The 57,671-nt window shown below is 71.0% G+C and carries 39 protein-coding genes; 17 read left to right on the forward strand and 22 right to left on the reverse strand.

Annotated features, from left to right (window positions below; genetic code table 11):
• Window positions 1–1,232 precede the first annotated feature (1,232 nt).
• The 3 genes from AB0N02_RS43500 to AB0N02_RS43510 all read right to left on the reverse strand — a co-directional run bounded on the left by AB0N02_RS43500 (window position 1,233) and on the right by AB0N02_RS43510 (window position 5,027).
• On the reverse strand, window positions 1,233–2,696 hold the full coding sequence (locus tag AB0N02_RS43500; protein WP_363960175.1) for a phosphodiester glycosidase family protein: 1,464 nt from the start codon (window positions 2,694–2,696) through the stop codon (window positions 1,233–1,235).
• 300 nt (window positions 2,697–2,996) lie between these two features.
• A complete protein-coding gene (locus tag AB0N02_RS43505; protein ID WP_363960178.1) occupies window positions 2,997–3,392 on the reverse strand; it encodes a cupin domain-containing protein in 396 nt (131 codons plus the stop codon).
• 9 nt (window positions 3,393–3,401) lie between these two features.
• Entirely contained in the window at window positions 3,402–5,027 is a 1,626-nt protein-coding gene (locus tag AB0N02_RS43510) for a PucR family transcriptional regulator ligand-binding domain-containing protein (RefSeq protein ID WP_363960181.1), read from the reverse strand.
• Window positions 5,028–5,263: 236 nt separating this feature from the next.
• Between AB0N02_RS43510 and AB0N02_RS43515 the strand changes: the two genes are divergently transcribed.
• Together AB0N02_RS43515 and AB0N02_RS43520 are read left to right on the forward strand one after the other, a co-directional pair.
• A complete protein-coding gene (locus AB0N02_RS43515; protein ID WP_363960184.1) occupies window positions 5,264–9,778 on the forward strand; it encodes a HAMP domain-containing protein in 4,515 nt (1,504 codons plus the stop codon).
• A gap of 117 nt (window positions 9,779–9,895) precedes the next feature.
• Entirely contained in the window at window positions 9,896–10,828 is a 933-nt protein-coding gene (locus AB0N02_RS43520; RefSeq protein ID WP_363960187.1) for a DMT family transporter, read from the forward strand.
• Here the strand turns inward: AB0N02_RS43520 and AB0N02_RS43525 are convergent.
• Entirely contained in the window at window positions 10,764–11,477 is a 714-nt protein-coding gene (locus AB0N02_RS43525) for a TetR/AcrR family transcriptional regulator C-terminal domain-containing protein (protein ID WP_363960190.1), read from the reverse strand. The two genes, AB0N02_RS43520 and AB0N02_RS43525, sit on opposite strands and share 65 nt — an antisense overlap.
• 466 nt (window positions 11,478–11,943) lie before the next feature.
• On the opposite strand from AB0N02_RS43525, the gene AB0N02_RS43530 reads away from it, so the two are divergent.
• The 4 genes from AB0N02_RS43530 (at window position 11,944) to AB0N02_RS43545 (ending at window position 17,731) form a co-directional block, all read left to right on the forward strand.
• Window positions 11,944–13,245, forward strand: coding sequence for an aspartate aminotransferase family protein (locus AB0N02_RS43530; RefSeq protein ID WP_363960193.1), 1,302 nt, complete (start codon window positions 11,944–11,946; stop codon window positions 13,243–13,245).
• The gene (locus AB0N02_RS43535) at window positions 13,242–14,747 is read left to right on the forward strand and encodes a CoA-acylating methylmalonate-semialdehyde dehydrogenase (protein WP_363960196.1); all 1,506 of its coding nucleotides are present in this window, start codon (window positions 13,242–13,244) and stop codon (window positions 14,745–14,747) included. The genes AB0N02_RS43530 and AB0N02_RS43535 overlap by 4 nt, the downstream gene beginning before the upstream one ends.
• A gap of 247 nt (window positions 14,748–14,994) precedes the next feature.
• Window positions 14,995–16,233 (forward strand): extracellular solute-binding protein, encoded by a 1,239-nt coding sequence (locus AB0N02_RS43540; RefSeq protein ID WP_363960199.1) that lies wholly within the window; start codon window positions 14,995–14,997, stop codon window positions 16,231–16,233.
• Between the two features lie 271 nt (window positions 16,234–16,504).
• Entirely contained in the window at window positions 16,505–17,731 is a 1,227-nt protein-coding gene (locus AB0N02_RS43545; RefSeq protein ID WP_363960202.1) for a saccharopine dehydrogenase C-terminal domain-containing protein, read from the forward strand.
• Between the two features lie 50 nt (window positions 17,732–17,781).
• Here the strand turns inward: AB0N02_RS43545 and AB0N02_RS43550 are convergent, their stop codons facing one another.
• Window positions 17,782–18,027 (reverse strand): hypothetical protein, encoded by a 246-nt coding sequence (locus AB0N02_RS43550; RefSeq protein ID WP_363960205.1) that lies wholly within the window; start codon window positions 18,025–18,027, stop codon window positions 17,782–17,784.
• A gap of 179 nt (window positions 18,028–18,206) precedes the next feature.
• Window positions 18,207–19,559 (reverse strand): 4-aminobutyrate--2-oxoglutarate transaminase, encoded by a 1,353-nt coding sequence (gene gabT / locus AB0N02_RS43555; RefSeq protein WP_363960208.1) that lies wholly within the window; start codon window positions 19,557–19,559, stop codon window positions 18,207–18,209.
• A 91-nt stretch (window positions 19,560–19,650) separates the two neighbouring features.
• Here gabT and AB0N02_RS43560 point away from each other — a divergent pair, with 91 nt between their 5' ends.
• A complete protein-coding gene (locus AB0N02_RS43560) occupies window positions 19,651–21,153 on the forward strand; it encodes a PucR family transcriptional regulator (protein ID WP_363960211.1) in 1,503 nt (500 codons plus the stop codon).
• Here AB0N02_RS43560 and AB0N02_RS43565 read toward each other — a convergent pair.
• Window positions 21,132–21,758: a TetR/AcrR family transcriptional regulator gene (locus AB0N02_RS43565; protein ID WP_363960214.1), complete on the reverse strand. Its 627-nt coding sequence runs from the start codon at window positions 21,756–21,758 to the stop codon at window positions 21,132–21,134. The two genes, AB0N02_RS43560 and AB0N02_RS43565, sit on opposite strands and share 22 nt — an antisense overlap.
• Before the next feature lie 217 nt (window positions 21,759–21,975).
• Here AB0N02_RS43565 and AB0N02_RS43570 point away from each other — a divergent pair, with 217 nt between their 5' ends.
• Window positions 21,976–23,403 (forward strand): aldehyde dehydrogenase family protein, encoded by a 1,428-nt coding sequence (locus AB0N02_RS43570; protein WP_363960217.1) that lies wholly within the window; start codon window positions 21,976–21,978, stop codon window positions 23,401–23,403.
• 100 nt (window positions 23,404–23,503) lie between these two features.
• Here AB0N02_RS43570 and AB0N02_RS43575 read toward each other — a convergent pair whose 3' ends face one another.
• Together AB0N02_RS43575 and AB0N02_RS43580 are read right to left on the reverse strand one after the other, a co-directional pair.
• Complete coding sequence (locus AB0N02_RS43575) at window positions 23,504–24,904, reverse strand: hypothetical protein (RefSeq protein ID WP_363960219.1); 1,401 nt, start codon at window positions 24,902–24,904, stop codon at window positions 23,504–23,506.
• Between the two features lie 54 nt (window positions 24,905–24,958).
• Window positions 24,959–26,047 carry a peptidase gene (locus tag AB0N02_RS43580; RefSeq protein WP_363960222.1) on the reverse strand — a complete coding sequence of 363 codons (1,089 nt, stop codon included), beginning with the start codon at window positions 26,045–26,047 and terminating at the stop codon, window positions 24,959–24,961.
• Window positions 26,048–26,231: 184 nt separating this feature from the next.
• Here AB0N02_RS43580 and dxr point away from each other — a divergent pair, with 184 nt between their 5' ends.
• Window positions 26,232–27,416: a 1-deoxy-D-xylulose-5-phosphate reductoisomerase gene (gene dxr / locus AB0N02_RS43585; RefSeq protein WP_363960225.1), complete on the forward strand. Its 1,185-nt coding sequence runs from the start codon at window positions 26,232–26,234 to the stop codon at window positions 27,414–27,416.
• A gap of 36 nt (window positions 27,417–27,452) precedes the next feature.
• On the forward strand, window positions 27,453–28,622 hold the full coding sequence (ispG, locus tag AB0N02_RS43590) for a flavodoxin-dependent (E)-4-hydroxy-3-methylbut-2-enyl-diphosphate synthase (RefSeq protein ID WP_363960227.1): 1,170 nt from the start codon (window positions 27,453–27,455) through the stop codon (window positions 28,620–28,622).
• Between the two features lie 384 nt (window positions 28,623–29,006).
• Here the strand turns inward: ispG and AB0N02_RS43595 are convergent, their stop codons facing one another.
• Window positions 29,007–29,639: an AAA family ATPase gene (locus AB0N02_RS43595; protein WP_363960230.1), complete on the reverse strand. Its 633-nt coding sequence runs from the start codon at window positions 29,637–29,639 to the stop codon at window positions 29,007–29,009.
• Window positions 29,640–29,858: 219 nt separating this feature from the next.
• Here AB0N02_RS43595 and AB0N02_RS43600 point away from each other — a divergent pair, with 219 nt between their 5' ends.
• Window positions 29,859–31,475 carry an alpha/beta hydrolase gene (locus tag AB0N02_RS43600; protein WP_363960233.1) on the forward strand — a complete coding sequence of 539 codons (1,617 nt, stop codon included), beginning with the start codon at window positions 29,859–29,861 and terminating at the stop codon, window positions 31,473–31,475.
• Window positions 31,476–31,531: 56 nt separating this feature from the next.
• On the forward strand, window positions 31,532–32,374 hold the full coding sequence (locus AB0N02_RS43605) for a GNAT family N-acetyltransferase (protein WP_363960288.1): 843 nt from the start codon (window positions 31,532–31,534) through the stop codon (window positions 32,372–32,374).
• 118 nt (window positions 32,375–32,492) lie between these two features.
• On the opposite strand, the gene AB0N02_RS43610 is transcribed toward AB0N02_RS43605, so the two are convergent.
• Window positions 32,493–32,870: a DUF3037 domain-containing protein gene (locus AB0N02_RS43610; RefSeq protein ID WP_363960236.1), complete on the reverse strand. Its 378-nt coding sequence runs from the start codon at window positions 32,868–32,870 to the stop codon at window positions 32,493–32,495.
• The gene (locus AB0N02_RS43615; protein WP_363960239.1) at window positions 32,867–33,676 is read right to left on the reverse strand and encodes a HipA family kinase; all 810 of its coding nucleotides are present in this window, start codon (window positions 33,674–33,676) and stop codon (window positions 32,867–32,869) included. The genes AB0N02_RS43610 and AB0N02_RS43615 overlap by 4 nt, the downstream gene beginning before the upstream one ends.
• Window positions 33,677–33,919: 243 nt before the next feature.
• On the opposite strand from AB0N02_RS43615, the gene AB0N02_RS43620 reads away from it, so the two are divergent.
• Both AB0N02_RS43620 and AB0N02_RS43625 read left to right on the forward strand, forming a co-directional pair.
• Window positions 33,920–35,929, forward strand: coding sequence for a PASTA domain-containing protein (locus tag AB0N02_RS43620; RefSeq protein ID WP_363960242.1), 2,010 nt, complete (start codon window positions 33,920–33,922; stop codon window positions 35,927–35,929).
• A gap of 147 nt (window positions 35,930–36,076) precedes the next feature.
• Window positions 36,077–37,843, forward strand: a complete 1,767-nt coding sequence (locus tag AB0N02_RS43625) for a serine protease (protein WP_363960245.1) — start codon at window positions 36,077–36,079, stop codon at window positions 37,841–37,843.
• 185 nt (window positions 37,844–38,028) lie between these two features.
• On the opposite strand, the gene AB0N02_RS43630 is transcribed toward AB0N02_RS43625, so the two are convergent.
• Together AB0N02_RS43630 and AB0N02_RS43635 are read right to left on the reverse strand one after the other, a co-directional pair.
• Window positions 38,029–39,726 carry a CHAP domain-containing protein gene (locus AB0N02_RS43630; protein WP_363960248.1) on the reverse strand — a complete coding sequence of 566 codons (1,698 nt, stop codon included), beginning with the start codon at window positions 39,724–39,726 and terminating at the stop codon, window positions 38,029–38,031.
• Window positions 39,727–40,129: 403 nt separating this feature from the next.
• Window positions 40,130–40,876, reverse strand: coding sequence for a TetR/AcrR family transcriptional regulator (locus AB0N02_RS43635; RefSeq protein WP_363960251.1), 747 nt, complete (start codon window positions 40,874–40,876; stop codon window positions 40,130–40,132).
• Window positions 40,877–41,064: 188 nt separating this feature from the next.
• Here AB0N02_RS43635 and AB0N02_RS43640 point away from each other — a divergent pair, with 188 nt between their 5' ends.
• Window positions 41,065–41,991 carry a zinc-binding dehydrogenase gene (locus tag AB0N02_RS43640; protein ID WP_363960254.1) on the forward strand — a complete coding sequence of 309 codons (927 nt, stop codon included), beginning with the start codon at window positions 41,065–41,067 and terminating at the stop codon, window positions 41,989–41,991.
• Between the two features lie 115 nt (window positions 41,992–42,106).
• Here AB0N02_RS43640 and AB0N02_RS43645 read toward each other — a convergent pair whose 3' ends face one another.
• Window positions 42,107–44,479 (reverse strand): serine/threonine-protein kinase, encoded by a 2,373-nt coding sequence (locus tag AB0N02_RS43645; protein ID WP_363960257.1) that lies wholly within the window; start codon window positions 44,477–44,479, stop codon window positions 42,107–42,109.
• A gap of 572 nt (window positions 44,480–45,051) precedes the next feature.
• Window positions 45,052–46,590, reverse strand: a complete 1,539-nt coding sequence (locus AB0N02_RS43650) for a BTAD domain-containing putative transcriptional regulator (protein WP_363960260.1) — start codon at window positions 46,588–46,590, stop codon at window positions 45,052–45,054.
• 308 nt (window positions 46,591–46,898) lie between these two features.
• Between AB0N02_RS43650 and AB0N02_RS43655 the strand changes: the two genes are divergently transcribed.
• Entirely contained in the window at window positions 46,899–48,155 is a 1,257-nt protein-coding gene (locus tag AB0N02_RS43655; RefSeq protein WP_363960263.1) for an alpha/beta fold hydrolase, read from the forward strand.
• Window positions 48,156–48,230: 75 nt separating this feature from the next.
• On the opposite strand, the gene AB0N02_RS43660 is transcribed toward AB0N02_RS43655, so the two are convergent.
• From AB0N02_RS43660 to AB0N02_RS43680, 5 genes are all read right to left on the reverse strand, one after another.
• Window positions 48,231–49,799, reverse strand: a complete 1,569-nt coding sequence (locus AB0N02_RS43660) for an ATP-binding protein (RefSeq protein WP_363960265.1) — start codon at window positions 49,797–49,799, stop codon at window positions 48,231–48,233.
• Window positions 49,800–49,878: 79 nt separating this feature from the next.
• Window positions 49,879–51,552 carry an FAD-dependent oxidoreductase gene (locus tag AB0N02_RS43665; protein WP_363960268.1) on the reverse strand — a complete coding sequence of 558 codons (1,674 nt, stop codon included), beginning with the start codon at window positions 51,550–51,552 and terminating at the stop codon, window positions 49,879–49,881.
• A gap of 83 nt (window positions 51,553–51,635) precedes the next feature.
• Window positions 51,636–52,487 carry a helix-turn-helix domain-containing protein gene (locus tag AB0N02_RS43670; protein WP_363960271.1) on the reverse strand — a complete coding sequence of 284 codons (852 nt, stop codon included), beginning with the start codon at window positions 52,485–52,487 and terminating at the stop codon, window positions 51,636–51,638.
• A gap of 272 nt (window positions 52,488–52,759) precedes the next feature.
• A complete protein-coding gene (gene glnII / locus AB0N02_RS43675; RefSeq protein WP_363960274.1) occupies window positions 52,760–53,773 on the reverse strand; it encodes a glutamine synthetase in 1,014 nt (337 codons plus the stop codon).
• Window positions 53,774–53,940: 167 nt separating this feature from the next.
• Window positions 53,941–54,600, reverse strand: coding sequence for a MerR family transcriptional regulator (locus AB0N02_RS43680; RefSeq protein WP_363960277.1), 660 nt, complete (start codon window positions 54,598–54,600; stop codon window positions 53,941–53,943).
• A gap of 1,032 nt (window positions 54,601–55,632) precedes the next feature.
• Here AB0N02_RS43680 and AB0N02_RS43685 point away from each other — a divergent pair.
• A complete protein-coding gene (locus AB0N02_RS43685; protein WP_363960280.1) occupies window positions 55,633–56,499 on the forward strand; it encodes a chitosanase in 867 nt (288 codons plus the stop codon).
• 147 nt (window positions 56,500–56,646) lie between these two features.
• Here AB0N02_RS43685 and AB0N02_RS43690 read toward each other — a convergent pair whose 3' ends face one another.
• On the reverse strand, window positions 56,647–57,336 hold the full coding sequence (locus AB0N02_RS43690; RefSeq protein ID WP_363960283.1) for a TetR/AcrR family transcriptional regulator: 690 nt from the start codon (window positions 57,334–57,336) through the stop codon (window positions 56,647–56,649).
• Window positions 57,337–57,671: the final 335 nt, after the last annotated feature.

Consider the following 57,671-nt stretch of genomic DNA (forward strand, 5'->3'; position numbering starts at 1 on the left):
TCGTGGGGTCGGTTGTCGGGGGCGGTGTGTAGCAGGGGTTCGATCCGGTAGGGGGCCTGGATGGGCAGGGCGATGGTGGGGTTCGCGTGTTCCGGAGGCTTCGGCGGGGGGCTTTGCGGGGTTCTTCGGAGGGTTCCGATGTGTTTCTTGGTGTTTCTTGGCGGGGCTGCCGGCCCGCTTTTCCGGGTCTCGCGCCCTGGCCCCGAGGTGGTTCTTCTTTGCCGTGTTCTCGGGGCCTGCTGAGGGGCTTCTTCGAGGACTTTCCGGTGGGGTGTGGGCCGGGGCACCGGGTTGCGCGTGGTGCATCGGCGCCGGTCGGGCCTGTTTCGCTGCTCGCCGTACCGGCGCTGTGGGGGACCGTCTAGTGACTGGCAGCAAAGGGCGACCAACGGGTGGCGACCAGGGGGTGGCCAACACCGGCGCTGTGGGGGACCGTCTCGTAAGTGGCGGCAAAGGGGGCCAACGGGTGGCGACCAAGGGTGCCAACGGGGGCGGCCAACACCGGCGCTGTGGGGGACCGTCTCGTAAGTGGCGGCAAAAGGGGTGGCGGCGAAGGGTGCCAACGGGGGGCGACCAAGGGGGGGCAAGGGGGCGTGGAAGGTGGGGCTCGGGGGCGGATTTCGGTACCGGTCCTATGGCTCCCGTCGCTCTGCCCAACCGTTGGGTGGGTGGGCAACGGTCGTCTCACCGAAGCTGTCGCCCCACGGGCGGGAGGGCTTGCCCCACCGGGCGCAGCTTTCCAGCTTAGCCCTGCGCTCCTTCCCGCACTGTGGGCTTTAGCTACGGTGACTGGCCAGGGGCGGAGTTCGGCTGATTGCTTCAGCCTCTCCGAGGACGCCGAACAGCGGGAGAGGGAGCGACTACGGTGTGCAGGCTGTACGGCGCGACGAGAGGGCGCGGAGGTGGGCGGGTGGTCCGGCCGGCTTATAAAAGGACCGAGACCACCGCGCCCGCCAGGCCGGAGGCCTGACCCCACCAGACCGTGACCAACGACGGCCGGCCGGACCACCCGCCCATCGCAGCGCGAACCCCCCGGCCCCGGAAGCCATGAGCGCGAACCCCCCGGCCCCGGAAGCCATGAGCGCGAACCACCCCGGCCCCGGAAGCCATGAGCGCGAACCACCCCGGCCCCGGAAGCCATAAGCGTGAACCCACCCCGGCCCCGGAAGCCATATCGGCTCGGGGCGATGTGCGCGGCGGGACTCGGGGCGATGTGCGCGGAGGGAAAGCTATCAGGGGGTGATGAGCAGGGCGTCTCCGACGGGCCGCTCGAAGCCGTCAGAAGGCTGGTTGACGACCTTGTCGCTGACGACCATCGCGCTCGATCCGCCGCCGTCGAGGTTGATGGCCTGCTTGGCGCCCAGCCAGCGCATCAGCTGGGCCGCCTCGACCATCGAGGCACCCACGGTGACGCCCGGGATACGACCGTCGACCGTGGCCAGGATCAGGCCGCCGTTCTTGGTGATGCCGGCCATCGTCCGGGGGTGGCGGCGGAGCATCATGTTGAGCGAGGCCTGCCCGTCGGCCATCGCGGTGATGTTGATCCGGCCGTTTCTGATCAGTCCGACACCGCCGCCCATGACGTAGGTCTCGGGAGTGAGCGGTACGGCGCGCCGGGTGCGCAGGTCGACGACCTTGGTGTCCAGTTTCACGGTCGCGGTCTCGGCGGCGTGTTCGAGGAGCCAGTCGGCCATGACGCCGGTGCCGTGGAGCACCGAGAAGCCACGCGGAACGGCGCCGCCCGCCTGGCGGGCGGAGACGACCCTTCCCTGGGCGTCGAGCACGGCCTCCATGCCGCCGTCGGCCGCCGTCTTGGTGCCGAACTCCTCGGTGTAGAGGACGAGCTCGTCGGCGGCGGGGGCCCGGTTGACTCCCTGGACCTCGATCCGCGTGCCGTCCGAGGAGGTCGCGGTGACCGTCGACTTCAACTCCGTGATCTTGATCTTGCGGCCGCTCATGACCAGGCCGGTCCGGCCGGGGACGGCCTCGCTGAGAAGCCTGCCGCCGACGACGGAGATCCCCATCGGGTCGCCCTTGATCTCCTTGACCGTGTGGATGTTGAAGAAACCGCCGTTGACGCCGGCGATGGCCTTGACGCCCTTGGCCATCGAACTGGTGGTCTCGCCCTTGGCGATGCTGGCCCCGACGCTGGTCTTGAACGATCCCCTGAAGGTCTTCGGGTCCACCGTCAGCACGCGCAGGTTCCAGGGGCCGGTGGTCTCCAGGCCGTCGTCTCCGAGGTAATCGACCTTGGCCCGGAGATCGAACTCCTTGAGCTCCTTGACCGTCTTTTCGGCCTGTGCTTTCTCCTTGAACGCCCACATCCCGACGCGGACCACGTAACGTTCCACGGCGGGGGCGTCCGCGGCGGCGGGCTGGACGACCATCTCAAGACGGGGCGTGAACCCGGCGGCCTCGACTTCCTCGGCTTTCGCCTGGGCGGTGGCCAGGCGGCCGTCGTCGTGCCCGTTGGGCATCAGTACGGCCACGGTCCATCCCTGGGTGGACGTGCCGTGCCGTACGGTGAAGAGATCCACTCCGGCGGCCACGTTGCGCTGCTCCTTGGTCGGAGCCACACGCTCGCCGAGGGGGAACGCCGAGGAGGGGAAGGTCAGGGTGGCCCGTTCCGCCTGCGCGGGAAGCGCGGTGGCGACGAGCGTTACGGCCGAAAGCCCGACGATGAGCCGTCGTGACATGTGTATCTCTCCCCGTTGGTGACCAGACATCGGTGCACCATCGTGCCGAGATCTACCTGTCAGAGTGAGCGAAACACGCTAAACGTCTCGAGAAAGTGTTCTTTCCCACACGAGGTCTTTGCGAATGACAACGTTGTTCGCCGGTTCTTCGCCTGTTTCGTACTTCGGATACACGCCGACGACGCTGTTTCAGAGTGCCGCGGCATCCCCTGCCGATCCGGGGGAAGGCCGCAAGCCATACGAAAAACCGCCCTCGTACGGCTTGCGACACAGCCCAATTTCTGGACTTTTAGGGATTTTTCAGGACATAGAGTGATAAACCTTGCGGAGCGTCTCGTGGACGATCCAGGTGGTCTTGGCCCCGTCGGAGAGAAGGCAGACCGACCCCGGGGCGAGCTCGATGCTGGCGCCGCCCTCGACCTCCACGGTGGCACGGCCTGACAGGACCACGAAGATCTCGTCGCGTTCGACGTCGGTCACAGTGCCGGGGGTGATCTCCCAGATGCCCCGGCTCTGGGAGCCGTCGGGGGAGGACCACAGCTCGACCGAGGAGGTCTGCGGGGATCCGGCGAGGATCTGGGAGGGGTCCAGTTCCTCGGGCGACAGCCGTACGTCGCCGGCGGGGACGGCGAAGACACCGGCGGCGCCGACCATGCGGGCAAGGTCGGCGGTCTCTGGGACGAGGATGTCGGGCATGGGGGCCTTTCAGGTGCGAGGGTTGTCTCTCCGGAAGGACTCCAGCGCCAGTAGTGCGACGTGGAGGGAGAGACAGGACTCGACGTCGTCCAAGTCGATGTCGAGAACACGTTCCAGCCTACGGAGCCGGTCGTAGAAGGCGGGCCTGGACAGGTGGGCCTTCTGGGCGGCGACGGCCTTGTTGCGGCCGGCGGCCAGGTATATCCGCAGGATTCTGGTCAGGTCGCCGCCGCGCTGGGCGTCGTGGGCCAGCAGGGGGCCGAGCTCGCGTTCGGCGAAGGTCTGCAACCGGGCGTCGTCCCTCAGCAGGTGGAGCAGGCCGCGCAGGCGCAGGTCGGGCAGCCGGTAGAAGGGGCGCCCGTCGGGCTGTCTGACGGCCACGTCGGCGACCTGCTCGGCCTCGAGGAAGCTTCGCCGTACGTCGCGGATCGACTCGACCACCGATCCGGCGGCCAGGACGAACTGCCCGGTGAAGGCCGTGCGCAGGCGGTCGGCGAGCGCGGTCAGCGAGGGCTCGGCGAGCGTGCGAGGGGGCAGCGGCAGCAGGACGCCGACGCGGCCCTGGTCGAGGGCACCGACCAGGGCGGGAAGACGGGCGTCGCGGCAGGCGGCGGCGGCGGCCTCGGCCAGCTCGCTGAGCCGTACGAGCTGTTCCTGTCCGTCGAGGGAGCCGTCGGAGGGGTCGCCCAGGCGCAGTACCACACTGATCAGCTTGCGTCCCGTGAGCGGCACGCCGACCGCGCGGGCCCGGGCCGCGGCCTCCTCGGGGTCGGCGTAGGCGTGGGTGAGGATCCCGGTGATGATCGTGCCGTGGGCCTGGCGCTCCAGCGACTCCTGGTGGCGCTCCAGCAACCGGCCCAGGGCGAGGGTGGTCGCGGCGCGTTCGGCGAGCACGATGTCACGGGGGCCGGGAGTGGTCTCGCAGAGCAGGATCAGCCGGCCCCAGTCTTGGCCCCGCGCGCCGACCATGGTGACCAGCCAGCCGGAGGAGGTGTCGTAGGCGGTGCGCCCCTCGGGCGCCACCGCCCTGGAGCGCGTCTCCCAGCTCGCCAGCAGCGTTCCGGTGTCACGTCCCGCCGTCTCGCAGGCGAGCACCTGGTGGGCGAGGTTCTCCAGCAGCACGGGACGTCCGGACAGCCGCGCGACCTGGCTGAGGACCTCTGCGGGGGAGGCGCCCTCGACCGACAGCTCGGTGAAGACCTCGTGGAGCTGCTCGGAGGCGCGGAGCTCCTCCAGCTGGATGTCGATGATCCTGGCGTGCACCGACTCGGTGATCTGCACGAAAGGGGTCTCGCGGGCCAGGGTGACCAGGGGCAGGCCGTGCTTTTCGGCGGCGTTGACCACGGAGCGGGGAAGCTCCTTGATGAACTTGCGGCCCAGCTCGACGATCAGGCCGGAGGCGCCGACGGCGGCCAGCTCCGCGACGTAGGCCGCGAGGCTCTCCTGGTCGTCGGGAAGCGCGATGCCGGTGGTCAGCACCAGCTCCCCGCCGCGCAGCAGGTGGGCGATGTCGGTGACCTCTCCGACGTGGACCCAGCGGACCCGGGTGTCCAGCCGGTCGGCTCCCGCGACCACTCGGGGGTTGCCCCTGCGGACGGTGTCCAGGGCGAGAACGTCGGCGATGGTAGGGAGCACCCAGCGAGAGTATCCGATCGGACTGTAAGTTAGGACGGCTGCTGTTTTACAGAATGATAGAGATATTCGTCCTGTTTGTCGTCGAGGGGGTGGTTGAGGGGATGCCGAAGGGGCGGGGGGCGGTTCTCCGGCGGAGTTCCCGCCGCTCTTCGGCGGGCTCTCAACCAGGTGGTGATCGCGCTCTGTGGCCTTAGGATGACTTGACCTTTTCTCGGCCGAAAGGCGCGATGGTGAGCATGGTTGAGACTACGGACAAGGCGAGACGTGGCTCCGCGCAGGTCGCCTCGGGTGTGGAAGAGCTCGATCTCCGTCAGCTCCTGGCCGGGCTCACGGCCGTACGCGACGGAGACTTCGGCACGCGTCTGCCGGACGACGGCGACGGCCTGCTCAAGGAGATCGCCACCGTCTTCAACGGCATGGTCGACCAGCTGTCCCTGTTCACCTCCGAGGTGACGCGCGTGGCCCGCGAGGTGGGCACCGAGGGGCAGCTGGGCGGGCAGGCCGACGTCCCGGGAGTCTCCGGCACGTGGAAGGACCTGACCGACTCGGTCAACGCCATGGCGGGCAACCTCACCGACCAGGTCCGTGACATCGCGCAGGTGGCGACCGCCGTGGCGACCGGCGACCTGTCACAGAAGATCACCGTTGACGTCCGCGGTGAGATCCTGGAGCTGAAGAACACGCTCAACACGATGGTCGACCAGTTGTCGTCGTTCGCCGACGAGGTGACCCGGGTGGCCCGTGAGGTGGGCACCGAGGGGCGGCTGGGCGGGCAGGCGGAGGTGACCGGGGTCGCCGGCACCTGGCGTGACCTGACCGACTCGGTGAACTTCATGGCGGGCAACCTCACCGACCAGGTCCGCAGCATCGCGCAGGTCACCACGGCGGTGGCGAGAGGCGACCTGTCACAGAAGATCACCGTGGACGCCCGGGGCGAGATCCTGGAGCTGAAGAGCACCATCAACACGATGGTCGACCAGTTGTCGTCGTTCGCCGACGAGGTGACCCGGGTGGCCCGTGAGGTGGGCACCGACGGGCGGCTGGGCGGGCAGGCCGACGTCAAGGGCGTCTCCGGCACCTGGCGTGACCTGACCGACTCGGTGAACTACATGGCGGGCAACCTCACCGACCAGGTCCGCAACATCTCCCAGGTGGCGACGGCGGTCGCCCGCGGCGACCTGTCGCAGAAGATCACGGTTTCGGCGCGGGGCGAGATCCTGGAGCTGAAGAACACGCTCAACACGATGGTCGACCAGTTGTCGTCGTTCGCCGACGAGGTGACCCGGGTGGCCCGTGAGGTGGGCACCGACGGGCGGCTGGGCGGGCAGGCCGACGTCAAGGGCGTCTCCGGCACGTGGAAGGCGCTCACCGAGTCGGTCAACGTGATGGCCGACAACCTCACCGCCCAGGTGCGCAGCATCGCCGAGGTGACCACGGCGGTGGCGAAGGGCGACCTGTCGCAGAAGATCCGGGTGGATGCCCGGGGCGAGATCCTGGAGCTGAAGGACACCATCAACACGATGGTCGACCAGCTGTCGGCCTTCGCCGACGAGGTGACGCGGGTGGCCCGCGAGGTCGGTACCGAGGGCAACCTCGGCGGCCAGGCCACGGTCCGCGGGGTCTCGGGCACCTGGAAGGACCTCACCGACAACGTCAACGTGATGGCCTCCAACCTGACCAGCCAGGTGCGCTCCATCGCCCAGGTGGCCACGGCGGTGGCGAAGGGCGACCTGTCGCAGAAGATCACCGTCGAGGCCAAGGGCGAGGTCGCCGCGCTCGCGCAGACCATCAACACCATGGTCGACACGCTGAGCGCCTTCGCCGACGAGGTGACCCGGGTGGCCCGCGAGGTCGGCACCGAGGGAGAGCTGGGCGGCCAGGCCCGCGTGCCCAACGTGGCGGGGACGTGGAAGGACCTCACCGACAACGTCAACTCGATGGCCAACAACCTCACCAACCAGGTCCGCAACATCGCGCAGGTCACCACGGCGGTCGCCCAGGGCGACCTGACGAAGAAGATCGACGTGGACGCCCGGGGCGAGATCCTGGCGTTGAAGACCACGATCAACACGATGGTCGACCAGCTGTCGTCGTTCGCCGCCGAGGTGACCCGGGTGGCCCGCGAGGTCGGCAGCGAGGGGCGCCTGGGCGGGCAGGCCGAGGTCGAGGGCGTGTCCGGCACGTGGAAGCGGCTGACGGAGAACGTCAACGAGCTGGCGGGCAACCTCACCCGCCAGGTACGCGCGATCGCCGAGGTGACCAGCGCCGTGACGTCGGGCGACCTCACCCGGTCGATCACCGTCGACGCCTCCGGCGAGGTGGCGGAGCTCAAGGACAACATCAACTCCATGGTGAAGTCCCTGCGCGAGACCACCCTGGCCAACCAGGAGCAGGACTGGCTCAAGTCCAACCTGGCCCACATCTCCGGCCTCATGCAGGGCCACCGGGATCTCGCCGTCGTGGCCGAGCTGGTGATGAACGAGCTGGCCCCGCTGGTCTCGGCCCAGTACGGCACGTTCCTGCTGGCGGAGGAGAAGCCGGGCGGTCCCGAGCTGAGGGTGGTCGGCGGTTACGGCCACCGGGAGACCAGCCGCCGCTACGGGTTCGGGGAGTCGCTCGTGGGGCAGGCCGCGCTCGCCAAGCGCACCATCCTGGTCGAGGACATCGCGACCGGCTACCTCACCATCTCCTCCAGCCTGGGGGCGGCGGGCCCGGTCAACCTCATCGTCCTGCCGATCATCGTCGAGGGCCAGGTGCTCGGGGTGATCGAGCTGGCCAGCCTCAACCGGTTCACCCAGGTGCACAGGGCCTTCCTGGAGCAGCTGGTCGGGACCATCGGTGTCAACGTCAACACCATCGTCGCCAACGCCCGCACCGACTCCTTACTCGCCGAGTCGCAGCGTCTGGCGACGGAGCTGCAGGTGGGCCAGGAGGAACTGCAGCGCTCCAACGCCGAGCTCGAGGAGAAGGCGGAGCTGCTGGCCAGGCAGAACCGCGACATCGAGACGAAGAACAGCGAGATCGAGCAGGCGAGGCAGGAGCTGGAGGAGCGCGCCAAGCAGCTCGCGCTGGCCTCCAAGTACAAGAGCGAGTTCCTGGCGAACATGAGCCACGAGCTGCGCACCCCGCTCAACTCGCTGCTCATCCTGGCCCAGCTGCTGGCCCAGAACCCGGCCCGCAACCTCACCGCCAAGCAGGTGGAGTACGCCAACGTCATCCACTCGGCGGGCACCGACCTGCTCCAGCTGATCAACGACATCCTCGACCTGTCCAAGATCGAGGCGGGCAAGATGAGCGTCAGCGTCGAGCCCCTGCCGCTGCGGCAGCTGCTCGACTACGTCGAGGCGACCTTCCGCCCGCTCACCACGGAGAAGGGGCTCAGGTTCGACGTCACGGTCGCCCCCGACGTGCCGGAGGAGCTCCTCATGGACGAGCAGCGGCTGCGTCAGGTGCTGCGCAACCTGCTGTCCAACGCGGTGAAGTTCACCGAGAGCGGCTCGGTCGGGCTCCGTATCGAGCGGGTCGAGAGGATGGAGCTGCTGGGGGTCCGCGACCAGGAGGTGCTGGCCTTCCACGTGGTGGACACCGGCATCGGCATCGCCGAGGAGAACCTCTCCCAGATCTTCGACGCCTTCCAGCAGGCCGACGGCACCACCAGCCGCAAGTACGGCGGGACCGGCCTCGGCCTGTCCATCAGCCGCGAGATCGCCACCCTGTTCAACGGAGAGATCCGGGCGATCAGCGCCCTGGACGAGGGCAGTACCTTCAGCCTCTGCCTGCCGATCGCGGACGTCGCCCCCGGCGCCTTCACGGGGGAGCGCGTCCCCGCCTTCGCCACCGTCAAGCAGGTCGCCGCGCCCCACGCCAAATTCCCCGTTCCGGCGTCCGAGACGCCTTCCAGCAGGGGCGGGCGGCGCCTGCTCGTGGTCGAGTCCCGTCCCAACGGGCTGCTCTCCCAGCTGGCGGAGAGCGTCGCGGCCGACCTGAACGAGACACACGGACCCGTCTGGCTGGCCACCGCCAGCGACCCGGTCACCGCCGTGGAGACGCTGAAGGCGAACGACCACCACTGCGTCGTGCTCGACCTGGGCATGCGGCAGGAGGGGGCGGCCGAGTTCCTCCGCATGCTCGACGAGGATCCGGCGCTGCGCGGGCTGCCCGTGCTCGCCCACCACACCCGCACGCTCACCCGGCCGCAGGAGAACCTGCTCAAGGGCCGCTCGAACACCCAGCCGCTGGAGCGCCTGCCCAGCCTCGACGAGCTGCGCGAGCGCATCATCCTGCACCTGTCGGCGCAGGAGCCCGGGAACGTGCTGCCGCTGGTGCAGGTCAGCCCGGACGAGCGGCTCCGGGCGGTCGAGGAGGCGGACACCGTCCTCGTCGACCGGAAGGTGCTGGTCATCGACGACGACGTCCGCAACGTCTTCGCCCTGACCAACATCCTCGAACTGCACGGCATGCAGGTGCTCTACGCGGAGAACGGCCGCAAGGGCATCGAGATGCTCTCGCGCAACGAGGACATCGACCTGGTCCTGATGGACATCATGATGCCGGAGATGGACGGTTACGCCGCGACCGCCGCCATCCGCAAGATGCCGCGCTTCGCCGATCTGCCGATCATCGCGGTGACCGCCAAGGCCATGCAGGGCGACCGTGAGAAGACGCTGTCGGCGGGGGCGAGCGACTACGTCACCAAGCCCGTCGACTCGCAGGAACTGCTCACCCGCATCCAGCAGTGGCTGGAACTGTGAACCCGTTCCCCCGCCCCACCTGAGCCCCCGCCCGGGACGCTCCCGCCCGGGGGCGGGCAGGGTGATCATTCCCGCGGCCGATGGGTCACAATGGCGCTTCGGAGGTGGCGACGGTTGATGCGGCGCGGTGTTGTGGCGACGCTGGTCTCGGCGACGGGTTTCGGGCTGATGCCGGTCTTCGCGTCCTACGCGTACGGCACCGGCATGTCGGTGACGACGCTCCTCATGGTGCGGTTCGCGATCGCCGCGGCGGTGTTTCTCGCGTGGCTGGGACTGCGCGGCAGGCTCGGGCGGCCGACCCGGCGGCAGTGGGCGACCCTGGCGCTGCTGGGCGGCGGCATGTACGCGGCGCAGTCGCTGCTGTACTTCACGGCCGTGCAGCGCATCGCGCCCGCTCTGGCCGTGCTGCTGCTGTACCTCTACCCGGGGCTCGTCTCGGTCCTGTCCGCGCTGGTCGACCGGACCCGGATCGGCTGGACCGTCGCCGGGCCCATCCTGGTCTCGCTGGCCGGGCTGGCCCTCGTGGTCGGCAGGCTGGACACCGGCCTCGACGTGCCGGGCGTGCTCGCCGCGGTCGGGGCCGCCGTCGCCTACGCCTGCTACATCGTCCTGGGCAGCCGCGTCTCGGCGGCGCTGTCGCCCGCGGTCACCACCGCCTACCTGGCGATGTTCGCGACCGGCTCGTTCGCGCTGCTCGGGCTCGTGTCGGGCGGCCTGGACCTCGGCTTCGCGGCGCCCGGCTGGGGGTGGGCGGCGGCGGTGGCGCTCGTGTCGACGGTGCTCGCGATCTCGCTGTTCTTCGTCGGGGCCACCGCGCTCGGCCCCGTCAGGGCGTCGATCCTCAGCATGCTCGAACCCGTCGTGGCGGTGCTGGCCTCGTGGCTGCTGCTGGGCGGGACGCTGTCGTGGGCGCAGCTCGCGGGTGGCGCCGTCGTGCTGGCCGGCGCGGTCTGGGGCATCCTGGCGAGCGCGCCCAGGGAGCGTCTCACGGCTGATTCAGACGTGCCTGCAGACCGTCGAGGAAGCAGCTCAGCCCGAAGTCGAAGTTGACCGCGCTGGCGGCCTGCGGGTCGCTGTTCTCGTACTCGATGAAGCGGGCCACCAGCTCGGGGTAGTCGTGAGCGGCCTTCTCCACCGTCTCCCTCATCGCCGCCGCCATCTCCTTGGTGCTCACCCCCGAGCTGTCGATGGCGCACTGCCAGGTGATCTCGGGGGTGGTCGAGCCCAGCACGTAGGCCATCAGGGTGGAGGAGGCGTGGTCCAGCGCCATGCCCCGGAACCCCGCCAGCTTGAACGTCCGCAGCAGCGTGGACGACAGCCGCATCGCGTTCGGGCCGAGGCTCGGCATGCTGCCGATGAGCACGGTCGACCACGGGTGCGCGAAGAGCACCCCGCGCAGGCCGTAGGCGAACGCGGAGACCGTGTCACGCCAGCCGATCACCTCGGGGTCGGGCAGCGGGACCTCGCCGAAGACCTCGTCGAGGACGAGTTCGAGAAGCTCGTCCTTGCTGGCCACGTGCCAGTAGATGCTGGTCGCCCCGGAGCCGAGCCTGGTGCCGAGGCGGCGCATGCTCAGCGCGTCCATCCCCTCCGCGTCGAGCAGGTCCATGGCCGCGCGCACGATCTGCGCCCGGCTCAGCGTCGGACTCTTTGACGGCCGCTTCTCGCGGGTCCACACCGAGGTTACGGGCAGTTTCATGTCCCAAGCATAAATCTGTTCATACAGTGTTCGATGTTATCGCACGATGTGCGACAGCCATCGGCGCCTCCGCGGAGGGGGAGCGGACCCCTCGGGCCTCCGAAGGTGAGAGGAGTGTCATGAAAACGATCCAAAAATTCATGTATTTCAGATTGTTTTAGTCGGAAATCTGAGCAACCATGGTTCATGAGGCGCCTGAGCCCACGCGGGTGGGCCGGGCCGGACCGCCCGCGGGCGGCCTGACTCCCGAAGCTCGGGCGGGGAACCTGGGGGGTGCTCCGTCCGACCCTCCTGTACGGCTTGCGCCAACCGTCGCAGGGCGCAAGCCGTACAGGATCCCCCACCTCCACCCGTGCGGGCACCGCCCGGTGGCCGGAACGGGATTCTGACAGAGTGACGGCTCCAGGTGGAACATCCCTACATGGTGTAGGTAGGAGCATCTGTCGTGACCCGACATACTCGATATATGTCGGACCTTCTTGCACGTCACCGTGCGGTTATCCCCAACTGGGTGGCTCTCTACTACAACGAGCCCATTGAGATCGTCGGCGGCAAGGGCAACCGGGTCGTCGACGCGTCCGGGAAGACCTATCTGGACTTCTTCGCCGGAATCCTGACCAACATGATCGGGTACGACGTGCCCGAGGTACGAGAGGCCGTCGAGAGGCAGCTCGCCACCGGGGTGGTGCACACCTCGACGGTCTACCTGCTCCGTGGCCAGATCGAGCTCGCCGAGAAGATCGCCAGGCTGTCCGGCATCGAGGACGCCAAGGTCTTCTTCACCAACTCGGGCACCGAGGCCAACGAGACCGCGCTGCTGCTGGCGACCTACGCCCGCAAGTCCGACCAGGTCCTCGCCATGCGGCAGAGCTACCACGGCCGCTCCTTCGGCGCGATCAGCGTCACGAGCAACCGCTCCTGGAAGAACAACTCGCTGTCGCCGCTGAACGTGCACTTCCTGCACGGCGCCGACCGGCACCTCGCCCAGTTCCGCGGCCTGTCCGACGCCGACTACATCGCCGCGTGCGTGGACGACCTGCGTCACGTGCTCGCCACCTCCGTCGGAGGCGACGTGGCCGCCCTGATCGCCGAGCCGATCCAGGGCGTGGGCGGCTTCACCATGGCCCCCGACGGGCTGTTCGCCGCCTACAAGGAGGTCCTCGACGCCGAGGGCATCCTGCTGATCTCCGACGAGGTGCAGACCGGCTGGGGCCGTACCGGCTCGGCGTTCTTCGGCATCCAGAACCACGGCGTCACGCCGGACATGATGACCTTCGCCAAGGGCCTGGGCAACGGCTTCGCGGTCGGCGGCGTCGTGGCGCGGGGCGACCTGATGGACGGCCTGCACGCGACCGGCCTGGCCACCTTCGGCGGCAACCCGATCTCCATGGCCGCCGCGAACGCCACCCTGGACTACGTGCTCGACCACGACCTGCAGGCGAACGCGGCCAGGACCGGCACCCTGATCATCGACGGGCTCCGCGAGGCCGCGCCGCGCCTGCCGATCGTCGGCGACGTCCGGGGCAAGGGCCTGATGTTCGCCGTCGAACTGGTCGACCCGGCGACCGGCGCGCCCTCCCCGGCGCTCGCGGCCCGGTTCATGGAGGAGACCAAGAAGGCCGGTCTGCTCGCGGGCAAGGGCGGCCTGCACGGCAACGTGCTGCGCATGGCCCCGCCGCTCACCCTGACCCCGGACGAGGCCGCCGAGGGCCTCGGAATCATCGTCAACGCACTCGAAGTCATCAACGCTGAGGTCGTCTCGTCGTGAAGAACGTCACCCACTGGATCGGCGGCGCCCCCGTCGAGGGCTCCGGCCGTACATCCGAGATCTTCGACCCGGCGACGGGCGAGGTCAGCGGGCGGGTCCACCTGGCGTCGGTGGCGGAGGTCGACGCCGCCGTCGCCTCCGCCGCGGCCGCCTACCCGGCCTGGCGGGACTCCTCGCTGGTCAAGCGCTCGCAGGTGCTGTTCCGCTTCCGCGAGCTGATGTACGCCAACCGTGACGAGCTGGCCCGGCTCATCTCGGCCGAGCACGGCAAGGTCCACTCGGACGCGCTGGGCGAGGTGGCCAGGGGCCTGGAGGTCGTCGAGTTCGCCTGCGGCATCCCGCACCTGCTCAAGGGCGGCTTCTCCGAGGGGGTCTCCACCCGCGTCGACTCCTACTCGATCCGCCAGCCGCTGGGCGTCGTCGCCGGGATCACCCCGTTCAACTTCCCGGCCATGGTGCCGATGTGGATGTTCCCGATCGCGATCGCCGCCGGCAACGCCTTCATCCTCAAGCCGTCGGAGAAGGACCCGTCGGCCTCCCTGCTGATGGCCGCGCTCTGGAAGGAGGCCGGGCTGCCCGACGGCGTCTTCAACGTGGTCCAGGGCGACAAGGTGGCGGTCGACCGGCTGCTGGAGCACCCGGACGTGCGCGCCGTCTCGTTCGTCGGCTCCACGCCCATCGCCAAGTACGTCTACGAGACCGGCACCTCACACGGCAAGCGGGTCCAGGCGCTGGGCGGCGCCAAGAACCACATGCTCGTGCTGCCCGACGCCGACCTCGACCTCGTCGCCGACGCCGCGGTCTCGGCCGGGTTCGGCTCGGCGGGGGAGCGGTGCATGGCGATCTCCGTCGTGCTGGCGGTCGACCCGGTCGGGGACGAACTGGTCGACAAGATCGTCTCTCGGGTCTCCGCGCTGACCATCGGCCCCGGCGACGACCCCGCCTCGGAGATGGGGCCCCTCGTCACCGAGGCCCACCGCGACAAGGTGGTCTCCTATCTCGACCTGGGCGTCGCCGAGGGGGCGAAGCTCGTCGTCGACGGCCGCCGGACCCCCGTGCGCGGCGGCGCAGCGGCCGAGGAGACCCCTGGCTTCTGGCTCGGCCCCACGATCCTCGACCACGTGCCCGCGGAGTCGCGGGTCCACCGCGAGGAGATCTTCGGCCCGGTCCTGTCGATCGTGCGAGTGTCCTCCTACGAGGAGGGACTGGAGCTGATCAACGGCGGCGAGTTCGGCAACGGCACCGCCGTCTTCACCAACGACGGCGGCGCGGCCAGGCGCTTCCAGAACGAGGTGGAGGTCGGCATGATCGGCATCAACGTGCCGATCCCGGTGCCGATGGCCTTCTACAGCTTCGGCGGCTGGAAGGCCTCGCTGTTCGGGGACACCCACGTCCACGGAACCGAGGGCGTGCACTTCTACACCCGCGGCAAGGTCGTCACCTCGCGCTGGCTCGACCCGAGCCACGGCGGCGTCAACCTCGGCTTCCCGACCAACAAGTAAGCCCCTCTCGTACGGCCCGAGCCCCGTGGGGACCACCTCGCGGGGCTCGGGCCGTGTCCGGGGCGGGGTTCGCCGGGGCTCGTCGGGCTCGCCGGGGTCGTCCTCCCGTGTCCGGCGCGGGAACGGGGAACGGTCCCGGGGCGGGGCGGGCAGGGGAAGAGAGGCCTGTCCAGCCCGGCGAGCGGCCGCTGGAGGGAAGGGCCGATAGGCTCCGGACAGATTGGTAGCGGCGTCGTGAGGGGACTTCGTGAGCAGGGACAGGCTCCGCCGTACACGTCTCGGAGCGCTGGCGGGCGCTCTGGCACTCGCGGTCTGCGCCTCCGTGGGGGTCGCGGGCGCCGCCGAGCGGGTGCCGGCCTCCTCGCCCTCCGTCCCGTCCTCCGCCGTGCCTTCCACGTCCGGTACCGGCTCCGCCCCGGCGACTCCCGGCGCCGGTCCCAGCCCCTCGCCCTCCGCGTCGATCGGCAAGGGCGAGGGCATGCTCCAGGTGCTCACCTTCCAGGGCCACGTCGAGTACGGCGGAGCCACCCTCGGCGCCGACTGGGTCACCCCCTTCGAGAAGCTGACCGGATGCAGGGTCGCCAGGCTCGACCGGGTGCGGACGAGCGCGGAGATGGCCGACAGGCTCCGCGGCACCTCCTACGACGTCATCTCGCCCCCGCCCGACCTGGCCGGGCGGCTGGTGGCGGACGGTACGGTCAAGGCGCTCGACACCACCCTGCTGCAGTCCTACAAGGACATCCCCAAGCGGCTGCGCGAACTGCCCGCGCTGCGGAGCAAGGACAAGGTCTACGGCGTCCCCTATCTGTGGGGGGTCAACCGGGTCATGTACGAGGGGTCCGCTCCGGAGGGAGCCGACGCCCTGTACCGGACGGATCAGGCGGCGATCAGGGACAGCCCGCTGAGCATCGCGGACGCCGCCCTCGCGCTCAAGGAGACCAGGCCCGAGCTGGGCGTAAAGGATCCGTTCCAGCTCACCCCGGCCCAGCTCGACGCCGCCGAGAGGTTGCTCGCCGAGCACGACGGCCTGGGACGGGTCTACTGGAGGAGTTCCCTGGAGGTGATCCAGTCCTTCTCGACGGGGGCGGTGCGGTTCGCCCAGGCGCTGCCGTACGACCTGGACCTCTTCCGCCGCGCGGGAAGGGCGGTGAAGGAGGTGGACACCGGGGCGACGACCGGCTGGGTCGACTCGTGGATGCTGGGGGCCGACGCCGCCAGCCCCAACTGCGCCTACAAGTGGCTCGACTGGATGGGTTCGGCCGACGTGCAGCGCGCGGCCGCCGCCTGGACGGGGCTCGCCCCCGCCAACCCGCACGCGTGCGACGGGGGCGCCCGGCATCTGTGTGACATCTACCACGTCCGTGACGACCGCCGGCTCAAGCGGGTGCTCTTTGCCGCTCGCCCGACGAAGGATTGCGGGGGCTTGGGCGGGGAATGTACGGACTATCCCGAATGGGAGAAAAGGTGGAAGAACCTGGTGAAGTAAACGGGGATGTGGTGACCCAGACCTGATGGACCGCAGGTCACGCCCGGGCCCCCGCCGGGCGTGGTCCGCATGGGGCGCTCCGGTGATTCCCCCGACGCCGGAGCGCCCTTCCCGTACCCGGGAACTGTCCGCCTGACCTTCCCGGGCGTGTCCGCCTGTCTTGGAAAACGTCGCGGTTTTCGCGGTGATCTTCGATGTCGACGATGGATTCCGTGGTCAGATCATGTTCTCGCTATCGACTGGTTGACCAGTCAGTGGATAGTATCCGGCCATGAGAATCCTTCTTGTGGGGGCGGGCGGCGTGGGCTCCGCCGTGGTACCCATCGCGGCGCGCCGAGATTTCTTCGAACACATCGTGGTGGCCGATTCCAAACAGAGCCGCGCCGCCGACGTGGTGGCCAAGATCGGTGACCCGCGGTTCAGCGCCGTCGGGCTCGACGCCTCCGACCAGGCCGCCGTCGAGGCGGCCCTCGCCGAGCACCGCTGCGACGTGCTCTTCAACGCCGTGGACCCGCGCTTCACCATGTCGCTGTTCCGGGCCGCCCTCGCCGCGGGGGCGACCTACCTGGACATGGCGATGTCGCTGTCCAGGCCGCATCCGGGCAGGCCGTACGAGCTGACCGGGGTCAAGCTGGGCGACGAGCAGTTCGCGCTGGCCGAGGCGTGGCGGGCCAGGGGCGGCCTGGCGCTCGTGGGCATGGGGGTCGAGCCGGGGCTGGCCGACGTGTTCGCGCGCTACGCGGCCGAGCACCTCTTCGAGAGCGTGGAGGAGATCGGCGTCCGCGACGGGTCGAACCTGGTGGTCGAGGGATACGACTTCGCGCCGACCTTCTCCATCTGGACGACGATCGAGGAGTGCCTGAACCCCCCGGTGGTCTGGGAGAACGGAAGCTGGCACACCACCGAGCCGTTCAGCGAGCCCGAGGTGTTCGACTTCCCCGAGGGGATCGGCCCGGTCGAGTGCGTCAACGTCGAGCACGAGGAGGTGCTGCTCGTCCCGCGCTGGATCGACGCCAAGCGGGTGACGTTCAAGTACGGCCTCGGCGAGGAGTTCATCGGCGTCCTGAAGACCCTGCGCAAACTCGGGCTGGACAGGGCGGGCAAGATCGCGGTCGGCGGGGTCGAGGCCTCACCCCGTGACGTGGTGGCGGCCAGCCTGCCCGACCCGGCCACGCTCGGCGACCGGATGCGCGGCAAGACGTGCGCCGGCACCTGGGTCAAGGGCGTCGGCAAGGACGGCGCGCCCCGCGAGGTCTACCTCTACCACGTGGTCGACAACGAGTGGTCGATGCGCGAGTACGGCTGCCAGGCCGTGGTCTGGCAGACCGCGGTCCACCCGGTGGTCGCGCTGGAACTGCTGGCCACCGGCGTCTGGTCGGGTACCGGGGTGCTCGGCCCCGAGGCCTTCGACGCGGTGCCGTTCCTGGAACTGCTCACCGCGTACGGCTCGCCGTGGGGCATCCGCGACCAGACCCGCGAAGTGCTCCTGTCCGCCTGAGCGGCCGGTCCGGGGCAGGGGGTTCGGGAGAGGAGAGGGGCGACGGCGGATCAGAAGACGGCCGCGCGGCGGGGGAGAGGGTAGACGTTCTCCTCCGGCTCCTGGATCAGCGCGTCCGCGCACTCGGGACAGGCGAACAGGGGGGCGTCGTCGGGGAGCCTGCCGATCCTGGTCCGCGGCCGCGGCCACTTCTTGTGGCAGGCCACGCAGGCGTCGCCCTCGCGCTGGGCCCGGGTCAGGCCCTCGGGGTCGAACGTCGTCGTGGTCCGTGCCGTCCTGGTGTGCCGCCAGTCCATCACGTCTCCCGTCTTGATCGCGCAGTCCTGTACCGGAACCGTTATAACGCCGTCGCCATCCGTGATCGCTGTGGTGGGTGTCAAGCGGCGGTTAAATCACTTCCTGTGCGCGTTCTATAACCCAATAAAAGGGGCACCCGGCCTCAAGCCGGGTGCCCCTTTTGGGATGATCTAAACCGTCAGATCTCGCTGATGGCCTTCTCCAGGATCGCCAGTCCCTCTTCCAGCAGGTGGTCGGGCATGACGAGCGGCGGAAGGAAGCGCAGGACGTTGCCGTAGGTGCCGGCGGTCAGCACGAGCAGGCCCTCGGCGTGGCACCTCTTGGCGATCTCGCCCGCCGCCGTGGGGTGCGGGTCCTTGGTGCCGGGGACGACCAGCTCGATGGCGATCATGGCGCCGCGGCCGCGCACGTCGCCGATCACCGGGTTCTTCTCGGCGACGGCCCGCAGCCGGGGAAGCATGACCTCGCCGATGTGGCGGGCCTTTCCGGTCAGGTCCTCGGCCTCGATGGTCTCCAGCACGCCCAGTGCCGCCTCGCAGGCGAGCGGGTTGCCGCCGTAGGTGCCGCCGAGACCGCCGACGTGGACCTTGTCGAGGATTTCGGCGCGTCCCGTGACGGCCGACAGGGGCAGGCCGCCCGCGATGCCCTTCGCGGTGACGATGATGTCGGGCACGATGCCCTCGTCCTCACAGGCGAACAGGTCGCCGGTGCGGGAGAAGCCGGTCTGGACCTCGTCGGCGATGAAGACGATGCCGTTCTCGCGGCAGAACTCCGCGATCCGCGGCAGGAAGCCCTTGGCGGGCTCGATGAAGCCGCCCTCGCCCGCGATCGGCTCGATCACCACGGCCGCGACGTTCTCCGCGCCGATCTGCTTGTTGATCTGGTCGATCGCCTGGGCCGCGGCCTCCTCGGCGCAGTTCTCCGGGCCGGTGGGCCAGCGGAAGGGGTAGGCCAGCGGCACCCGGTAGACCTCGGGGGCGAACGGGCCGAACCGGTGCTTGTACGGCATGTTCTTGGCCGTCAGCGTCATGGTCAGCAGGGTCCGGCCATGGTAGCCGTGGTCGAACACGACGACGGCCTGGCGTCCGGTGGCGTGCCGGGCCACCTTGACCGCGTTCTCCACGGCCTCGGCGCCGCTGTTGAGCAGGAAGGTGCGCTTGTCGTGGTCGCCGGGCGTGAGCTCGTTGAGCTTCTCGCAGACCTGGACGTAGGACTCGTACGGCGTGACCATGAAGCAGGTGTGGGTGAAGTCCGCGACCTGCTTGGTCACCCGCTCGACCACGCGCGGAGCCGAGTTGCCGACGCCGGTCACCGCGATGCCGGAGCCGAAGTCGATCAGCGAGTTGCCGTCGGCGTCGACGACGACGCCGCCTCCGGCGTGCGTCACGAATACGGGCAGCGTGGTGCCGATGCCCGAGGGGACGGCGGCCTGCTTGCGGGCGAGGAGCTCGCGGGACTTGGGACCGGGAATCTCGGTGACGACCCGGCGCTCCTGCGGAAGCGAGGGGCCGCCCTGGGTGGCGGTGCTCATGCTGTGACGGTATGTCGCGCATGCCGTTATACGGATGATGCACTATGGCAAAATTGTCAGGAACACTCTGGCCGTAACGTATAAACCGGGGGTGGCTGTGGCGCCGACGCTCCGCACCGTCGTGCGGCGTCTGCCGCTCAAGCTTGGCGTGCTCGCCGGCCAGGACGCCCTCGACCGGCGGGTCCGCTGGGTCGCGGTCAGCGAGCTGGAGGACCCCACCCCCTTCCTGGAGGGCGGCGAGCTGGTGCTCACCACCGGCATGCGCCTCGACGCGGGCAACGCCGCCCCCTACGTCGACCGGCTGGTCGGCAGGAGGGTCACCGGGCTCGGGTTCGGCATCGGCCTGGGACACGAGGAGATTCCCGCCGGGCTGGTGGAGGCCGCCGCGCGGGCGGGGATGCCGCTGATCGAGGTGCCCCGCGACACCCCGTTCGTCGCGATCAGCAAACTGGTCAGCGACCTGATCGCCGCCGAGCAGTACGACGAGATCAGCCGTGCCTTCGCCGCCCAGGGACGGCTGACGCGCGCCGCGCTCCGCCCGGAGGGGGCCCACGCGGTGATCGACCGCCTGGCCCACGAGCTGGGCGGCTGGGCGGTCCTGCTCGACGAGGCGGGAGCCGTACGGCACGCCGCGGGAAAGGGGGCGGACGGCGTCTCGCGCCTGCTGCCCGAGCTGGAGCGGCTGAGAAGACCGGCGGGGCGGGGCGCGCCCGCGAGCCTGGCCTTCTCCACCCCCGCCGAGCACGTCGTCGTGCAGCCGCTCGGCGCCCGTCGCGTCAGGGGGTTCTTCGCGGTCGGGCTCGGCAGGCCGTTCACCCCCGTCGCGCACACGGTGGTCAACGCCGCCGGATCCCTGCTGACCCTCGCCATCGAGCACGGCAAGGAGCACCTGACCGCCGAGCGCCGGGTGCGTTCGGCGGTGCTCGGGCTGCTGGTCGCGGGGCAGGCGGAGGTCGGTGCGGAGATCCTGGAGTCGCTGGGGGAGACGCTGCCCGCCGGCCCGCTGGTCGTGCTGGCCGCCGGGGGCGAGCGGGAGGCGGTGCTGGAGGCCCTGGCGGAGGAGACGGGTGAGGGGTTCGCGGCGATCGACGGCGGCCGGGTCGTGGTTCTCGTCGCGGCGTCCCGAGCCGAGGCCATGGTCACGATGCTCGGCGGGCACGGCCCGGTCGGGGTGAGCGCCCCGGTCGGTCACGACGGCCTGCGCGAGGGGGTGGGCCAGGCCGACCGGGCGCTGGCCGCGGCCAGGCGCGGCGCGGAACGCGTGATGCGCTTCGCCGACCTGGCGGGCCAGGGACTGCTGTCCCTGCTGGACCCCGAGGCGACCGCGGCGTTCTCCTCCGCCCTGCTGGCCCCCCTCAGGGAGTACGGCTCGCGCGCGGACCTGCTGGAGTCACTGCGCGCCTACCTGCTCTGCAACGGCCACTGGGACGCGGCGGCGCAACGCCTCGGCGTGCACAGGCACACCCTGCGCTACCGCATGCGCCGCGTCGCCGAGCTGCTCGGGCGCGACCTCGACGACCCGGCGGCCCGCGCGGAGCTCTGGGTCGCGCTGGCCGTGGCCGGGGAGCGGGATCAGGGCTTGTCTGCCAGGTAGCGGGAGATGGTGGCGTAGGTGACCGCGTCGTAGGTGTCGCCGTCACGCAGGTGACCGGCTCGCTCCAGGCCGATGGCCCCCTGGGCGGCGGCCCAGAGCGCGTCGGCGATCTTCCTGGGCTGCGTCGGGATGATGTATCCCGCCGAGATGCAGTCGGCGATCACCCTGTCGAGGACGTTGAGCGCGGCCCTGGCCAGGGTTCTGGCCCGCTCGCTCGGCACGAAGCCGGGAATCGCCCGCTCGAACATGAGGGCGTAGTAACCGGGCTCGGCCAGCGCGGCCTCCCGGTAGGCGGGGCCGAGCGCGGTGAGGTGCTCCAGGGCGTTCTTGCGCGGCGGCACGGCCTCCAGCCTGCGCCGGAAGCGCTCGAAGCCCTCGAGGTAGAGGGCCTCGGCCAGGCCCTCCTTGCTACCGAACATGGTGTAGATGACGGTCGTCGAGCACCCGGCCTCGGCGGCGATGCGGCGCATCGAGAGGCTTTCCGGTCCGATCGTGACGAGAAGCTGGCTGGCCACGTCGAGCAGCTTGGCGCGAAGCTCGTCCTGGCCGGCCCGTTCGCCGAGCAGATAGGCACCCTGCAGCCCGCGCGGCGCCGGAGAGGTCATGCGGCCACGCCCTTTCGCTGAGAGGGAGTTGCAATCGGTGACTTAGCCAGGGCGAAGATCGTTCAAACCGTCGCCATATAAGAAATATCTATAAACTGCCCTGTTTTCGTTACAGCGATGAAGACGATTATTTTTATGCGGAACGGCGCGTCTCCGCAAGTGTCTTGTGCGAAGTGGAGTAACGCCGTGCCGTGACGGGTGGCATACCGTCTGAGCCATGGACGTGCGCCCCTTCTGGCTCGCCGGTCGCCCCGCCACAGGGGACGCCGAGCTCACCGTGACCAACTCCCATGACGGCCGTGTCGTCGGCCTCTGCTCCGTGCCGACCGCCGACCAGGTGGAGGAGGCCGTCGCGGCCGCGGACGCCGTACGCAAGCAGGCCGCCGCGCTGCCCATCCACGTGCGGGCCGAGGCCCTCGCCCACGTCGCGCGCCGTCTGGCCGAGCGTGCCGAGGAGATCGCCCGGCTGATCATGGAGGAGAACGGCAAGCCGATCTTCTGGGCCCGCGGCGAGGTCAACCGCGCGATCTCCACCTTCAGGTTCGCGGCCGAGGAGACCCGCCGCCTCGGCGGCGAGGCCATGCGCCTGGACACCGAGGCCGCCTCCGCGGGCCGTCTCGCCTACATCTCGCGCGTCCCGCACGGGCCGATCCTGGCGATCACGCCGTTCAACTTCCCGCTCAACCTGGTGGCCCACAAGGTCGCCCCGGCCATCGCGGTCGGCGCGCCGGTCATCGTCAAGCCCGCTCCCGCGACGCCGCTCTCCTCCCTGCTGCTGGGCGAGATCCTGGCCGAGACCGACCTGCCCGCAGGCATGTTCTCCGTGCTTCCCGTGCCCAACGACCGCGCGGGCGCCCTGGTCGAGGACCCGCGCCTGCCGGTGGTCTCCTTCACCGGCTCGGGGCCGGTCGGCTACGCGATCATGGACCAGGTGCCGCGCAAGCACGTCACCCTCGAACTCGGCGGCAACGCCGCGGCGGTCGTGCTCGCCGACGCCGACCTCGACTGGGCCGCGTCGCGGGTGGCGCTGTTCTCCAACTACCAGGCCGGACAGAGCTGCATCGCGGTCCAGCGGGTGATCGTCGAGGAGTCCGTGCGCGAGGACTTCCTGGCGAAGCTGGTCCCGGCCGTCGAGGCCCTGGTCACCGGTGACCCCGCCGACGACAGGACCCAGGTCGGGCCGCTCGTCTCGGTCGAGGCGGCCGAGCGCGTCGAGCAGTGGGTCAAGGAGGCCGTCGCGGCCGGTGCCCGGCTGGTGGCCGGCGGTACCCGTGAGGGCGCCACCGTCGCCCCGACCGTGCTCGCCGACGTCCCGCACGACGCCAAGGTCTCCTGCGAGGAGGTCTTCGGCCCCGTGATGATCGTCCAGTCGGTCTCCGGTGTCGACGAGGCCTTCGCCGCGGTCAACGACTCCAAGTACGGCCTGCAGGCCGGGGTGTTCACCCGCAACCTGGACATCGCCTTCCGCGCCAACCGTGAGCTGGAGGTGGGCGGCGTGATCATCGGAGACGTCCCGTCCTACCGCGCCGACCAGATGCCCTACGGCGGCATCAAGGACTCCGGCGTCGGCCGCGAGGGCATTCGCTCCGCCATCGCCGACTTCACCTACGAGAAGGTCATGGTCCTGACCGGACTGTCCCTGTAGGACGTCGAGTCCCCGTAGGGCGTCGAGGAATCGTCCACGGCCCGTCCCCGCACCCGGGGGGCGGGCCGTGCCGCGTCACGGCCGCCGGCACGCGGCGTGATCACGACTTCTCCGACGTGGCGTAGAGCTGTCTGGCGATCTCCCCGAAGTAGGGGCCGTACATGGTGCCGCGGTCGTCGCTGTACTTGAAGCTGCTCACCGAGGTGACCGTGCCGCGCCCCGTGACGGGGTCGAAGCCGCTCATCCAGGGGCCGCCGCTGGATCCGGCGGTCATGTCACAGCGCAGGCCCTGGTCGCCGGTCTGGCCGTGCGGGTCGTCGCGGACCGGGCCCGCGCAGTAGACCAGGCGCTCACCGTCGTACGGCGCGTCGGCGGGGAAGCCGAAGCCGTGCGTCTGGCGGCCCCTGGCGGAGCCGAAGGCGATGTCCTGGGCCCCCACCACCTCGCCGAGGTGCCTGCCGCCGCGCGGGTTGAGCGCCACCATGCCGATGTCGTAGCTGTCGTCCCCCTCGCGCGCCCACGGGCCCGTGACGAACATGCGGCGCGCGGTGAACTGCCCGTACGGCTGACGCCCCCGGTCGTAGCCGGGCACGAAGGTCCAGTTGTCCGCCCAGGCGCCGGCGCCGTCCTTGAGGCAGTGCCCGGCGGTCACCACGAGGTCCCTGTTGGCGCTCCTGACCGAGCTAGCCGAGCACACGAAGTCGACCCCGTCGAGGGTGAGGAACACGCGCCCGGTGGTGTGGGACACCCAGCCGCCCGCGGCCCAGCGGGCCCCGCCGACGCGGGCCTGCCGGCTCAGGGCGGGGACGGGCGCCCCGGTCAGCATCCCGGTCACCGTCGTGAGCGGGCCCGGCGCGGCGGTGCCCGTCCTCTCGCGGAGAAGGGGGGCGGATCCGCCCGCGCCCGGTCCACCCGGCCCGTCCGGTGCGCCCGCTCCACCCGGCCCGTCCGGTGCGCCCGCTCCACCCCGTCCGTCCGCTGCGCCCGCTTCACCCGGTCCGTTCGGTGCGCCCGGCGCGGCCGGTCTGTTCGGGATGCCCGGTCTGTTCGGGGTGCCCGGCGCGGCGGCGCCCGCCGTCCCGCGAAGCGGGTGGAGCGCGTGGGAGGCCGTGCCCAGCGTCCCGGTCACCGTGCCGAGCAGGCCGATCGGGACGGCGTCCGCCATCCGGCGGGGAGTCCAGTAGTCGAGCACGCGGCGCTGCTCCGCCGTGGCGCGGGCGGCCAGGTGCTCGACGACATCGGCTCTTCTCCGGACCGGGACCCTGTCGCCGTTCCCGTCGTTCCCGCCGCTTCCGCCGGTCACACCGGTCGCGTCGGGGGGTTCCTCGACGACTCCTACGGCGGGGCGGGCCATCTGGGCCGCCCGAACCGCCTGGACCGCCTGGACGGGGTCGCTCGCGGCCCGCTGTCTGTGCCCGGTGATCGCCGCACCGGTCAGGGACACGCCCATCAGTCCGGCGGCGAGGGCGGCACCCCCGAGCAGGGGGAGGCTCGAAGTCATGAGACCCGAGTTTGCACTACCAGATGTGTTCTTGTGGCTACTTTCGGTGAATCTTTAGGGGGTGCCGGTGTCCTGCGCGGCGTCGTAGACGGCCTTCGCGTCGGCCCCGAAGTAGGGGCCGAACATCCGGCCGGCCGCGTCGCCGTACTTGAAGCTGTTCACCGAGTTCAGCGTGCCCAGGCCGGTGCCCTCGTCGAACCCGGAGAACCAGGGGCCGCCGCTCGATCCGCCGTTCATGTCGCAGTTCAGGCCGATGTCGTGGGACATCATGAAGTCGTCGAACGTCCAGCCGCTGCAGTAGACCAGTTTGGAGCCGTCGTAGGGGGCCGCCGCGGGGTAGCCGAAGGAGTGCATCCGCTGCCGCCGGGGCTGGTTGAAGGAGACGCCCTGGCCGCCGACCACGTCGGTCAGGGACCGGCCGTTCAGCGGGGCGACCACGGCGGCGGCCACGTCGTGGTCGATGTCCTCGCCGTTGTTCCACTGCGGGGTCGTGTAGAGGGTGGTCGCCACCCAGGTGCCGTACGGCCGGTCGCCGCCGTTGTAGCCGGGGACGAACACCCAGTTGGTGTGGAAGGCGCCGCCCATCCGCACGCAGTGCCCCGCCGTGATGACCGTGCTCCTGTTCTCGCTGGTCACCGCGCTCGCCGAGCACGAGGCGTTGCGGCCCTGGTAGGTGAAGAAGACCCGGCCGGAGGTCCTGGCGACCGCTCCCGCGCGGGCCCACGGCGCTCCGGTCGAGGTGCGCGCGGAGACCGGGGTCCGGGCGGCCGCGGCGGTTCCGCCGCCGGGCGAGGTCGCCGGAACCGTGACGGGGGCGGCGGGGACGGCGGTGACGGTGGCGGTGGGGGAGGGCGTCCCGGCGGCCGCCGCGGTGAGGCTGATGCCCTTGCGCCCGGGGGCGAGGGTGTCGAGCGGCTGGGCCGCCTCCATCTTCGCCTCCGTCCAGTAGCGCCGGACGGAGCGCTGTTCGGCCCCGGTGTCCGCCGCCTCCTTCCCGACCGGCGCGGGGACGGCGCGCCCGGCCGTCGTCGCCCCTCTCGCGGTCGCCGGCGCCGCCGTGGCGCCGTGCGCGACCGTCGTGGAGAGCAGGGCGCCTCCCGCGGCGAGTGTGAGGATGGGGACCAGGCGTGCCGTACGGCGCATTTGTACCTCCCGAGACCTGATGCTGGGTCGGGAAGCTAGCCCGCTTCATGTCCGCATTTCTCAGGCTTTTCAGGTTTTGATATATCGAAATTCGGACTTAAATGGCTCTTTATCTCTCCTGTTCCATGCGTCACGAATTCTGGCGGCGGTTCGACGAGGTGGCACGACCCGCGAGAATGGGGCCGTGCAGTCAGACACCACTCGCTCCGTCGTCCTGCTCGGTTCGACCGGATCCATCGGGACCCAGTGCCTCGACGTCATCGCCCGCAACCCCGCCCGGTTCAAGGTCGCGGCGCTCGCCGCGGGAGGGGGCCGGGTCGACCTGCTGGCCCGCCAGGCGGCCGAGTTCCGGCCGGACGTGGTGGCCGTCGCCGATCCCTCGGCCCTGCCCGCGCTGCGGGAGGCCCTGGCCGCGTGCGGGGTGACCGCCAAGGTCCTGGCCGGTCCCGAAGGGGTCGCCGAGGCCGCGGCCTGGCCGTGCGACGTGGTCCTCAACGGCATCACCGGGGCCCTCGGGCTGACCTCGACGCTGGCCGCCCTGGAGGCGGGCAGGGTGCTGGCGCTGGCCAACAAGGAGTCGCTGATCGTCGGCGGCCCGCTGGTCAAGCGCCTGGCCAAGCCGGGGCAGCTCCTCCCGGTCGACTCCGAGCACGCCGCGCTCGCCCAGTGCCTGTGGGCGGCGGGCCCGGACGGCGCCGACGCGTCGGCCGTACGACGGCTGGTCGTCACCGCCAGCGGCGGCCCCTTCCGGGGCAGGAGCCGCGCCGAGCTCGCGGACGTGACCCCCGAGCAGGCCCTGGCGCACCCGACCTGGTCGATGGGGCCCGTCATCACGGTGAACTCCGCCACGCTCGTCAACAAGGGCCTGGAGGTCGTCGAGGCCCACCTGCTCTTCGACATCGGCTTCGACCGGATCGACGTCGTGGTGCACCCGCAGTCGGTCGTCCACTCGATGGTGGAGTTCGTCGACGGCTCGGTAATCGCCCAGGCCAGCCCGCCCGACATGCGGCTGCCCATCGCCCTCGCGCTCGGCTGGCCGGGGCGGGTCCCGGACGCCGCCCCCTCCGTCGACTGGACCAGGGCCAACACCTGGACCTTCGAGCCGCTCGACGACGAGGCCTTTCCCGCCGTCGCGCTGGCCCGCCACGTCGGCTCGGCGGGCGGCACGGCCCCGGCGGTCTACAACGCCGCCAACGAGGTTTGCGTCGACGCCTTCCTGGCGGGGCGCCTGCCCTTCCTCGGTATCGTGGACACCGTGGCCGCGGTGGTCTCCGAGCACACCGTGACGGGGGCGGACACCGTGGCCGAGGTGCTCGACGCGGACGAGTGGGCGCGTGTTCGGGCACGGGAGCTCACCGCGACTGCCTAGACTGGAAGGCGTCCGCCGACTCTTCAAGGGCTGAAAATGACTTCTGTTGCTCTCGGGATCCCGTCCGTAAGGACCAGGCCGATCGCCGAGCGACGCAAATCCCGCCAGATCATGGTCGGATCCGTTCCGGTCGGCGGTGACGCGCCGGTCAGCGTGCAGTCGATGACCACCACGGTCACCGCCGACGTCAACGCCACGCTCCAGCAGATCGCCGAGCTGACCGCCTCGGGCTGCCAGATCGTCCGGGTCGCCGTGCCGTCCCAGGACGACGCGGAGGCGCTGCCGATCATCGCGAAGAAGTCCAAGATCCCGGTGATCGCGGACATCCACTTCCAGCCGAAGTACGTTTTCGCCGCCATCGAGGCGGGATGCGCGGCGGTCCGGGTCAACCCGGGCAACATCAAGAAGTTCGACGACAAGGTCGGCGAGATCGCCAAGGCCGCCACCGAGTACGGCGTGCCGATCCGCATCGGCGTCAACGCGGGGTCGCTGGACCCGAGGCTGCTGGAGAAGTACGGCAAGGCCACCCCCGAGGCGCTGGTCGAGTCGGCGCTGTGGGAGTGCTCGCTGTTCGAGGAGCACGGCTTCCGGGACATCAAGATCTCGGTCAAGCACAACGACCCGGTCGTGATGGTGCAGGCCTACCGGCTGCTCGCCCAGAGGTGCGACTACCCCCTGCACCTGGGGGTGACCGAGGCGGGCCCGGCGTTCCAGGGCACGATCAAGTCGGCCGTGGCCTTCGGCGCCCTGCTGGCGGAGGGCATCGGCGACACCATCCGGGTCTCGCTGTCGGCCCCGCCGGTCGAGGAGGTCAAGGTCGGCACCGCCATCCTGGAGTCGCTGAACCTCCGCGAGCGCGGCCTGGAGATCGTCTCCTGCCCCTCGTGCGGGCGGGCCCAGGTCGACGTCTACACCCTGGCCGAGCAGGTCCAGGCGGGCCTGACCGGGCTGAAGGTCCCGCTGCGGGTCGCGGTGATGGGCTGCGTGGTCAACGGTCCCGGCGAGGCACGCGAGGCCGACCTCGGGGTCGCCTCGGGCAACGGCAAGGGCCAGATCTTCGTCAAGGGCGAGGTCATCAAGACCGTCGCCGAGTCCCAGATCGTGGAGACCCTCATCGAGGAGGCCCTGCGCCTGGCCGAGGAGATGGGCGTGGAGGTCGACCTCGACGACGAGGACGGCCCGGGCCCCGAGGTCGTCGTCCGCTAGGCCGGCACCCGGGAACGCTCCGGCGCCGGGACACCCCGCCGGGTGCGCGCCGTTCACCGGCGCCGGCCGGGGTCGCTCCGGGGCTCGCCGTACCGGCGCCGTGGGGTGGCGTGAACCATGGGCGTGCCGGGGCTGTTCGGTGGGCGGGGACGGTCGCCGAGGTGGCCGTACCAGTGCCGTGGGGTGGTGTGAACCGTGGGCGTGCCGGAGCGGAGCCGGTGGCCCAGGGGGTGGCCGTACCGGCGCCGTGGAGAGGTGTGGACCGTGGGCGCCCTGCGGGCGTGCCGGGGCTGTTCGGTGGGCGGGGACGGTCGCCGAGGGGGCCGTGCCGGTGTCGATGCCGTGTGGGGCGGAGGCGGCGCCGGGGGTGAGGCGGGTGAGGCGTCAGTCGAAGCGGATGTGCTGGATTCCCGTCCATGCCCGGCGCAGGCGTCCCCGGAGCACGCCGTCGGTGTTCGGGGTGAGCGTCAGCCCGGCCGAGGCCGCGATGTGCTCGGCGACCTGCGGGATCGTCAGGTGGTCGGTCCACAGATGATCGGCGAACTCCGCCTGGCGCAGGCGTTCCAGGCACAGGTCGAGTTTCGCGACGGCGAAGCTCTCCCGGCGCAGCGGGGCGTCCTTCCCGGCCACGAACTGCGTGAGATGCCCGAGACCGCGCTCGCGTAGCCGCCGCAGCACCGTGTCCCGGCCGGCCAGGAGCGCGAAGTGCCGGACGTCGTGCCCGCGTTCCCGCAGCCGGCCGACGGTCTCCCGGAAGTAGGCCGGTTCCACGACCGTCATCGGCGCGATCACCGTGCCGTCGTGTCCGGAGAGGGCCAGGTCCAGCACCTCGTACACCCCCTCCCGCCAGGCCCGGAGGTTCTGGAAGTCGCCGCGCAGCCGAGGCGGCGTCATCCGGTGCAGGCCGAAGCCGACGTGTTCGGGATCGCAGACGACACTGCCCGGCAGCCGCCGCCGAAGCTCGTGGGCGGTCTGTGTCTTGCCGCCCCCGAAGGGGCCGTTGATCCACAGGAGCATACGCAGACCCTACGGGGCCGGGCCGTGTGCCCGCGTGGAACCGCCGAGGGGCCCGGCGGCCGCCTCCTCCCGGTTCTCCCGGTCCTCTCGGGCGGGGACGCCGCGTCATTACACATGGCAATCAACTGACTACAGAATGGTAAGGGTGTGGCCGTACCGCCGGTGGTGCCGTCGTGGCCCGGGAGAACATCGCCTCTGCCGTACGAGTAGGGGGAGTTCGTGAAAAGGGTCGTCGGGGCTGTCGCGGGCATCGGAATGCTGGTCCTCGCCGTCGGGGCACCGCAGGGAGCGGCCGCGCAGGGGGCGGCCACGCGGGGACGGGACGAGCTGGTCTGGGGGCCCTGCGAGGAGTCGGGCAAAGCGCCGCCGGCCGAGAGCGTGCCGCCCCCGTCCACCGAACCCGAGGGCCCCACGGTCGAGTGCGCCTCCCTGAGAGTGCCGCTCGACTACGCCAATCCGTACCAGACCATCAGCCTGGCCCTGAACCGGATCAGGGGAAAGGCCTCGCGGGACCACAACCACCTGGGCGTGCTGCTGGTCAACCCCGGCGGGCCGGGGGCCTCCGGGCTCGATCTGGCCAAGCAGGTCGCCGCCCAGCTTCCGGCCAAGCTCGCCGACCGGTTCGACGTGATCGGCTTCGACCCGCGTGGGGTCGGCCACAGCGAGCCCGCGCTGCACTGCGTGGACCCGGGCAAGTACTACGCCCCGCCCCGCCCCGACAACGTGCCGGGCAACGCCAAGGAGGAGGCCGTACTGCTCGACCGGGCCCGCCAGTACGCCTCGGCGTGCGAGAACCGGTGGGGCTGGATGCTCCCGCACCTGACCACCGAGAACTCCGCCAGGGACATGGACGCGATCAGGCAGGCGCTGGGCGAGTCCGAGATCAGCTATCTGGGCTACTCCTACGGGACCTATCTCGGCGCGGTCTACGCCTCGCTCTTCCCCGACCGGCTGAAGCGGCTGGTCCTGGACAGCGTGGTGGACCCCGGAGGCGTCTGGTACGGGGCCAACCTCGCCCAGGACGTCGCCTTCAACCGGCGCCACCAGGACTTCCTGCGCTGGACGGCGCGCCACAACGACATCTACCGGCTCGGCGGCACCGGCAAGGCGGTGTCCTTCGCGTGGTACGCCATGCGTGAGCGGCTGCGCACCCGGCCGGCGGGCGGCATGGTCGGCCCCAGCGAACTCGACGACATCTACACCGTCGGCGGCTACTCCGACCTCGTCTGGCCGCAGCTGGCCAAGGCCTTCTCCGCCTACGTCAAACGAGGCGACACGGTCCCGCTGCTCGCCGCCTACCGCAGATACGGAGAGAACGACACGAAGGACGAGAACGGCTACGCCGTCTACCTGGGGGTGCAGTGCCGCGACGTGGCCTGGCCGCGCGACTGGAGCCGGTGGCGGACCGACATGGCCAGACTGCACCCCAGGGCGCCCTTCCTCACCTGGGCGAACGCCTGGTACAACGCGCCGTGCGCGTTCTGGCCCGAGCGGGGCGGCACCCCGGTGAAGCTCAGGGACAGCCGGAAACTGCCGCCGATCATGCTCATCCAGTCCGAGCGCGACGCGGCCACGCCGTACTCGGGGGCGCTGCGCGTCCGCAGGCTGTTCGGCGGTGCCCGGCTGCTGAGCGTGGCGGGGGGCAACCACGGGGTCTCGCTCGGCGGGAACCGCTGCGTCGACCGGCGCCTGGCGGCCTACCTCAAGGACGGCACGCTCTTCGGCCCGGCCGTCCGCTCCGCCGCAGCCTCCGACACCCCCGACGCCCGCTGCACCGCGACGGCCGAACCTCCGCCGACCGCCCGCGTGGGGGCAATGCCCGGTCAGGGTAGATGACAGGCTCTGTGTTGGTTCCTGCCAAAATCGTGGGGGTCGCGTAGGCTAAGCGCGTGATGCTGCGCACAATGGCGTCGCGTGTGCTCGACGACAACGACCGTGACGAGGTGCAGGCGATCCTGGACGCCGACCCCGTCTCCAACGTCTTCGTCGCCTCCCGGGTCCGTGCCGTCGGGCTCAGCCCGGCCAGGCTCGGCGGTCAGATGTGGGGCTTCGGGCCACGCGGAGGCCTGACCTCGCTCTGTTACGCGGGCGCCAACCTGGTCCCCGTGAACGCCGGCCCCGACGCCGTGCACGCCTTCGCCGACCGGGCCCGCAAACAGGGCCGCCGGTGCTCCTCGATCGTCGGTCCGTCGGAGGCCGTCGAGTCGCTGTGGCAGCGGCTCGAACCCCACTGGGGGGCCGCCCGCGCGATCCGCTGGGCCCAGCCGGTGATGGAGGCAACCGAGCTCTCACCGGTCCCGGCGGACCCTCTGGTCCGGCGGGTGCGCCCGGAGGAGTTCGAGATCGTGCTCCCGGCCTGCGTGGCGATGTTCACCGAGGAGGTCGGCGTCTCCCCCGAGGCGGGCGACGGCGGCGCGCTCTACCGTTCCCGGGTCGCGGAGCTGATCCGCATCGGCCGCTCCTACGCGCGGATCGACGACGGCAGGGTCGTCTTCAAGGCCGAGATCGGTGCCGTGACCCCGCAGGCGTGCCAGGTCCAGGGCGTCTGGGTCCATCCGGACCTGCGCGGCCGGGGCCACGCGGTGGCCGGGATGGCCTCGGTGGTCAAGCACGCGCTCGACTGCTTCGCACCGGTGGTCTCGCTGTACGTCAACGACTACAACGCCCCCGCCAGGGCCGCCTACCGCAAGGCGGGGTTCAAAGAGGTCGGCACCTTCATGTCGGTGCTCTTCTGAGCCCTTCTTACCGGACCCCGGGCCCGCCGCCGAGCCGCTCCCGGAGACGGTCTCCCGGGTGATCCCGGAGGCGGTCCCGGAGCGGTCCCGCGCCTTCCAGCCGCCCGGTCTCCGAGGCCTACAGGGCGCGCACCAGCCGGGACACCAGGTGCTCCAGCTCGGCCTCCGGATCCGCGGTGAGACCGGCGTGGACGGGTCCGGTCTGCACGATCGTGCTGCGCGGGGCGGTCAGCCAGCGGAACCGGCCGCCGAGCGACTCCTTCGTCAGCGGCCCCTCCTCGCCGAGGCAGGAGCGCCGGTAGGCGTCGAGCGCGTGCCGCACCCCGTCGAGGTCCGCGTGCGCGTCGAGTGCGCGCAGCCGTGCCTCGTCCAGCTCGACCCGGGCGCACAGGTAGTCGCGGGGCTGGCAGTACAGCAGCACCCCCGCGTTGATCAGCTCGCCGCGCTCGACACGGGGGATCACCCGGATCACGGCGTACTCGTAGACGTCTCTCACCGGTTGTCCTTCCAGAACGCGCCCACCGAGCCGGTCTTCCGCTCCTGTCTGGATGCGGGTGAGGGCTCGGGCAGCCACGCGCGCGGGGCCTGCGCCCTGGCCAGCAGGTGCTCGACGTAGGCCTGCCGTACGGCCTGCGCCCCGTCGAACCCCGGCTCGTCCTCCAGCCACTCGTCGGGAACCTCGTCGACCACCCCGTCGAGGAAGTCCCGGGTGATCTTCTCGCTGAGCTCGGCGTCGGCCTCCGCGAGCCGGGTGGCGAAGGGGGCCAGCACGTGGTCGCCCGCGTCGAAGGGGCGCTGCGGGTCGGCGGTCGGCCAGTTGTGGTGGAACCACAGGGCGGCGCCGTGGTCGATCAGCCAGGTCTGGCCGTGCCAGACGAGGAGGTTCGGGTTGCGCCAGCTCCGGTCCACGTTGTGGATCAGGGCGTCGAACCAGAGCAGCCGGGAGGCGAAGCCGGGATCGGGGGGCCAGGTGAGCGGCTCGAAGCCGAGCGCGGCGGGCAGGAAGTCGACCGCCAGGTTGAGGCCGGTACTGGCCCGGAGCAGGTCCTGGATCTCCTCGTCCGGCTCCCGGGCACCGAGCTGCGGATCGATGTCGATCAGCTTCAGGTCGGGGGTGCGGAAACCGAGCCGCCTGGCCAGCTCGGCGGAGATGATCTCCGCGACGAGCACCCGGCGTCCCTGTCCCGCGCCCCGGAACTTCACGACGTAGGTACCGAGGTCGTCCGCCTCGACCACGCCGGGGAGCGATCCGCCCTCGCGCAGGGGCGTCACGTAACGCGTGGCCGTGATCTGTTCCAGCACCTCGCCAGGGTACCCGGAAGGGGCCCGCTCCCCGGCCCAGGTGTGCCGGGTCCGGCTCCTCCCGCCGGGGCCGGAGCGGGGCCGGAGCGGGGCCGGCCGGCCGTCTCGCCGGTGTGACCATCACAGGGATGTCGCGCTGTGAGAATCACAGGGATGTCACGGTGGCGGTCCGGGCGGTTCGCCGCCGCCGGGCGGCGGCATATCTCCCTGTGGTCGGGAAGGGCTGCGGGGAGGGAGGCGGGCGTGCCGCATACGCAGCCGCTCAGGATGGGAGACCCCGAGGGCCTCGGCGGATACGTGATCCACGGCCGTCTGGGGGAGGGCGGCCAGGGAGTGGTCTATCTCGGGACGCACCCGGCGACCGGTGCCGAGCCCTACGCGATCAAGCTGCTGCACACGCCGTCCGCGGCGGATCCCGCGATCTTCCTGCGTGAGGCCGACCTGGCCAAGCAGGTCGCCAGGTTCTGTCTCGCCCAGGTGGTCGACGCGGGACTGGCCGGTGACCGGCCCTACATCGTCAGCGAGTACGTCGACGGTCCGTCGCTCCAGGACGAGGTCGCGACCGGCGGCCCCCGCAGGGGCGGCGCGCTGGAACGCCTGGCCATCGGTACGGCGACCGCCCTCGCCGCCATCCACCGGGCCGGGATCGTGCACCGCGACTTCAAACCGCAGAACGTGCTGCTCGGCCCCGACGGGCCCAGGGTCATCGACTTCGGGCTGGCCAGGGCGCTGGCCCCGGGCGTCACGCGAAGCGCGTACGGCGCGGGCACCCCCGCCTACATCGCGCCCGAACAGGTCGAGGGAGGCGAGATCGCCCCGGCGGCCGACGTCTTCTCCTGGGGCGCCACGATGTGCTTCGCCGCCAACGCACGGGCGCCGTTCGGGCAGGACTCGATCCCGGCCGTGCTGCACCGGGTCCTCACCGCGCCCCCGCGCCTGGGCAGCCTCGGCGGCGGGCTCGGCGCGCTGGTCGCCGACTGCCTGGACAAGAACCCCCGCAACCGTCCGACCAGCAGGGAACTGCTGCTCGCCCTGCTCGACGGGGACGGCGCCGGAGCCACCGGTGTCGCCGGCGCGGTCGCCGGTGGCGGGCGGACGGAGGTGTTCGGGGCCGTCCGGGCGGCGGCCCCGCGGACCCCCTCCGACACGGACGTCCTCGACGTCCTCGACAAGCCCGATGAATCCGGCGGACCGGATGAACCCGATGAGCCGCGGGCCCGCCATGACCGGGCGGTCACCAGGGTCTCGGTCGCGATCTCGGGTGCGTTGCTGGTGAGCGTGGCCGTGCTGGTGGGAACACTCGCCCCCGCGCTGAGCGGAGGAGCGGGCAAGGACGGGAAGGGGCGGCGGGCCGAGTCCGCGGCGGATCTCGGTGTGGCGGCCGGGCCCGCGCCGAGATCGGGCGAAGCCTCCCGTGCGGTCCATCCCGCGCCGAGTCCCGGCGCCAGGACCGCGGAGTCCCCGCCCCCATCCCCGTTCCCGTCGTCGCGCTCCGTCCCGGGGGTCACGGTGCCGGCACTCGCCGGGCTCGACCGTTCGCAGGCGTTACGCCTGATCAGGCGGGCCGGGCTGGTCGTCGGGGAGTTCACCTCGGCCGACTCGCAGCAGCGGATCGGGCGGATCCTCAGAAGCCGGCCGCAGGCGCTGACCAGGGTGGCCAGGGGGACCCGGGTCGATCTCGAGGTCTCCGCCGGAGTGCGGGTGCCCATCCTGGCGGGCCTGCGCAGGAGAGCCGCCGAGAAGGCGCTCACCCGGGCGGGCCTGACCCCCGGTGAGGTCGTCACGCGCTGCTCCGACCGGCCGGGCGGACAGGTGCTCGACAGCGCTCCGGAACCGGGCGGCCGTCTCTCCTCCGGCGAGGAGGTGACGCTGGTCGTGTCCAGGCGGGGTACGGAGGTGCCCTCGCTCGTCGGCACGGGGGAGAGGGAGGCGGGGAGCGTGCTGCGCGGGGCGGGCTTCGCCGTACGGGAGCTCCTTCGCCCCGTCGACGACCCGTCGCGGGCGGGGACGGTGCTGGCGCAGAGTGTGGCGCCCGGCGGGTGCGCCGCACCGGGCGCCACGGTGGTGATCACGGTCGGTGCCGAGGACCGCGCCGAGGACCGCGCCGAGGACCGGGGCGAGCCGGGGTCCGCGGATCCGGCGGTGTCGTCTGATCCGGCGGTGTCGTCGGGTCCGGCCGTGCCCGAGGTGTCCGGGTCGTCGGCGCCCTTCGAGCGGATCGACGGGGCGGACGCCACGAGGTGGCCCGGCTGACCGCCTGACGGGCTGACGGGCTGACGGGGCGGCCCCGGAGTGCCGCCGGTTCCGGCCGCTCGGTGCCTCTCAGCGGCTTCCAAGTGCCACCCAAGTCGGTTACGTCATGCTCTCGCCTGAAAAGCGAGTTTTGGGGAGAGTGCGCAGATGTGGAGAAGACTGGGCGCCGCCGTCGGGCTGGTCATGGCCGGTGTGCTGGCCCTGCCCGGTGCCGCCCTGGCGAAGCCGAAGGAGCTGGACGTCCCGGTGGGAACGTGGGTGGCGGCCAGGACCCAGCCCGCCGTGCAGCTGACCTCCGTGTCCTACACGGCCGACGTGGCCGTGCCGACCCCGGTGGCGAACCTGGAGGCGATCAGGACGCTGAGCCAGCAGGGCGTCAACGCCGTCCAGTCGGGCAAGATCTCATCGGACGAGAACAGCATCTACAGGTGGGTCGTCCAGCAGATGGCCAAGAACCCCGGCCGTTACTTCTCGCCCGGCACGCCGGAGCGGGTCGTCGAGGCGACGGCGGGCGGGTTGTGCACGGGATGGTGGGTGACGCCGGACGGCTACATGGTGACCGCGGCCCACTGCGTTGGCCAGGAGGACACCGAGCTGGCGCAGACCTTCGCGGCGCAGGCCCTCACCAAGATCAACGAGAAGGACGCCGCCGATCTGGTCGCCGACCTCGGTGACATCGCCTCCGACGAGGAGATCGTCCGGACGGCGTCCAAGATCTTCCAGATCTGGAACGCGGACAACATCAAGATCCGCAACGTCAAGAGCTCGCTGTCCCTGCTGCAGAGCCTGCCGGGCGGCGGCGTGGACAAGACCGCCAAGACGGTACCGATCGAGCTGGTCGCCAAGGGCACGGTCTATCCCGGCAAGGACGTCGCGATCCTCAAGGTCAACGGGCAGAACAACCTGCCGACCGTACCGCTGGGCCAGGACTCCGACGTGCGGGTGGGCGACACGCTCTACATCAGCGGGTTCCCCGGCACGGTGACGCAGACCTCGATCTTCAACATCGAGTCCAAGCTCGAACCCGCCTTCACCGAGGGGCCCTACAACGCCAGCCGGCAGACGCCCGACGGCGTGCCGTACATCCAGACCCAGGCACCCTCCTATCCCGGCAACTCCGGCGGCCCGGTGTTCAGCAAGGACGGCAACGTCATCGGCATCCTGGTCGGCGGCCTGATCCAGCAGGACGGGGGCTCGACCGAGGGGGAGAGCTTCGTGCTGCCGGTCGGTATCGTCCGGGAGAAGCTCAACGAGAAGAACATCAAGGCGGCAGAGTCGGCCACGACGAGGACCTACAACGAGGCGCTCGACCTGTTCTTCGCCAACCACTACTCCGACGCGCTGCCGAAGTTCCGTGAGGTCCAGGCGCTGCAGCCGAACCACCCCTACGTCGCCAAGTACATCAGCGACTCCCAGCAGGCCATCACCGCCGGCAAGGACGAGAGCTCCTCGCCGATCCCGCCGTGGGCGCTGTGGGGCGGCGGTGGCCTGGTCGCCCTGCTCGTGATCGGCGGCCTGGCCGCCGCGGTCAGGGGGAGGAAGCGCTCGAAGGTCGTGCCCTCCCCGTTCCCTCCCGCGTCCTACGGCATACAGCCCGGTTACCCGCCGCAGGGGCAGTACGGCGGGCCCCACCAGCTCCAGCAGCCCGGTCATCACGAGCAGCCAGGGCAGCCGGGGCAGCCGGGACAGCCGGGACAGCACGGCCAGCCCTACGGGGCGCCGCAGCAGTACCCGCGGCCGCCGTACCCGCTTCCCGCCGCGCCGGAGGACACCCGCGCGGTGCGGCCCCAGCCCCAGTACGGCACGCCGCAGCAACCCCCCGGCCCCGGAGCGAACACCCGGATCGCCGGGCTGGAGGCGGAGCTGGAGCAGCTGCGCCGCAACATGGGCCGGCGCCCGCCCGGCCAACCCTGACGGGAACGCCTGAAGGGCGCCGTCCCGAACGGGAACACCGGACGGCGCTCTTCGGAACGGGAGCAGCCGTCCGGAACGGGGGCACCTGAACGGCGCCGCCCGGAACGGGGACGGTGCCCGCCCGGGCAGCGCGGCGAGGGAGACAGGGCACCCCGTCCGGGCCGCGCCGCCCGCCCGGGTGCCGGTTACACCGGCACCCGGGCCCTGCGGCGTCCCTGATAGCCACTGTGCGCCAGGATGTCGCCGTCCTCGGCGGTGCGGGCCGCGGCGGGGAGGGCGTGCGCGGGCCGCCTCTCCGGGGCGGTCGAGGTGGCGCGGCCCCTGTCCGGGGCGGTCGAGGTGGCGCGGTTCCTGGGGGCGGGCCGGGTGGTCGGCATGGTCGTGCTGACCACGGATTCGGACCGCCGGTGGCGCCTGCCGCGCAGCGGGGCGTCCTGAACGAAGGTGGACGACTCGACCACCGGACGTTCGCGGAGACGGCGCCTGCCCTGGTAGGGGAGACGGGGGCCGTCGTGGCGGCGGCCGGCCGTACCGCTCCCCCCGGCGTGGGACGCACCGGCCGGTGAGAGCGCCTCCTCGACACGGGTCAGGCTGCTCCGTACGGCCGGCGCGAACTCCGCCGGAGGCCTGAGTCCGGACGGAGAGCTGAGCGCCGGCGGAGAGCCGAGCGTCGCGGGAGAACGGAGTTCCGCCGCGAGCCCCTGCCCGGTGCGGGCGGCCACCCTGTTCAGGGGCGACTCCTCGACGTGCGACAGCGGGGTCGTGACCGAGGGGAACCCGGCCACCGTGGCGGTCGCGAGCGTGGTCTCGGGGACGGTGCGCACGACGCCCTCGCGCGCCCCGGCGAGGACGGGGGCGTTCTTGGTGATCCGGCGGCGACCGGGGGAACGGCGGCGGCCCGGGGTGCGGCGGGCGGGCGCCGCGACACCGGCCGTGGCCGGTGCGGGCCGCGCCTTCGACTGCTTGGTCCGGGCGTGGGCGATGATCGCGACCGCCGCCAGCAGTACCGGCGCGAGGATCGTGGGGCTGCCGAGCTGCGGGGCGTCCAGCGAGAGGTCGCGGCTCGCCGGGGCGGCGGCGACCGCGTTGGTGTCCGCCGCGGCGGGCTTGGCGTGCTTGCCGGTACGGCCGGCGGAAGCCTGGGGTGAGGGGGCTCCGGTGGCCCGGGAGACCGTCTGGGGGGCCGGGGCGTCCTTCGCCTCGCCCGGCGACCTGTTCTCCGCGGGGGACCCGACGGCCGAGGCGGTGGCCGGCTTGGCGTGCTTGGGACCGGTCTTGGCCCGGGCGGGCCCGGCGGAGGTCTCGGTCTCCCGGATGAGGCCGGGCGGCATCATCGACAGCAGGCTGGGCCCCGAGGAGAGCTCGACCGAGTTGTTCGCGTGGGCGTCGGAGGTCACGACCTCCTGCTGCCGGGACGCCTCCTTGTCCAGCCGGGCCTTGATCTTCTCCGGATATCCGTACCCGACGACCTTGTCGGTGTCGCGCTTCTTGCGCTTGGCGATCCCGCCGTCGATGTTCCCCTCGATGGTGTAGATCGTCCTGCCCTCGACGGCGGTGACGATCCCGACGTGGTCGATGCCGTCGATCTTCTTCGCACCGCTCCAGTCGAAGAACACGAGGGCGCCCGGCCGGGGGACGGTGCCCCAGGCGTCCTGCTGCCGGAACCACTGGGCGTGGTAGACGGTGTAGGCGAACTGGCCGATCCAGTCCTCGTAGCCCAGCTTGTTGGCCGCCCACGACAGGTACATGTCGCACCAGGGGGCCGCGGTGTAGTCCGCGTCGAACTCGACGTTGCCGCCGTACCAGTCACCGAACTTGGTGTGGCCGCCCGCCTTCTCGGAGTATCCGAGCTGGCTCTCCAGCAGCTTGATGAACTTTTGCATTTCAGGGGTCATAGGAAGTTCGCGGTCACCCTCCGACGGCCGTGAGGCGTGGTCGCGCCGCCCTCGCGACCTGGCCGCCGGAAGATGGGGGTTGAGCGATGGCGCGTTCACGCGGACCGGTCAGAGGGACTACCGGGACACGTGTGGCGGCACCATTGGTCAGTTGTCTTCCGTGACGAGGGAGGTTACCTCCCTTAAAGGGGAGGTCAAGACGGGGCGGGGCGCGGGGCCGAGGAGACTGGGGCGCGCCGGATGAGGAAAGCCGACGTCAGAGGCGTTTTCATGATTTTTCCACTTTAAACGCCTCAACGAAAAAGATCTGCCGAATGTCCGATCCGGTAGGCCCGCGGGGCCGGACAGCGGTCCGCGGGGCGCCACCGGGGCGGGCCCGTGACGGCCGATCTCACCTCTCTGGAGACCTCGCGGAGCCGGGGACCGTCGGGGCCGCCGAGGAACCCTGGGATGCCAGGGGATCAGGGGCCGCTGAGGGCTCCGGGGTCGCCGGGGGATCCGGGATCGTCAAGGGCTCCGGGGACGCCGGGGACGCCGGGGACGCCGGGGACTCCGGAGGGGCCGGGGGCGCCGTGAGCAGGGCGGTCGCCATCCGCTGGACCGACCGGGTGAAGCGCCGGGGGTCGTCCTCGCGCGTCATGCGCCGGACCAGCTCGCCGTCGAACAGGGCGAGCAGCGCGTGGGCCAGGAACTCCGCGTCGAGGTCGGCGCGCTCCTCGGCCACCAGGGAGGCGATGTGGCGGTGCCAGAACAGATAGCTCGGCTCGCCGTACTTGTCGTCGGCGCACGCCTGCTCGTGCGCGGTCAGCAGGGCGGCGTTCCCCTCGGCGATCTCGCCGAGCCCGTCGAGGAAGGCCGTGAGCCGCTCTCTCGCGGGCACCCCGGGGCCCAGCGGCGGGGGACCGCCGGTGACGGCCTCGCGCAGCGCCAGCGACCGCTCCTCCAGGAGCGCGCGCATCAGGCCCGTGCGGCTGCCGAACCTGCGGAAGACGGTCCCCTTGCCGACACCGGCCGCCGCCGCGACGCGGTCCAGGGAAACGTGGTCGCTGCCGTACTCGGCCACCAGCCGTTCCGCCGCACGCAGGAGTGCGCGCCGGTTGCGCGCCGCGTCCGCGCGTTCCTGGCGCTGCTCGCTCATGGGTTCCCCTCGCCGTGACTCGTTGACAAACGGACCTGTGGTCCGAATATGCTACTCCGGAATAAGCGGACCGACGGTCCGCTGGCTCCGCCGGAGCGCGCCCCGCCGGGGTGGCTCCGTTCGCACGGCACCTTCCTCACCCGCCCCGCGCACCCGTGCGGCGGCCCGCATCCACCCGAAGGAAGCCCATGACCATGCGCGCCCTCGTGGCCGATCCTGAGGCACCGGCCGGTCTGAGGTTCGGCGAGACCGGGGAACCCGAGCCGCGGCCCGACCAGCTGCTGATCGAGGTGCGGCACATCTCGCTCAACCGGGGCGAGGTGATGTTCGCCGGCCGCCTCGGTCCGGGAACCGTGCTCGGCTACGACGCCTCGGGTGTCGTGGTGCGGGCCGCCGCGGACGGTACCGGCCCGGCCGAGGGGGCCCGGGTCGTCGCCTTCGGCGCCGGTGCGTGGGCGCGGCGCCTGGCGGTCGGCACCGACTCGGTGGCGGAGGTCCCCGGCGCCGTGGACCTGGCCGACGCCGCGGCACTGCCGATGGCCGGGGTCACCGCGCTGCGGACGCTGAGGAGCCGCCCGATCCTGGGTAGGCGGGTCCTGATCACCGGCGCGGCCGGGGGAGTGGGCCGGTTCGCGGTGCAGCTCGCCGCGCTGGGCGGGGCACACGTCATCGCCTCCGTCGGTTCGGCGGCGCGCGGGGAGGGACTCGCCGCGCTGGGCGCCCACGAGGTGGTGGTCGGGCTCGACGGGATCGACCGGCAGGTCGACCTGGTCCTGGACAACGTCGGCGGGGCCCAGATGGTCGCCGCCTGGCGGCTGCTCGCCCCGGGCGGCGACCTCCAGAGCATCGGCTGGGCCTCCGGAGAGCCCGCCGCGTTCGCGCCGCACTCGTTCTTCTCCCACGGTCCGTCCAGGTCGATCAGCACCTTCGGCGACTCCACCCGTTTCGGCCCCGACCTGGCCACGCTGGCCGGGCTCGTCGCCGAGGGCAGGCTCTCCCCCGAGATCGGCCTGCGCGCCTCCTGGGACCGCTTCGCGGAGGCCGCCGACGCCCTGCTCGGCCGCAGGGTCGCCGGCAAGGCCGTACTGGACGTGGAGGCGCGACCACCGGCCTGACACCGGACGCGTGTCAGGAGCCGTACGCCCGGAGCCGTACGCCCGGAGCCGCGCGTCTCCCGCTCAGACGCCCGGGCCGGTGCCGGCCCTCACCGGCGCGGGCCGCCGGGGAGGGTCATCCGTTTCCCCCGGCGTCATACGTTCCGCCGTCGTTCGTGGCGTCACCGGCCCCGCTGTCGTGCCCGTCGCCCGTCGTCCCGTCGGAGGACGGTTCCGGCTGGCAGGAGGGAAGCTCGATCCTTCTCTCGCTGGAGTCGCCCTCCCCCACGGGGACAGTGGTGATCGTCACGACCCGCCGGACGTACCGGCCGCACTCGGGCAGCGGGGCGAACACGCCGGTGACCGACTGGCGGTACTCGGTGCGTCCCGACAGCTCCAGCACCTTGACGTCACCGGTCGGCTTGCCCGCCTCTCCGGTGACGACCGTCTGGGTGAACCCCACCTTCACCGTCACCGGTGAGGTGCTCGAGGTCCGTACCCGGAAACCGACCGTCGTGCCGGAGAAGGAGGTGATCGTGACCGCCGGGGGCGCGCATTTTTCGCCCTCGACCGTGGCCTCCTCGTACTGTGTCCCGTTGGCCGCGGGAAGGTCGGTGGTGACCGTGAGCCCGAGCACGGCCCGCCCGTCGCAGGGGACGTCCACCGACGGTCCGGGAAGGTCCACGGTGTAGCCGGTCTCGCCGGACAGGGTCCTGTTCAGGGTGCTCACGGTACTCGCGGTGCCCTCGCCGTCCTTACGGGTGAAGACGGCCGTGAGCCGTACCTTGCCGGGACCTCCCGCGCGGACCTTGACGGTCGCCGCGTCGCCGTCCCAGGAGGCGATCTTCACGTTCTGGACCGGCGGGGCCGGGCACGGCGCGCCCGTGACCTCCGCCGTACGGCTCACCGTCCCACCCGCGGCCCGGGGCGAGGTGGAGGCCGTGACCCGCCGGTAGAGGGTCTGGTCACAGGCGGGAACGGTGAAGGCGTGCAGGATGGGCTGGGAGTAGGCGTCGGCCCCGGTGAGCGTGAAGCCGCGCGGGGGCGCCTCGGTCAGCCGGTCGGGGTCGTCGCCCTCGGCGAACCTGACGGTCAGCACGACGTTCGCCGGGGTGGAGGCGCGCAGGCTGACCGTCGCCCCGCCCGCGTCCATCCGGGAGATCGCCAGGTCGCTGACCCCGTGTACGGGGGCCGGGGGCGGCGTGGTCGGAGGCGGTGTGTTCGGGGGCGGCGTGTGAGGACGGACAGGGGTGTGGGTGGGGGACGGCGGCTTCGAGCCGGTTTCCCCGCCGGAGGAGGTGGAGCCGGAGGAGTGGTCGGGACGGCTCGGGCTGGTGTTCCCGGACGGGGCCGAGTCCTGGCCCGTGTCGTGTCCCGACGGCTGGAAGGCGGAGGCCGGTTCCTGTGGAGAGGATCCCTCCGTGCCGGAGGGCGGTCTCTCCTCGGCGGAGGGGGAGCTCGGTGCCGGGGTGAAGATCGTGTCGGCGGAGAGGCGGTCGGGCGAGCGGCTTGAGGCGACCATCCCGACGGTGACCGCGACGGTGATCACGGCCACCCCGGCCAGGATCCGGGGCCCCAGCCGTGGGCGGCGAACCCCGCCCACGCGGCCGACCACGCTCCGCGCGATCGAGCTGCTCACCTTCCGGGTGGGCCTGGCCAGCGGGAAGGTCAGCGCCAGCAGCGTGGCGAGCTCGGCCAGGTGCCGCCGCCCGCGCTGTTCCCACTCGGGCCCGTAGGCGGCGGCCGCCGCCGCCTCCAGTTCCACGACGAACGCCTCGGCCGTCGCGGGCCGGTCCGCCGGGTTCTTCGCCATGCCCCGCGCGACCAGCCCGCGCACCGAACCCGGCACCGCCTCCAGCGGGATCGGCGCGTTGCGGTGCTGGTGCATCAGCGCGGCCTGGTGGTCGCCCCGGTACGGCCTGTGCCCGGTGAGGCACTCGAAGAACACGCACGTGGCCGCGTAGACGTCGCTCGCCGCCGTCGCGGGGTGCCCGGTCCACTGTTCCGGAGCCATGTAGGGAGGGGTGCCCGCCGGTGTGCCCGGCTCCCCGGTGCGGGCCGCGACGCCGAAGTCCGTCAGCTTGCTGCTGCCGTCCGCCTGGATCAGCACGTTCTCCGGCTTGTAGTCACGATGCACGATCCCGGCGGAGTGCGCGAACGCCAGGCCCAGCAGCGAGCCTTTGAGCACCACGAGCGCCGCCTCCGGGCTCGTGGTGCCGTGGTCGGCCAGGATCCTCCTGAGCGCGACGCCGTCGACCAGCTCCATGACGATCGCGGCCTGGAGCACGTCCTCGTAGTACTCGTAGAACTGGACCACGTTCGGATCGTGCAACTCCACCATGACGCGCGCCTCCTCCCGGAAGCGCGCCAGGAACCGGTGATCCTGCCGCAGGGGTTCGTTCAGATACTTGATCGCCACATAGGCGCCGGTGGCGGCGTATGTGGCCAGCACCACCCGGCCGCCGCCTCCCGCGCCGAGCTCTCGAACCTCGTGATATCCCGGAACCATTGGAGTCCCCCTCCGAGCGCCGTCGCCTGTTCGACGGTCTCACCCCCGCCGCCGGTTGTCACGGTTCGCGAATTTCGCATAAAAGGTCGGTCTAAATAATCGGCGAAGACGTCACAAAGAGGTGGCCTTTTCGGCAACTGTACGGCAAGTGTTGGCGGCGTGGATTCGAGCCGGAAACCGTGACGCGGACCCGGCCCGGGGCCGTCGGCGCGGGCGGCGGTTCGGGCGCCCGCCGACCCTCACCCCCGCGCCCGTCGGGTGGTCCGCGGGCACCGGCTGGACGGAACGGATCGGCGGGCACGCCCCCGTGGACCGGTCCGCGGACCGGGATGGAGAAAGCGGAGAGGGAGGACGGGCTCCTCGGGGCGGCGGGGCGGCCGGGGACGGCGGCGCGGCCGTCCCGTGGACCAAGCCTGTCGACGTGCCCTGTAGGTTCGCTGTACGGCGGGCGCCGGCGCCCGGCCGGTCGCGATGCGGCCGACAGGAATCGTGAAGGTCCAGGTCAGCGGGGTGCCGGCAGCCTCTTTCGCGGCCGGTCCGCACCGTTTCTCAGGGGACGGCCCGCACGTCTCTCAGGGGACGACCTGTACGTCGAAGAAGATCCCGCTCAGATGGGGCATGTACTGGTTGCCGTCCGAGTCGACCATCTTCCAGTAGACCTTGCACCTGGCCGGTTCCTTCGGCGCCTGCACCCGCACGTTCACCAGCGCCGACTGTCCCGGATCCGTGTCGGGTATCCGCAGGCTCCGGTCCGTCTGGCACAGGTCCTCACCGTCCCAGGGCCACTGACGGTACAGATAGCGGTTCCGCCACGGGACCGTGCCGATGTTGTCGATCTTCCACGTCTTGACGAACGTCTCCCCGGCCCGGACCGCGCTGCCGTCGGGGTAGGTGACGTCGGCGGCCAGCCGTGACTTGTCGCCGGGGATGGGTCGGGTCAGGTGGGGCTCGGGGGGACGTCCGGCCGGGCTCCACCACAGGTAGGCCGCGAGCGCGGCCAGGCAGGCGACGACGATCACGGCGGCCGCCACGGCCGTACGGCGGGTGCGGAATCCCAGCGGAGCGCGGCTCCGCTCCTCGCGGGGGCCCGGCCGTTCCCCTCCGGCCCCTTGATCACCGTTCGCCGGACGGGCCCCGCCACCGCCGTTCCCGGGACCGCCGTTCGCGGCCCCGTCGTCCGGCGGCTCGGCGCGGCCGCCGTCGTCCGCCGTCCCGGCCTCGCCGACGGCGGCCGCCGGGTCCTCTTCCCCGCCCTCTCCGGCTTCTCGTCCGGCTCCGCCCTCGTGGAAGGCGATCTCGCGCTCCTCCTGTCGCGGTTCCGGCGATCCGCCCCCCTGGACGAGGGCGACCGGACGCCACGGGATCGGCTCCGCGGTCAGGATCTCGGCGTGCAGGGCGCGCAACTCGGGCCGGGGGTCGGTGCCCAGTTCGTCGCGGAGGGTTCTGCGGAGCCGTTCGTAGAGCGTGAGCGCCTCGGCCGACCTGCCGGTCGCGTGCAGGGCGCGCATCAGCCGGTGGTGCAGCGGCTCGCGCAGCGGGTTGCGACCGGCCAGCGTCGCCAGGTCGGCGATCAGGGTGGCCGGAACCCCGGCCCCGGCCAGGCTCGCCTCGGCGTACGCCTCCATGGCCGAAAGGCGCAGCTCGTGGGCGTGCGCCACCTGATCGAGGACGCAGTGCGTCTGCGGTACGTCGCAGAACGGCTCCCCTCGCCACAGCGCCAGCCCCTCCCGCAGCACCGCCGCCGCCGACTCCGGGGTGTCGGCCCGGTCGGCCAGGGACAGTGCCCCCTGCAGGCGCGACAGGTCGGTGCCCGTGTCGCCGAGATCGAGCTTGTAGCCGCCCGATCTGCTGCACAGCACCGTTTCCGCCTCCGCCGGAGCGGCGATGGACCGCAGCAGCGTGCGCAGCCGGGAGGCGCGCACCTGAACGGCGTTCGCGGGGTCGGCGGGAAGGCGGTCGGGCCAGAGTGCCTCGGCGAGGTGCTCGGTCGAGACCAGTTCGCCGGGGTGGGCGAGCAGTTCGCCGAGGAAGGCGCGGTCTTTGGCGGCGCTGGGGGCGGTGGACCTGCCCTGGTGTGCGATCGTCAGGGAACCCAGCACGAGAAAGTCCACGGGGTGGAGTATGACATAACCGGACCGCTTAACTGGAGGCAGAAAGTGGTGTTCGGGCATCGATACAGCCGCTTTCAGGGACACATATCACTAAAAGGGATGGACACCACTAAAACTGCATATATCTCCAGTGGGTGCCGATGGAAAAGGCGACCCTGCCCAGGGCGGGCAGGCACCCACGGGACGGGCGTCCAAGCCACGCCGGTCGCGGCCACGGTGTCCGCCGTGCCGGTCGTGGTCACCGCCGTGCTCTCCGTGCGGTCATGCCGCCGGGGCGGGGGAACGGGGGAACGGGTACCGTTTCGCGGGTGACCGTCCTTCTGCCCGGCGTGGCGCTCACCGACCACGTCTTCACCGTTCCGCTCGACCACGCCGACCCCGGCGGCGAGAAGATCGAGGTCTTCGCCCGGGAAGCCGTCGATCCGGGCAAACGGGACCACAACCTGCCGTGGCTGGTCTTCTTCCAGGGCGGTCCCGGCGGCAAGTCGCCCAGGCCCGCCGCGGCCGACGGCTGGCTGGGACACGCGCTGAAGACCCACCGGGTGCTCCTGCTCGACCAGCGGGGAACGGGCCGCAGCACCCCGGTCACCGCCAAGACGGTGACCGGTACGGACGCCGAGCTCGCCGCCCGTCTCACGCACTTCCGCGCCGACGCCATCGTGGCGGACGCCGAGCTGATCCGGCGTGAGCTGGCCGGTGACCGGCCGTGGGAGACCCTCGGCCAGAGCTACGGCGGGTTCGTCACGCTGACCTACCTCTCCCGGGCGCCGGAGGGCCTGACCGCCTGCTACGTGACCGGCGGGCTGCCGGGGCTCGACGCGTCCGCGGACGACGTCTACTCCCGCACCTACCCCCGCGTCCGCGGCAAGGTGGACCGTTTCTTCGCCCGCTACCCCGAGGACTCCGCCCGGCTGGACGCGATCGCCGCCCATCTGGCCGAGGAGGACGTCAGGCTTCCCGACGGCGACAGGCTGACCGTGCGGCGCCTGCAGACCATGGGCATGTGCCTGGGGATGAGCGACGGCGCCGACTACCTGCACTGGGTTCTCGACGAGGCGTGGACCGGCGGCGCGCTCTCCGACCTGTTCCTCTACGAGGCCATGATGGCCACCGGCTTCGTCGGCAACCCGCTCTACGCGGTCCTGCACGAGCCGATCTACGCCCAGGGGGCCGCGACCGCCTGGGCCGCGCACCGGCTGCTGCCCCCCGAGTTCGCCGAGGACGCCCGGCCGCTGCTGCCCACCGGAGAGATGATCTATCCCTGGATGTTCGACGAGATCGCGGCGCTGCGTCCCTTCAGGGGCGCCGCGGAGATCCTCGCCGCCGAGTCCGGGTGGCCCGACCTCTACGACCCGGTACGGCTGGCCGCCAACCGGGTCCCGGTGGCCGCGGCCGTCTACTACGACGACATGTACGTCGACGAGGGCCTGTCCACGCGGACCGCCCGAGCGGTCGGCAACGTGCGGACGTGGGTGACCAACGAGTGGGAGCACGACGGCGTCCGCGTCTCGGGTGACCGCGTGCTGGCCCGCCTGATGGACATGGTCGGCGGCGTCCACGGCTGAGGCTCCGGCCCCGCCCTCCTTCCCGGTCCGTCCCCTCGCCGCCGGGCGGGGCGAGGAGGGGAGCCGGGCCGGGGCTCAGGCGGGCGGTTCGGTCAGCGGGAGCCGTACCTGGAAGCGGGTGTCCCCGGGGACGGACTCCACGCGCAGGTCGCCGCCGTGGCGGCCGGCCACGATGCGGAAGGAGATGTCCAGGCCCAGCCCGGTGCCCTCGCCGACCGCCTTCGTGGTGAAGAACGGCTCGAAGATCCGCTCACGCAGGTGCTCGGGGACACCGGGGCCGGTGTCGCAGATCTCGATCAGCGCGGTGGTGTCGTGTTCGAGGCGGGTGCGGACGGTGAGCGTGCCGGTTCCGGCCATCGCGTCCAGCGCGTTGTGGATCAGGTTGGTCCACACCTGGTTGAGCTCCCCGGCGTAGGCGGGCAGCGGCGGCAGCGCGGGGTCGTAGTCGGTGGCCAGGGTGATCCCCGGCGGGATCTTGCCCCGGAACATGGTCAGCGTGCTGTCCAGCAGCTCCCGGACGTCGACCGTCTGGTACGGCGCGCGGTCCATCTGGGAGTACTGCTTGGCCGAGGCGAGCAGGGCCGAGATCCGCTCGGTCGCGTCGGTCACCTCGTCGAGCATCTGGGAGATCTCGACGGCCTCGGCCATCCAGCGCACCGCCCCCGCCAGGTGTTCCCGCCCCACCTCGCCCCGGACGTTCTCCAGGTTCTCCGGCCCGAATCCGGCGCTCACCAGCGGTGCGGCGAGCTCCCAGGCGTTCTCGACCCCGGCCTCCTCGAGCGCGTCGCTCAGCTCGTCCTCGGCGTCGGAGGTCTCCAGCGGGGAGCGCGAGGGCGCGGTCCCGACGCTGTCGGCGCAGTGCTCCTGCACGTCGATCAGCGCGCGCAGCCGCTCGGGCGGAATGCCGCTCTCGGCCATGTCGGCCAGCTGCCGCCGCGCCGACCGGATCTTGTCCCGCAGCTCGCCCACGGCGCGTACGGCCGCCGCCGCCGGGTTGTTGAGCTCGTGGGTGAGCCCGGCGGTGATCGTGCCGAGCGCGGTCAGCCGCTGCCGCCGGTCGATGAACTCCCGCTGGGCCAGGCCGCCCAGGCGTACCCCGTCGAGCAGGTGCACCGCCATCGGGAACCACTCGGTGAGGATCTTGCCGTACTTCCTGGCGGGGAGCACGAAGAGCCGGGAGGGCTTGGTCGCGCGCAGCGAGTGGGCGTAGGTCTCGGGGGCGCGGTCGCCGAGGTAGGCCAGGGTCGCCCCGGCGTAGACGCCGACCTGGGAGGTGGGCGTCATGTTCACCACTCCCGCCGGGGTCTCGGTGGACATGACGACCTCGCCGTCGATGAGCACGACGAAGCAGTCGGCCGGATCGCCCTGCCGGATGACCGTCTCGCCCGCGCCGAACTCCCGCTCCTCGCCGTAGGCGGCCAGCCAGCGGAGTTTCTCCTCGTCGAGTTTCTCGAAGAGGAACAGTCCGCGAAGCACGTCGGTGCTGGTCATGAGGCCTCCTCCGTCGCCCACGGCCCAGGTGCGGCGTCGTGCGGGACCCCCGTCCCATCCGCCCGCCTCCTGCCCGGGCACCGTGTCCTCGTTGTCCTCGTTGTCCTCGTTGTCCTCGTTGTCCTCGTCCAGGTCCTCGCCTCGCTCGGTCACCACGTTCCTCCAGTGTGGACGAACCGCGAACCACCCGGTTTCGGCCGGGAATCCCGGTTCTTTCGGGGGTGGGAGGGGGTCAGGTCTTCTCCAGGTAGCGGTGGACGAGGGCCACGGCCATGGCCCCCTCGCCGACCGCCGAGGCGACCCGCTTGATCGAATCGGCTCTGACGTCCCCGGCGGCGAACACGCCGGGCACGTTGGTCTCCAGGTGGTACGGCTCGCGCCGCAGCGGCCAGTTGCGGGGGCGGTTCTCCGAGGCGGTCAGATCGGGCCCGGTGAGGACGAAACCCTTGGAGTCGCGCTCGATCGTGTCGCCGAGCCAGTCGGTGAACGGCTCGGCGCCGATGAAGACGAACAACCGCTCGGTCTCGACCGTGCGCTCGCCGTCCGGCCCCTTGAGGGTGATCCGTTCCAGGTGGTCGCCGCCCTCCGCGCCGACCACCTCGGTCCCGGTGTGCACCTCGATGTTCGGGATCTGGGCGATCTGCTCGATCAGGTAGTGCGACATGGACTTCTCCAGCCCGTCGCCCCTGACGATCAGGTGGACCCTGTCGGCGTATCCGGAGAGGTAGACCGCGCCCTGCCCGGCCGAGTTGGCGGCTCCGACGACGTAGACCTCGCAGCCGCGGCACTCGGGCGCCTCGGTCACGGCCGCGCCGTAGTAGGTGCCCCGGCCGACGAAGTCGTCCAGGCCCGGGGCGGCCAGCCTCCGGTAGGAGACGCCGGTGGCGATGATCACGGTGTGCGCGGCGATGCTGCCGCCGTCGGCGAAGCCGACCACCCGGGCCCGGCCCTTGACCTCCAGGCTGGTGACCGTACGGGCGGTCAGCAGCTCGGCACCGAACTTCAGGGCCTGGCGGCGGGCGCGGTCGGCGAGCTGGGCGCCGGAGACGCCGTCGGGGAAGCCCAGGTAGTTCTCGATGCGGGAGCTCTGCCCGGCCTGCCCGCCGGAGGCGTGCTGCTCGACCATCACCGTGCGCAGCCCCTCGGAGGCGCCGTAGACCGCCGCCCCGAGCCCGCCGGGGCCGCCGCCGATGACGATCAGGTCGTAGAAGTCGGTGGCCGGAGCGGTGGACAGGCCGACGGCCGCGGCCAGCGTCGAGGCGTCGGGCGCGATGAGCTTCGTGCCCTCGCCGGTGACGACCAGCGGCAGCCTGGCCGGGCTGATCTCGCCTTCCTCGCTCTCCTCGCCCGCGGCGGCGAGCAACTGCGCGCCCTCGGGGGAGTCGGCCAGGATCCAGCGGTAGGGCACCTGGTTGCGCGACAGGAAGTCTCGGACCTCGTAGGACCTCGCGGACCAGCGCGCCCCGACGACCCGCAGCTCGTCGGACTCGCGCCGGTCGGCCCGCTGCCAGGCGTCGAGCAGGGAGTCCAGGATCGGGTAGAACTTCTCCTCCGGCGGATCCCACGGCTTGAGCATGTAGTGGTCGAGGTCCACGACGTTGATCGCCTGGATGGCCGCCTCGGTGTCGGCATAGGCGGTCAGCAGCACGCGGCGGGCGTAGGGATACAGGTCCATCGCCTGCTCCAGGAACTCCACGCCGTTCATCTGGGGCATCCGGTAGTCGGCGAGGATCGCCGCGACGTCGTCGCCGCGCAGCCGCATCTCGCGCACGCTGTCCATGCCCTGGGGCGCGCTGTCGGCCCTGACGACACGGTAGGACTGGCCGTAACGACGCCTCAGGTCACGTGCCACGGCGCGCGAGACACCCGGATCGTCATCGACCGTTACGATGACCGGTTTGTCCATGACCTGCCTTCTCCCGAATCGAACTTCGACAACCTCCTACGAAGGATGTCATATCCCCTGTTGAGAACCGCCTTGGCGGATGATCACGGATCGGGCATCCCCACGGCGCGGAGCAGGGCCGCGGGGTGGCCGTGGGCGGCGCGCAGTCGCATGAGGTCGGGGTCGCCGTTCCAGAGCTCGCGCAGTACCTCGTGCCCGAACCGATCGGCGATGATCTGCAGGGCGATGTCGTGCTTGATGTACTCCACGGACATCAGGACCACGGCCGGGTCCTCGGTGTAGACGCCCCAGGCCGAGCCGTTCACGAAGCCGCCGATCAGGACCTGGTCGCTGTCGCCGACGACCACCAGGAGGCTGCAGCCCAGGTTCTCCATGACCAGGTCGGGCACGGGGAAGCGGTGTTCGTACAGGTGCCCGACCGTGACCTCGGCCGGGCCGAAGTGCACCACGGAGACCTCGACCCCGCGCTCGACCGCCCGTCCGACCAGGGGGAACAGCGGCTTCATCTCCTCCGGCCAGATCGACAGGAAGAGATCGGTGCGCGCGGCGGCTATCACGTCCTCGGCCCGTGCCAGCACCGCCTCCGTGCCCTTGAGATTGTGGATCATGTGCGCCCCGGGCGGCGCCACGATCGTGGGCAGGGAGGCCTGCAGCGACTCGATCGAGTCGTCGAACTCCCTGCGCATCCGTTCCAGCAGCGACTTGGGGGGCAGCGGCAGGTAGCCGACGGCCTCCTCCGGGCCACGCAGTTCGTAGGCCGCCCCCTTGGCGACCAGCTTGCCCAGCGTCTCGTAGACGGTGCTCCGTGGCACCCCCGAACGCTTGGCCACCTCATAACCGTTGAGCGGCTGCCCGGCGACCACCAACGTGACATACGCCTTGGCCTCGTAACCCGACATGCCCAGGCGCTGCAACTGTTCCACGACGTCCCGCATCGCAGTCATGCTACGGCGCGCGGTGCGGTTTAGCGTTGTCCTAAAGCACCTTATTTGGCGACATGTTAATCATTTTGGAGCATGTCTCCTAGAACGGGCGTCGCTACCCTACCTGTCCGTGTCCCGTCCCACCAGGGGGATCCGCAGGCCGGCGCCGTGGACTCCCTGCGCGCGGGCACCGCGCGAGCACCGCGGACACCGTGAACGCCGCGGGAACGTGCCGGGGCCACGGCCACCCCGGCAGGGTGGCCGTGGCCCCGGCACGCGTCGGATCAGACCTGACCGGCCTTCTCCAGAGCGGTGCAGCAGGTGTCGACGATGAGACGGGTCACCAGGTACGGGTCGGCGTTGGCGTTGGGGCGGCGGTCCTCGATGTAGCCTTTCTTCTCCACCTCGACCTGCCAGGGGATGCGGACCGAGGCGCCGCGGTCGGAGACGCCGTAGCTGAACTCGTTCCACGGGGCGGTCTCGTGGTGACCGGTGAGGCGCTCCTCGATGCCGGCGCCGTAGTGCTTGACGTGCTCCATGGCGTTGACGGCGAGGGCCTCGCAGGCGGTGATGATCGGGTCGTAGCCCTCACGCATCGCCTTGGTGGAGAAGTTGGTGTGCGCGCCGGCGCCGTTCCAGTCGCCCTTCACCGGCTTGGCGTCGAGCGTGGCGGCGATGTCGAAGTCCTCGGCGATGCGGTAGAGCAGCCAGCGGGCGATCCACAGGTGGTCGGCCACCTCGACCGGGCCCGCCGGGCCGACCTGGAACTCCCACTGCCCGGGCATGACCTCGGCGTTGATGCCGGAGATCTCCAGACCGGCCTCCAGGCACAGGTCCAGGTGCTTCTCGACGACGTCGCGGCCGAAGACCTCGTCGGCGCCGACGCCGCAGTAGTAACCACCCTGCGGGGCGGGGAAGCCGCCGATCGGGAAGCCGAGCGGGCGGCCCTCCTTGAAGAAGGTGTACTCCTGCTCGATGCCGAACCAGGATTCCTGGTCGGCGAACTTCCCGGCCACCTCGACGAGGGCGGCGCGGGTGTTGCTGGCGTGCGGGGTCATGTCGGGGTTGAGAACCTCGCAGAGCACCAGCACGTTGCCGCCGCCGCGGATCGGGTCCGGGCAGGTGAAGACCGGCTTGAGCACGCGGTCGGAGGAGCCGCCGTCGGCCTGGTTGGTGCTGGATCCGTCGAAGCCCCACAGCGGAAGCTCGGCGCCGTCGGCCAGAATCCTGGTCTTCGAGCGGAGCTTGGCAGTCGGCTCGGTGCCGTCGATCCAGATGTATTCAGCCTTGAAGGTCATCGGCGGAGTCCTTGGGGTGGGAGTGATCTGCTGCTCCCAAAGACTCGCAAGTCGCGATTTCGCATCTGTTGCCCATATGTGAACAGGATGTTACTCAGGTCCGTTTCACCAGGCAGTCTTGTTAAGAAAACTTTGCGGGCTCCCCGCGGGGGTCGTGAGCCGCCCGCTCACGGCGTCTCCCGGTCCTCCTCCGCCGGGTCCACCCCGAAGATGTGGGCCGAGGCCGATTCGTGGGCGAGGCGGCGCAGTACGTCGAGGATCCGGCCGTGCACGACGGTGCCGACGACCAGGGCCTCGACCGCCGTCTCGCGGGGGCCGTCCAGGGGGATGATGCCCACCTCGTGCTCGACCAGCGAGATCGCGGCCTCGGCGTAGGGATGCAGGGCCTCGCCGGTCGCGGGCATGCCGAACTGGGTGAGGATGTGGATGGCCTGGGCCAGCTCGTCGCGCGTGGGCGCCCTGGGCTCGATCCGCCAGCCGAGGTCGGCGATCAGGCGGTCGGCCTCGGCGCGGGCGCGCCGCCACTCCGCCTCGTCGGCGGGCGGGGTGACGGTGGGGGCTAGGGCGTAGTGGGCGGTGCCCAGCACGCGGTGCATGCTCAGCTCCTCGTCGTCCACGGCGGCGAGCACCCTGCTGATGGAGGCGATCGGCAGCCGCCCGATCTCCAGCAGCGCGCGGATCAGCCGCAGCCTGCGCACGTGGGCCTCGCCGTACTCCGCCCTGGTGGCCGAGGTCTGCTCGCCCGAGGGGAGCAGACCTTCGCGCAGGTAGTACTTGATCGTGGGGATGGGGACGCCCGACGCGGCGCTGAGCTGGGATATCCGCATAATTAGATAGTACAACTAGCCAATCGATGGGCGGTCTGAGCCGGGCTCTGGGGCTCGGCGGGGCCGGTCCGGTGTCCTCGCGGGACGCCGGATCCGCCGGCGGGGGCGCCGGTCGTGCCGACCCCCTCGTCCGGTCCGTGAGGCGCCGGGGCCGGATCGGCGGCCACCTCGCATATCGGTCCGTTGAAAACGCTTGTTCTGACGTCTTTCACTGCGGTGGACGACGGAGCGGTGGGGTCGATCTCCGGGGCGTCCGCCGCTTCCGGGTAATCGGTCGGATTCGCGGAATGAAATCGAGCATATCCCATGATCGTGTCATATCTTCCCCGGCTGACTTTGGTCAGGGGTGGTACCGGTGCTGCCCCGTGTCAATCCCGGAAGTTTTGGTGCCGAAAGAATGTCCGTCGCTTTCGCCATTCTGGTGTTTCCTGTCAATCGTCCCAGTTTGTGGGGGGTGCGGTGGCAACGGAGGTTCCCGCCTTCGGGACTGTTGTGCGGCCGGTGCCCCTCGGGGCCGGATTGTCATGCGCGCGGGGCCGATGGTGCATTTCGGTCCGTGTGGCCACCGCGCCGACGCATTCTCAAGGCCGGTTCCGGGTGCCGGGGCGGCGTGGCCTCCCGTGCGCGACGGCGGGGCCGGGTGGAGACGGAGTCATTCGGCTTTCGCGTCACACGTGGTGTGCCCGGATTTTCGGATGTGAACTGCGAAAAGGTGATGCCGGGCCGAAATCGGGGGTGCCGTTGATCCTGTCTCCCGGTGCGGGAGCCCGCCGACCGGCCCGCGGGGCGGTACGGCGGCGCCCCGGGCAGCGCGCGCGTTCTCCCGTCCGGACGGCCTCCGTGATGAGGGAGGGGCCGGGCGACCTCGGAGGGTTCCCTTAACGTTCCCTTAGGGAGATCGTTTTTCGGGGTTAACCGGGGGCGGATTGACTTCCTGGGTGCCTCGGGCGATAAGTTCGTTAGGAAAGTTTCCTAACGAGCGGGCGGAAACCTCCGCCCGTGGCAGAGCTCCATAACCCCACTGGAGAACCTGTGCCCACCTCGTCAGATCGGCGTTCCAGCCGTGTCGTCGGCTTTCTCCTCACCCCCGTCCTGGTCGCGGCCCCGGCTCTGATCGCCTTCGGAAACCCCGTCCGGGCGGACGAGCCGACGCCTGTCCCCGAGACGTCGGCGACGACGGTCGCCGCCAGGGTCAACCTCGACGACCCGGCCAAGAAGGAGATCGCCATGAAGCTGGTCTCCAGCGCGGAGAACTCCTCCCTCGACTGGAGGGCGCAGTACAAGTACATCGAGGACATCGACGACGAGCGTGGCTACACGGCAGGGATCGTCGGCTTCTGCTCCGGCACCGGGGACATGCTGGACCTCGTCGAGCTCTACACCCAGCGCAAGCCCGGAAACGTGCTCGCCAAGTACCTGCCCGCGCTGCGCAAGGTCAACGGCAGCGACTCGCACGCGGGCCTGGACCCCAACTTCACCAAGGACTGGGCCACCGCGGCCAAGGACAAGGCCTTCCAGCAGGCGCAGGACGACGAGCGGGACCGGGTGTACTTCAACCCGGCCGTGAGCCAGGGCAAGAAGGATGGCCTGCGCGCCCTCGGGCAGTTCATCTACTACGACGCCATCGTCATGCACGGCAACGGGGGCGACTCGCTCAGCTTCGGGGCGATCCGTAAGAACGCCCTCAAGAAGGCCAAGCCCCCGGCGCAGGGCGGCGACGAGGTCACGTACCTCAACGCCTTCCTCGACGCGCGCAAGGTGGCGATGAAGGCCGAGAGCGCCCACGAGAACACCAGCCGGGTCGACACCGAGCAGCGGGTGTTCCTCAAGAAGGGCAACCTGGACCTGAACCCGCCGCTGTCCTGGAAGGTCTACGGCGACCCCTACACGATCGACTGACGTCCGCCGGTCGCCGATGGCCTGACGGCGACCGTCTCGCGCCGGGGACCCTCGTGTTCCCGGCGCTTCACGTTGTTCGGTGTCTCCCGCTCTCCGGGCCTCACGACGGCTCGGGCCGGCGGGGCCCGGGGGCCCCGCGAAGGGGCGTCACGTCCTCTGACTGCTCCGCTCGCCGGTCGCCAGGCCGTCGAACAGGGTCGTGACGTAGTGCTCGGCGAGGTTGGCGGTGTTCAGCCGGCCGTCGGCCTTGAACCAGCGGACCGTGACCCAGATGCTGTCACGGATCATGCGGTAGGTGAGCTTGGCGTCCACGTCGGCCCGGAGCTGGCCGACGGCCTGACCCCGCTTGATCTGCTCGATCCACATGCCCTCGACCTCGTCCTCGACCTTGACGAGGTAGTCGAAGCGGTCGCCGGGCAGGGAGCGCAGGTAGTTCCAGTCGTTCTGCATGACGGTGATCGCCGCGCGGTGCGGCTCCAGGGTGCCGAACCCGATGCGCACCATCTCCGCGAGGATCGCGCGAGGCTCGCCTCCTCGCTCCAGCACCGCGCGGTAGCGGCCGACGAGGTCGTCGAGGAAGGTGGTCAGCACCTCGTCGACGATGGTCTCCTTGGAGTCGAAGTGGTGGTAGAGACTCCCGGACAGGATGCCCGCCTCCTCCGCGATCTCGCGGACGGTGGTCGCCTGGAAGCCCTTGCGGGCGAAGAGCTCGGCGGCGAGCTTGACGAGGTGGTCGCGGCGCTCCGAGGCCGAGCCGGACGAAGCCGCGCGCTTCATCGTGCTCTGACGCTTGAGGGGGCCGGTGGCCGTGCCGCCGGAGTGCTTTCGCGTGTTCACGCCTTTCATTATGAGTCCTTACGTAATCGCTTGTTCACCGGAACACGCGCGCCCATCTTCGCCTTTGCCCAAATGGCCGGGCGGTTGTTCCGGCCGTCGCCGGGCCGGGTGGCCGGGCGGGGATCCCGGCCGACAAGCCCGTTCCCTTCGGGGCGGCGGCGCGCCGGAGGGCCGGTCGGTACGCGGATGGGGACCGGACAAGCCGCCCGGAGTTCACGAGACACCCACAAGATTCCGGTTTCCCCAAAACGGCGTGAAAGTAGGTGTCTTACCGACAAAACTCATAAACATCACCACCCTGGACATGCCTTAAGGTTTGCTTAAGGTGCGTGCTC

This window comes from Streptosporangium sp. NPDC051022, from assembly GCF_040683035.1.
GTDB lineage: Bacteria > Actinomycetota > Actinomycetes > Streptosporangiales > Streptosporangiaceae > Streptosporangium.

What these genes read in the sequence shown, in the direction of transcription:
- AB0N02_RS43645 (WP_363960257.1), bottom strand. Translation starts at nt 44,479, where the DNA reads ATGGTTCCGGGATATCACGAGGTTCGAGAGCTCGGCGCGGGAGGCGGC.
- AB0N02_RS43630 (WP_363960248.1), bottom strand. Translation starts at nt 39,726, where the DNA reads ATGCAAAAGTTCATCAAGCTGCTGGAGAGCCAGCTCGGATACTCCGAG.
- AB0N02_RS43565 (WP_363960214.1), bottom strand. Translation starts at nt 21,758, where the DNA reads ATGACCTCTCCGGCGCCGCGCGGGCTGCAGGGTGCCTATCTGCTCGGC.
- AB0N02_RS43580 (WP_363960222.1), bottom strand. Translation starts at nt 26,047, where the DNA reads ATGCGCCGTACGGCACGCCTGGTCCCCATCCTCACACTCGCCGCGGGA.
- AB0N02_RS43575 (WP_363960219.1), bottom strand. Translation starts at nt 24,904, where the DNA reads ATGACTTCGAGCCTCCCCCTGCTCGGGGGTGCCGCCCTCGCCGCCGGA.
- AB0N02_RS43500 (WP_363960175.1), bottom strand. Translation starts at nt 2,696, where the DNA reads ATGTCACGACGGCTCATCGTCGGGCTTTCGGCCGTAACGCTCGTCGCC.
- AB0N02_RS43680 (WP_363960277.1), bottom strand. Translation starts at nt 54,600, where the DNA reads ATGCGGATATCCCAGCTCAGCGCCGCGTCGGGCGTCCCCATCCCCACG.
- AB0N02_RS43520 (WP_363960187.1), top strand. Translation starts at nt 9,896, where the DNA reads ATGCGGCGCGGTGTTGTGGCGACGCTGGTCTCGGCGACGGGTTTCGGG.
- AB0N02_RS43570 (WP_363960217.1), top strand. Translation starts at nt 21,976, where the DNA reads ATGGACGTGCGCCCCTTCTGGCTCGCCGGTCGCCCCGCCACAGGGGAC.
- ispG (WP_363960227.1), top strand. Translation starts at nt 27,453, where the DNA reads ATGACTTCTGTTGCTCTCGGGATCCCGTCCGTAAGGACCAGGCCGATC.
- AB0N02_RS43625 (WP_363960245.1), top strand. Translation starts at nt 36,077, where the DNA reads ATGTGGAGAAGACTGGGCGCCGCCGTCGGGCTGGTCATGGCCGGTGTG.
- AB0N02_RS43640 (WP_363960254.1), top strand. Translation starts at nt 41,065, where the DNA reads ATGACCATGCGCGCCCTCGTGGCCGATCCTGAGGCACCGGCCGGTCTG.
- AB0N02_RS43525 (WP_363960190.1), bottom strand. Translation starts at nt 11,477, where the DNA reads ATGAAACTGCCCGTAACCTCGGTGTGGACCCGCGAGAAGCGGCCGTCA.
- AB0N02_RS43545 (WP_363960202.1), top strand. Translation starts at nt 16,505, where the DNA reads ATGAGAATCCTTCTTGTGGGGGCGGGCGGCGTGGGCTCCGCCGTGGTA.
- AB0N02_RS43550 (WP_363960205.1), bottom strand. Translation starts at nt 18,027, where the DNA reads ATGGACTGGCGGCACACCAGGACGGCACGGACCACGACGACGTTCGAC.
- AB0N02_RS43530 (WP_363960193.1), top strand. Translation starts at nt 11,944, where the DNA reads ATGTCGGACCTTCTTGCACGTCACCGTGCGGTTATCCCCAACTGGGTG.
- glnII (WP_363960274.1), bottom strand. Translation starts at nt 53,773, where the DNA reads ATGACCTTCAAGGCTGAATACATCTGGATCGACGGCACCGAGCCGACT.
- AB0N02_RS43605 (WP_363960288.1), top strand. Translation starts at nt 31,532, where the DNA reads ATGCTGCGCACAATGGCGTCGCGTGTGCTCGACGACAACGACCGTGAC.
- AB0N02_RS43635 (WP_363960251.1), bottom strand. Translation starts at nt 40,876, where the DNA reads ATGAGCGAGCAGCGCCAGGAACGCGCGGACGCGGCGCGCAACCGGCGC.
- AB0N02_RS43670 (WP_363960271.1), bottom strand. Translation starts at nt 52,487, where the DNA reads ATGCGGGACGTCGTGGAACAGTTGCAGCGCCTGGGCATGTCGGGTTAC.
- AB0N02_RS43515 (WP_363960184.1), top strand. Translation starts at nt 5,264, where the DNA reads ATGGTTGAGACTACGGACAAGGCGAGACGTGGCTCCGCGCAGGTCGCC.
- gabT (WP_363960208.1), bottom strand. Translation starts at nt 19,559, where the DNA reads ATGAGCACCGCCACCCAGGGCGGCCCCTCGCTTCCGCAGGAGCGCCGG.
- AB0N02_RS43665 (WP_363960268.1), bottom strand. Translation starts at nt 51,552, where the DNA reads ATGGACAAACCGGTCATCGTAACGGTCGATGACGATCCGGGTGTCTCG.
- AB0N02_RS43595 (WP_363960230.1), bottom strand. Translation starts at nt 29,639, where the DNA reads ATGCTCCTGTGGATCAACGGCCCCTTCGGGGGCGGCAAGACACAGACC.
- AB0N02_RS43505 (WP_363960178.1), bottom strand. Translation starts at nt 3,392, where the DNA reads ATGCCCGACATCCTCGTCCCAGAGACCGCCGACCTTGCCCGCATGGTC.